Raw genomic sequence first — 57,671 nt, 5'->3', positions numbered from 1 at the left:
ACACACGGTCCTGGTAGTCGACGCCGGACAAGCGGGTTTCGGCGCTGAACGGTACCGAGGTCAACTCATCCGTCGACGGCTCGGCTTGCGGGTGCAGGCCGCGCAGGTATTCGACGATGGATTTACCCTCGGCCGTGTCGTCCGCCAGGGACGCCAGCAGCGCGCCTTCGGCCAGTTCCTTGCCGCTGACACCGGGCGCGGCGATCACGTTGGTGCAGCGACGGTTACCAAAGGTGATGGTGCCGGTCTTGTCCAGCAGCAGTACGTGCACGTCCCCCGCCGCTTCCACGGCGCGACCGGATTTGGCGATCACGTTGAGGCGCACCAGGCGGTCCATACCGGCAATACCGATGGCCGACAACAGGCCGCCGATGGTGGTCGGAATCAGCGTGACCAACAGCGCCACCAGGAACACCAGCGGCAGGTTGCCATTGGCGAAGTGGGCGAACGGCTGCAGGGTCACCACCACCAGCAGGAAGATCAGCGTCAGGCCGATCAGCAGGATATCCAACGCGATTTCGTTGGGGGTTTTCTGGCGTTTGGCGCCTTCCACCAGGGCAATCATGCGGTCCAGGGTCGACTCACCCGGGTTGGCGGTGATGCGGATCATCAACCAGTCCGAGACCAGGCGGGTGTTGCCGGTGACGGCCGAGCGGTCGCCGCCGGATTCACGGATGACCGGGGCCGATTCACCGGTGATGGCCGCTTCGTTGACCGCGGCAATACCTTCGATGACTTCGCCGTCACCCGGGATCATTTCCCCGGCGACCACACGTACCACATCGCCTTTACGCAAGCTGGTGGCCGGCACGACTTTGAAGCTGCCGTCGGTTTCCTTGCGGCGGGCGCTGAGGCCCTCGCTGCCCGCCTTGAGGCTGTCGGCACGGGCTTTGCCGCGACCTTCAGCCAAGGCTTCGGCGAAGTTGGCGAACAGCACGGTGAACCACAGCCACACGGCGATTTGCACGGCGACGTAGGTCGGTACGGCAACATCCGGCACGAAGCACAGGATGGTGGTGAGGATAGCGGTCAGTTCGACCACCAGCATCACCGGCGAACGTTGCAGCTGGCGCGGGTCCAGCTTGACGAACGCCTGGACCAGCGCCGGGCGCCACAGGGCCGACATTGCGGTCTTGGCCGGCTCCTGGGTTTTCACCGGAGCCGCGTTTTTTGCAGGCAAGTTCATTTTCATATCCCCTAGGCTCTTCATTTAAAAAGCAGCCATGCTCAAATGTTCAGCGATAGGCCCAAGTGCCAGCGTCGGCAGGAAGGTCAGGCCGCCCACCAGCAAAATGGTCACGGTCAACAGGGTCACAAACAGCGGGCCGTGGGTCGGGAAGCTGTTCTGGCCAATCGGTGCGGTCTTCTTCATCGCCAGGCTGCCGGCCAGGGCCAGTACCGGGAGGATGTAACCGAAGCGACCCAGCAACATCGACAGGCTCAACATCAGGTTGTGGAACGTGGTGTTGGCACTGAAGCCGCCGAACGCCGAACCGTTGTTGGCACTGGCCGAGGTGTAGGCGTACAGCAACTGGCTGAAACCGTGGGGGCCAGGGTTACTGATGGCACCGGCCGGGCCTGGCAGACTGGCGGCGATGGCGCCCAGCACCAGGGTGCCGACCGGCATCACCAGCAAGGTCACGACCAGCAATTGCACTTCCTTGGCCTGGAGTTTCTTGCCGAGGTATTCCGGTGTACGGCCAATCATCAAGCCGGCGAGGAATACCGCGATCAACACGTTAAGCAACATGCCGTACATGCCGGCACCGACGCCGCCGAAGATCACCTCGCCGACCATCATGTTGACCAGCGAGACCATCCCGCTCAGGGGATTGAGGCTGTCTTGCATGCCGTTGACCGAACCGTTGGACGCGGCGGTGGTGGCCACCGACCACAACACGGTACCGGTGGTGCCGAAGCGCGCTTCTTTACCTTCCTGCGGCGCGGCCTGTTCAACCGCCGGGTTGTTCAGCGCCGGGTTGGGCTGGTACTCGGCCCACATCGCAGTCGCACCACCGATGATGAACAAGGCCAGCATGCAACCGAGGATCGCCCGGCTCTGACGCAGGTCTTTCACGTAGTGGCCAAAGGTGAACACCAGCGCGACCGGGATCAGGATGATTGCGCCCAGCTCAAACAGGTTGGCCCAGGCGGTCGGGTCTTCAAATGGATGCGCCGAGTTGACACCGAAGAAACCACCGCCGTTGGTGCCCAATTGCTTGATCGCAATCTGGCTGGCGGCCGGGCCCAGCGGGATCACCTGGTCAACGCCCTGCAGGGTCACAGCGTTCACGTAATGAGCGAAGGTTTGAGGCACACCCTGCCACACCAGGAACAACGCGAGCACCAGGCACAACGGCAACAGGCCGTAGAGGGTGGCGCGGGTCATGTCGACCCAGAAGTTGCCCAAGGTCTTGGTGGATTTGCGACCGATCCCACGGCACAACGCGACCAGGACGGCGAGACCGGTGGCCGCACTGACGAAGTTCTGTACGGTGAGGCCAGCCATCTGGCTGAGGTAGCTCAGGGACGCTTCACCACTGTAGTTCTGCCAGTTGGTGTTGGTCATGAAACTGATGGCGGTGTTGAACGCCAGGGTCCATTCCTGACCCGGCAATTTCTGCGGGTTCAGCGGCAGATAGTCCTGGAACAGCAGGATCGCGAACAGCAGCACGAAACCGGCCAGGTTGAACGCCAGCAACGCCAGCGCATATTTCTGCCAGCTCTGTTCCTGATCTGCATCGACACCCGAGAGGCGATAACAAACGCGCTCGACCGGACCGAACACCGGCGTGAGCCAGGTTCGCTGCCCTTCCATTACCTTGTAGTAGAACCGCCCCAGGGCCGGTGCCGGAATCAGCACCAAGGCAAAGAAGGCGATGATCAGCCAATAGTCATAACTGTGCATAGCCTGCTCCTAGTTCCGATCCGCGCGTAACAGCGCAACCAGCAGATAAATGAACAGCGCCACAGCCAACAGCAGTGACACCCCGTCCAGAACGCTCATGGAAGTTTCTCCGTCGTGCGGCGACTGCCGCGTGTAGGAGGATTGTCCGCAGGAGTGGCGTAAAGGAACGAGAGCGACGGTATGGGTGGGGCGTAAAGACGGCGTAAAGAGTGAGTTTATGCGGGGTTTACAGGGGGTATGCACTTCAAATGTGGGAGCCGGGCTTGCCCGCGATAGCGTCAGACCAGACACCAACGCCCTCATCTGGTGCAGCGCTTGAAATGATTCAAACGCCAAACCGTCCCCTCGGCGACAGTTCGGCGCCTTTACGACATGGCATTGATGAATGGCATGTCCGCTGCAATGCCCTGAAACATTCCAAACCGTTCAGGGAGCGCTACACGATGAACACACAACTCAAACCCACCTTGGGCACCCTGCATTTGTGGGGCATCGCCGTCGGACTGGTGATTTCCGGAGAGTACTTCGGCTGGAGCTACGGCTGGGGCGTGGCAGGGACACTGGGCTTCCTGGTGACCTCATTGATGGTCGCCGCCATGTACACCTGCTTTATATTCAGCTTCACCGAACTGACTACCGCGATTCCTCACGCCGGCGGCCCGTTTGCCTACAGCCGCCGGGCATTTGGCGAAAAAGGCGGATTGATTGCCGGGCTGGCAACGCTGATTGAATTCGTGTTCGCCCCGCCCGCTATCGCCTTGGCCATCGGCGCCTACCTGAATGTGCAGTTCCCGGCCCTCGACCCGAAACACGCGGCCGTCGGGGCCTACATTGTGTTCATGGGCTTGAACATTCTTGGCGTGAAGCTGGCGGCGACCTTTGAACTGGTCGTATGCGTGCTCGCCGTCGCCGAACTGCTGGTGTTCATGGGTGTGGTCGCTCCCGCTTTCAGCTTCAGCCACTTCGCCCTGAATGGCTGGGCCGGCTCCGACACCTTCGGCGCGCCGGCGATTGCCGGAATGTTTGCGGCGATTCCATTTGCCATCTGGTTCTTCCTCGCCATCGAAGGCGCCGCCATGGCCGCCGAAGAAGCGAAAGATCCCAAGCGCACCATTCCAAAGGCCTACATCAGCGGCATCCTCACCTTGGTAATCCTGGCGATGGGCGTGATGTTCTTTGCCGGCGGCGTCGGCGACTGGCGCACCCTGTCGAACATCAACGATCCGCTACCTCAAGCGATGAAAACCGTAGTCGGCGACAGCTCGGGCTGGCTGCACATGCTGGTATGGATCGGCCTGTTCGGCCTGGTGGCCAGCTTCCACGGAATCATCCTCGGTTACTCCCGCCAATTCTTCGCCCTGGCCCGCGCGGGCTACCTGCCCTCTTTCCTGGCCAAACTGTCGCGCTTTCAGACGCCGCACCGGGCAATCATCGCTGGCGGCATCGTTGGTATCGCCGCCATCTACAGCGACGGACTGATCAACCTGGGTGGCATGACCCTGACTGCAGCAATGATCACCATGGCCGTGTTCGGCGCCATCGTCATGTACATCATGAGCATGCTCAGCCTGTTCAAACTGCGCAAAACCGAGCCGCTGCTGGAACGCACCTTCCGCGCACCGGGTTATCCCATCGTGCCGGGGATCGCGCTGGTACTGGCCGTGGTGTGCCTGGTGGCGATGGCGTGGTTCAACACGCTGATCGGCCTGATCTTCCTGGGCTTCATGGTAGTGGGGTTCGTGTACTTCCAACTGACCGCGCAAGACCGCGCCGATGCGCCGGCAGATGCGATGTTGACCGGGCTTTAAGGTTACCGGGGCAGAACGGGCCTACAATGAACTACTAAGAAAGCCCGTAACTCAAAGCAGCTATTACCGTGGGGAAATCCCCACGGTTTGCTGCCTCAAGGAGAGCCCTATGCCGTGGTATGCCTGGTTGATATTAGTGGTCGCGATCGGTTCGATCGTCGGTGGTTTGCTGATGCTGCGAGACAGCGCCAACAAGGTTGAAATGACCGATGAACAACGCAAGCGCGTGGCAGAGCGAAATGCCCAAGCGGATGCCAAGGATGCGCAGGATCGCTAACCGCATTATTCCCAATCCGCCTTGGCAATGTGTAGACCGTGCTGCCCCTTGTAGGCAGCACGCTCAGGCTGGCTCGAGCCACTCAGCAATTCATCCTCCAAGCGATAGATCTCAACGCCTAACCGGGCGACATACCGTCAGAGGGTCTTGTGCGTCAGGCCCCCACATCGGCAGCGACAAATCCACACCGGGGCATGTCGACAGTGCGCACAGCAAATCAATCTCTGCAAAAAACTCCAGATAGTCGCCCTTCTGTGCCGGGCAAGCCTTCATGAAATACATGTCGTCGTGATTAAGGCCGGTGCACCAAAAAATATTCAGCACTTCATGCACGTCGAATTCGGTCAGGTCGTGAGGCAGCACGGCGCGGGTCAGGTTCGAGTGACAGTGATGATGAAAGTCTTCGCCGGTCAGCCTGCGGTTTACATAAGGATCGCAGCACGTGCCGAGTAAATCGTGCAGGCGCCCGCCGTGCTCATCGATGCCGTAGCCAGCCAGGCTGTCATCAGTAATAGGCACCAAAGGTCACAGGAATGGCAGGTTCGACCACAGCCGGTCCGCATGCTGACATCTGCGCCTTGCAGTTGCCGCGTGCGCGCCGCCCACAGGCGCTCACGCGGATCATCGGCGCTCCACACGTTGAAGTCGCCGACTTGTGGGCCAACAGGAGTTGTGACACGGAACACATGCCCAGCAGGCACTTTCCACGCCCTGCCTGTACTAATCGGCGCCTCGAACTGTTCGATCAACGTGCATTGATCAGCACGATCGCGAATGCGTTCGTAGAACGCCGTGTCGACTTGCAACGCCTTACCTTTGCTGACTTGGTAAGCGGGGGGGTAGTCTTTGTACATCAGCGAATCCTCCATCAAGGGTGATCAAACAAAGCCAGGGACAGGCGCTCAGAGTCGTGCAGATAGAGGCTCATCGCCTCCTGTGCCGCGCGCTTGTCAGCGTAGCCCAGCAACGCGTACATCTCGCGATCACGCTCCAACCACGGCGACTGGAAACGTTGCTCATCAGGCGCGCCGCAAAACACCAGGCGTAACTGAGCAATCACCTGGGCGAAAAACTCATCAAGTAACGGGCTGCGCAACAATCCAACAATATGCAGATGAAACACCAGACTGTGAGTTGCCACGGCGCGCCAGTCCTCACGCTCACGGGCCAGCGAGGTTGCCTCGATGGCGTTTTGCATGCATGCGGCTGATCGTTCTGTCAAATCGCCACTTTGAGCGATAGCCTGCAACTCCAGGGTGCGGCGTACGACGAACAAGTCACGGACGTCGTCGCGCTCAAGCCGACGAACCATCACGCCTTTGTTAACTACATAGCGGGAAAGCCCTTCCTGGCCCAAACGGTGCAACGCTTCGCGGATGGTATTTCGCGATGCGTTATAGGCCTTGACCAGATCCACCTCGACCAGCACCATGCCCGGTAACAGCCGCCCGCCAATGATGTCGGCACGTAGCTCCAAGGCAATGTGATCGGCTATAGACAACTGAGCGTCATTACTACCTCACGATTGTTGAACAATCACTGAACTGAATTTGATCACTTTTCATGCCAATGCTGTTGGTTGCCCTTGATGGGTAAAAGTGCTCGACTCCGTTAACATACGGGCTCGTCCACGAGGCAGCCCCATGCGTTACTCATCAGACCATAAAGCCCAAACGCACCAACGCATCATCAAAGAAGCGTCCATGCGCTTTCGTCGCGATGGTATCGGCGCCTCCGGCCTTCAGACACTAATGAAGGCACTGAACCTGACGCATGGCGGCTTTTATGCGCATTTCAAATCCAAGGATGAGTTGGTGGAAAAGGCTCTGCTGGCCGCCGCCGCCCAACTGGATGCACATTGCGAAATGTTGTTCAGGCAAGAGCAACCGCTGGGCGCATTTATAGACAGCTACTTGTCTGAATGGCACCTGACTTCGCCAGGCGTGGGCTGCCCGCTACCGACCATGTGTTCGGAACTGGGCCTGAGGGGACAGCAAAGTCCTACTACTGATGCAGTGCTTGGGACGCGGTTAACGCAGATCGAGACAGCCCTGGGAAGCGTGAATGCCGATGAGCAAAGCCTGGTAATCATGTCGACACTCGTGGGAGCACTGGTACTGGCAAGGAGTGTCCAAAGTACGGAGTTGGCGACACGTATCATCGATGTGGTGAGCACCCATTTGAAAGCGCAGGTTTCAGAAGATAAAAAGGCCGGTCAATGACCGGCCCTCTTGGCTATTCTCGCGTCATCAGTTGATGATCAACCTGTCGCGGTTTTTCTCCAGCAGCGCCTTGCCGATACCCTTCACCTCCAACAACTCATCCACCGCAGTGAAAGGGCCATTACTTTCACGGTAGGCGATGATCGCTTGGGCTTTGGCGGCACCAATACCGAACAAGTCTCGACGCAAGGTTTCGGCGTCGGCTGCGTTGAGATTGACCTTGGCGGATTGCTCGACCTTGGTCATTTGAGCCGCAATCGGGGCCGGGGCCTCAGTTTTGGCACTGGGTGCAGCGGTGGTAGCCAGCGAGATACAGGCAAGAACAGCAAAAGCAACGGATGAGAAACACGTTTTATGCATAGTGACGCTCCATAACATCAATGAAGGAAAAGCAGCTTTTCCAGAGCTGCTTCCCAAACTTAGATGATGTTGAGCGAGAGTCAAAAATGACTGAGTTACAGAGTGTAATTACCTTTATTCAGCAAATACACTCTGTCACTCATAGCCCATCTTTAAAGGATCAAATTTTTGACTATTAAACGCCCGGTGTAACTTGCTCATCACCAAGGGCGCGAGCGCACTCCTGGATAAAAACACTGAAGCGATAGAGGTTAAGTGACCGTAGTCAAACGTCACTAAACCCTGCTTAGGATCTGCGCCTAAATAGGTCAAGCATCCTGTATTGTCACAGAATACGTCACGAGCAGAAAGGTAATCAAACCCACTCTGTCCGTTACCATAAAGCTGTTTAAGAGACTCATCAGCTTCTCGAACCTCCGGCGCAAAATGAGCATTGATTCTGCGTGGGGGTTCCGGCCAATACTGACGAACGATGAGTTGGTAAAGCGGTCGCTCGTAGCGAGGTACAGGCCCCACGACAATTAAATTGGTAACACCATAGCTCTTTAGCTGTCTTGCCAACGCTTTTAAGTCATTTGACTGATCCAGCCCAGCGAACTGAGCGATGATCACGACCGCAGGCATTTTTTCCTTTATAACGTTTAAGGCAAGCGCATTGGACTTTTCACAATTTTTCGCCCTGGGATAATCAGGATTTGGCAAGTAAGCCATGCAGCCGGACGTCGCAACTTGCAAGATCGAAATGTCACTTGGAAGTTCTTCACGAAGCCCATGATAAAGTTGTTGAGCGTGAGAGTCGCCCCAAATCATGACGGACGTATCAGTCTGTGGTGTATAACACGCGTCCGCGATACGCTCTACAGGATCGTTGGTGGGATGACCTGCCCGATAGCTATCGAAGTTGAAGAAATCGCACTCCAGGCGGTATGTCTTTGCAAGGCCATGCTTGACCACGTAAGCCTGCTCAGGCCACGAATTCTCAAAGTACTGCGCAAAGGCTTCGCGTTCAGGCATTCGCTCAGGCAGGCCATTTTTTACAAAAACAGTAAACCCCGCCGCGCCCATGGCTATGCCGAGCAGTAACAGAATTGCGCTGCTTTTTCTTAAGGGCGGCCCTGATCGAAATGGCTTTTCTATGAATAGAAAGGTCGCGACCGCAAGAAGAATACTTAACAAAACCGCTGCCAGAACCCATCCAGCCGCGGGTGCATCCACATTAATGATTTTCAGAAAAGTAAGAATCGGCCAATGCCACAGGTAAAGGGGATAACTGATCAATCCCAACCAGACCATCGGTCGAAGCGAGAACAGGCTGCGATTCAACCACGCGTGCGGGCCTGCGAGGATAATGAGTGCTGCCCCCAAAACCGGCGCAACAGCGCTTGCACCCGGAAAAGGCAGACCTTTATGAATAGTGCAAAGCGCGCCGATCAGCAGTAAAAAACCAGAAACCGCCGTTGCACTACGAACCCATACTGCGAGACGCTCAGCCAAATGGCTTCTGAACCCACATGACGCCAAGGCCCTCGTCAGTGTGACTCGGTTATATAAGCTTTCATAAGCGAGCAACGTACCGATCAGCAGTTCCCATGCCCGCCCGAACGGTAAATAGAACGCCGCTGAGGGTTCGCTTTTGACATCGCTGACATTAAGACCAAAAGACAGTAATACGCAGACAATCAATACGTAAAGCGCGACGCGTCTGACCTTCCACACGCACAAGGCCAGCATAGGAAAAAACAAGTAAAACTGTTCTTCTATACCGAGCGACCACAAATGTAACAGCGGTTTTAACTCGGAAGCCGTGTCAAAATACCCTGACTCCTGGAACAGGATAATATTTTGAATGAACGCAATACCCGCCGCGATGTGTTTTCCGATAAACTTAAACTCCACAGCCATCAACAAGAACCAACCGGCGATAAAGCAGGCAAGCATCATGATGATCAGCGCCGGAAAAATCCGTCTGATTCGACGAACATAAAACTCAACAAAGCTAAAACATCCCTTATCCAGGCTTTTAAAGATGATACTGGAAATCAGGTAACCCGAAATAACAAAAAAAATATCCACGCCTATGAAGCCGCCTTTCAGCGCAACAGGGAACGCATGAAATATAACAACGGCCAGTACCGCAAGAGCGCGGAGCCCATCAATATCCGGACGATAATCAATGTGCCGATTGTGTTGATGTAAGGACCGCTCTTTCATAGGGGGGGGCGTCATCTTAATTTTGGTCTTTTTATCAAAATCCAACTAATATTCTCAATTCCATACTCAACCATTGCAAATGGTCCAAGCTGGACTCCAAGAATAGGCCTATATTACGTACCGACAAAGGATGACTCAATGAATATTACCGTCCGTTCTGCAATCTCTGGGCGCTCATCCGAATCGGCCCAGATATACACCTGTAACGTCCCTTTCGCACTCGACGCGACGAGCCATCGACACCCGACCGCACATGATGAAACGCCCTCACTCCCATCGCCCGCCCAACGGCTGCGAAAATGTCACGCAAGCAAAAAAAGCAGGAGACCAGGCAGTTAGCACTCAAGCGGCCGCTCATCCTGTACGCAATCAGCACAAACGATTCAATACCCCCTCACGGATTACGGCGCCAGCGCTTCATCTCGCCCGACTATTTAGATACTATGTTTTTCCGTCAGACGTCAGCTTAGCCGCACTCGTACTCCTGCGATAAAGACGCTCTTGCCACCTTATCTGCCAGCGGAAAACTTTATGATACATGCAACCGCAATTATTGATCCCGATGCAAAAATTGGCAGCAATGTAAAAATCGGCCCCTACAGTATCGTGCATAAAAACGTCACCATTGGCGACGACACAGAGATTGGTGCCTACTGCGAAATCGGTTTGCCAACGAAACTGGCAAATGGACGTCCATTGATGATTGGAAAGGCTTCCATCATTCGTTCTCACTGTGTGTTTTACGAAGGGTCTTCGTTTGGTGACAACCTCACGACAGGCCACAGAGTTACAATCAGAGAACTGACCACTGCCGGGGCGGGCTTCCAGATAGGGACACTTGGCGATATACAAGGTCATTGTGAAATTGGCGACTACGTAAAATGCCATAGCAATGTTCACATCGGACAGCATTCAACGATCGAAAACTACGTATGGATCTTCCCCTATGTTGTGTTAACCAACGACCCTCACCCGCCGAGCGAAATAATGTCTGGCGTTAAGATCGAAGAGTTTTCGGTCATAGCAACAATGTCAGTCATCCTGCCTGGCGTCACGGTCAAAAGAGGGGCATTAGTCGGTGCGCACAGCTCGGTGAGCCGAGATGTCACGCAAGATACGGTAGTCGCCGGGTCCCCTGCGAAGCTGATTTGCAGCACTAGCAAAATTAAGCTGAAAGATGGCTCAGGGAACAGCGCATACCCTTGGCGCAGGCACTTCCATCGCGGCTATCCAGAAGACGTCGTGGCCGAGTGGATTAAAGAGTTTTCTGAGCAGTAAACCTACTGATAGGGCGTGCGCCTCTGACTGAATCTCTGGCCTCCCGAACGCACGTTCTCCTGAAAATCACCCACCAGAATAACGGCCAGGGCGTATCTCGCCATCATTAAGCCACCACCTAAAAAGTGGCACCACAAGCGGCTGGGAAACCAGCCCGAGCGCCCTCAGCCAAACTGTAAAACTCTGATCCTGACACTGGCAGTATTCACCTGTAGAATCGCGTGAGCCAACGTCAACCCTGATTAAGCTTAAGGACCAGCTGAAGATGAAAATTTATGCAATCGTAGGGGCCGGCGGGTTTGGTAGAGAGGTCGCCCCCCTAGTCACTCAAATGACTGAAATCACCGCCTGCGATGATTTCAAAATTTTATTCGTGGATGACCATTCTCAAGACAAGGCTATTAACGGTTATGCCGTGGTTGATACCGACACCTTTCTGAAAATGGACGGCGATAAATTTTTCAACATTACAATCGCCAACAGCAAAACCAGACAATCCATCGCCGAGCGGCTCATAGAACTGGGTGTAAAGCCGTTTTCGATATCAGCGTCGAACACAATTAATCTGAGTCATAACAGTATCGGTGAGGGTGCTGTTTTTTGCCCTTTTACTACTATCACTTCCAATGCGACCATTGGTAAATTCTTTCACGCTAACCTCTACTCGTACATTGCGCATGACTGTGTGATCGGCGACTACGTGACGTTTGCCCCCAATGTGCAGTGCAATGGAAGCGTTGTGATAGAAAATCATGCTTATATCGGCACTGGCGCGATGATTCGACAGGGCACACCGGAAAGGCCGATCGTAATCGGTGAAGGTGCTATTGTCGGCATGGGTTCGGTCGTGACAAAAAGTGTCGCCCCGTACACCACCGTATTTGGAAATCCTGCAAAACCATTGCGGTCTGCCTAAGCGTTAAGGAATATAGTTGATATGAAAGAAGTCAAGGTTGCCGTTATCGGCTCAGGAACGATGGGAAAGGGGATCGTCCAAGTACTGGCGCAATCCGATGCAACTGCCTCTATCGTCTGGATTGGCCGTTCTCAATCAGGCAGTGAAGAAGCATTTGAAAACCTGAACGCTCTCTGGGAGCGTATGGTTAATAAAAAAAGATTAGCGGCAGAAGATGTTTTGAAGTTTTCTCAGAAAATTCGGACAGCTCACCACTATGAAGCACTCAAAAATTGCGACTTAATTATTGAGGCTGTTTCCGAGGACATGTCGATCAAACACGGTATATTCCGTGACATCGCACTGTATGCGGACACAACATCGCTAATAGCTTCAAATACCTCATCGCTATCGATTACTGAGTTAGCTAGCCTTACTAAAAACCCAGAAAATGTCATAGGCCTGCATTTCTTCAACCCTGCTCCGGTCATGAAGCTTGTTGAAGTTATCGTCGGACTCTCTACCTCTAAAGAAACCGAAACCTGGGCGTTCAATTTCGCTAAAAGCTTGGGGAAAGAGCCGGTGCTGGTTAACGAAGCTCCAGGATTCATCGTCAACAGAATGTTGATCCCGATGATCAATGAAGCCATCGGAATTCTCGCAGAGGGTGTCGCCAGCGCCGAAGAGATCGACAAGGCCATGAAACTTGGCGCGAATCACCCTATTGGACCTCTTGCCTTGGCAGACCTGATCGGAAATGACGTCAACCTTTCGATTATGGAGACCCTGCACAACGAGACAGGCGATCCAAAGTATAGGGCCCATCCTTTATTGAGGAAGATGGTCAGGGCAAACAAACTGGGGAGAAAGACCCACTCTGGGTTTTACGATTACTAAAAAAAACCGGACTATCGTAATAGTCCGGTTTTTTCTATCCTTGGGTTATGTAGTGATACTCTATAACATCAAGGCTCCAGGCGGCGCTGCTGATAAATCCAGTCAACAATTTCACCATCAGGTGTATAACCATTGACGGTGTCTCGCAGCAACTGCCGAACACGAGCGTAGTCATCCTGATCTACCGCCGAAATCAGCTCTGTCAGCTTGACCTTAAGAACATCCCACGCAATGTGATCTTCATTGGCGCTCATGATCATCGGGTGCTGTGTGGCCACGACGTTATTGCCTATCAGCAGCTCCTCGTACAGTTTTTCTCCTGGCCGCAGACCGGTGTACTCAATCGCGATATCGCCATGGGGATTCTTTTCAGTGCGCAAACTCAACCCGGATAAATGAATCATCTTCTCGGCCAGCTCGACGATTCTAACCGGCTCACCCATGTCCAACACAAACACATCCCCGCCCTGCCCCATCGACCCAGCTTGGATGACCAACTGGGCGGCTTCAGGAATAGTCATGAAGTAACGGGTGATTTTCGGATGAGTAACGGTGAGGGGGCCGCCCGATTTAATTTGCTTGTGAAAGAGTGGAATCACGGAGCCGGAAGACCCAAGGACATTGCCAAAACGAACCATGGTGAAGCGCGTTTTATTAACCCGCAGGATATTTGCCTTATCACCAAACAAGGTCGGCGCCAGTTCACGGCTAAGGGCTTGTAATGTCAACTCGGCCAATCGCTTGGTGCTGCCCATCACATTGGTCGGGCGAACAGCCTTGTCAGTGGAGATCAATACGAAGTTTGAGACACCCGCCTGCAGCGCTGCCTGGGCGGTATTCAATGTACCGATCACATTATTCATCACCCCTTCGGCAATGTTGTGTTCGACCATCGGTACATGTTTATAAGCTGCAGCATGATAAACCGTGTAGACATGCCAGGCTTTCATGATATCCAGCAACTTATCCTGATTACGAACAGAGCCCAATATCGGCAACAGGCGCACAGCAAGGGATTCACGGGCAATACGCTGCTCAAGCTCGGACAAGATACTGTAGAGGTTGAACTCACTGTGCTCAAACAGTAACAACGTGGTGGGGCGAAGCGCTAAAATCTGACGGCATAGTTCCGAACCGATGGACCCACCCGCCCCGGTCACCAGTACACACTGATCTTTGATGCAGCGCTCCAGCAACTCATCCTGCGCAGGCACAGCATCGCGCCCAAGCAAGTCGGCGATGTCTACTTCCTGGATATCATCAACTTTAACTCGCCCACTGGCCAAGTCCATAAACCCTGGCACACTTCGCACGTGCAGCGGAAAACACTCGAGAAACCCTAAAATTTCCCGGCGACGCGCTCGATTTGACGAAGGAATCGCCAAGAGAATTTCCTGCGCGCCGGTGGCATCAATCATCCGCTGAATATGTTTAGGCTTATAGACCTGCAGGCCGGAGATTACCCGATCAGAAATACTGCTGTCGTCGTCAATAAATGCGACAGGCCGCATGACACGCCCCATGCGCAACGCCGCTACCAACTGGTTACCCGCAGCACCTGCGCCGTATATGGCTACGCGTGGCAGGCCATCTTCACGGTTCGTAAACGGCACGTGCTGGGCCGCAGCAAACCAGTCGCCCAGGAAATACTGACGCATTGCCAGGCGCAAACCGCCCACCATGATCAGACTGAGCCACCAATAGTTGAAGATAATTGAACGCGGCACCACGCTCTGATGGTTGCTGTACCAATAAACAACAAAACCCAGAATCAATGATGAAAGGCTGACGGCCTTGACGATGGCGATAAGGGCATCATTGCCGAAGTAGCGCATTACCGCCCGATACATTCCAAAGCGAATGAACAACGGAATAGCAATGACGGGAGCACATATGAACAACCACAGATGAAGCTTGACCGGATTGGTCATCTCATCCATTCCCAGCCGAACGACAAACGCCAACCACAGCGCGGCCCAGACCAGAATAACATCTGTAGCCACCTGCAGAATGCGTTTCTGCCGACGTGGAAGACTCAACAAATACGTTCGTATGCTATCCATATATACCTTGAACACCTCTCCGGTACCAACCAAACCCTTCATTCATAAACACACGGTGCAACACCCATAAAAGCTATCCGAGCGAAGCCTCCATGACGACATCGATTATTACTTGGCACGTGAGGTCCATTTCGGCACGAGTCAAAGTAGGGTGTACTAGGAACATCATACTCGTCTCACCCAATTCCTTTGCACCTGCCAAACGCTGGGCAGGCCGCCACCCAGTATTATCGAATGCCTTTTCCAGGTAAACCTCGGAACAGGAGCCTGAAAAAGCAGGCACTCCACGGGCAGCAATTTCGCTCAATATGCGATCCCGAGACCAACCATCTTTCAACTGCTCCGGGCGTACAAACACGTAGCATTTATAAGCAGCGTGAACACTTTCCTCAGGAAACAGCGGAACCCTCAAAGCCGGAAGCTCACGGGCAGCGTCCCATATACGCGTGGCGTTCTGCTCGCGCTGTGCTTGCCATGCTTTCATTCTACGCAACTGAATTCTGCCGATGACAGCCTGGACCTCCAACATCCGCCAGTTGGTACCGAAACTTTCGTGCAGCCAACGAAAACCGGGGGCGTGTTGACGCTCATAGACAGCCTCCCAACTCTTGCCATGATCCTTATAGGCCCACATGTCAGCCCAGAGCGCACGGTCATTAGTGGTCACCATCCCGCCCTCGCCACCCGTGGTCATGATTTTATCCTGACAGAATGACCAGGCACCGATGTGTCCGATAGAACCGACCGGACGGCCTTTGTAGTAAGCACCATGCGCCTGTGCGCAATCCTCGATGACCATCAAATCATGCTGGGCAGCAAGCTCCATGATTGGATCCATATCGCACGGCCAGCCGGCGAGATGCACACAAATAACGGCACGGGTACGAGGCGTTAACACCGCTTCAATGGAATGCGCTGTAAAGTTTTGCGAGTCACGATCTACGTCAGCAAAAATCGGCGTGGCACCTGCATTAACAATGCTGGAAGCCGACGCCAAAAACGTTCGCGACGTTACGATAACCTCATCACCTTCACCAATGCCTAACGCGATGAGGGCCAGGTCCAGCGCAACTGTGCCGTTGGCAAGTGCAATCGCGTAATCGGTGCCAGACCAGGTGGCGAACTCACTCTCAAACTGGCGTGCTTCCTGCCCAGTCCAATAGTTGACCTTGTTCGATAAAATGACATCACGAACGGCATTGGCCTCTTCTTCGGTGAACGAGGGCCAGGGGGAAAATGATGTTCCCAACATGAATAACACCTTAAATTTTTATCAAGATTAAGTTAATAAACTCAAACACCTGGTCAGAACATCCCTTCCAACCAAGCTCCCCCGCTTATTTATTTGGACCCGGTAAACTTACTCATGGTCGCTTCGCCATCAGCACTGATCCCTTCCCTGACGATAACTTTCCTGATAGTCAGTATAATAATTTTAAGATCAAGCCATAACGACTTATTGTCGACATACCAGACGTCCAGCTTGAATTTCTCTTCCCAGCTTACCGAGTTTCTACCGTTGACTTGAGCCCAGCCCGTTACCCCCGGCCTCACGCAATGACGGCGGTACTGTTCGGCGCTGTAGAGCGGCAAATACTCCATCAGTAGAGGTCGAGGTCCGACCAAGCTCATGTCACCTTTCAAAACATTAATCAAGCCTGGTAACTCATCCAAGCTACTGGAGCGTAAGAAGCTACCGAAGGGAGTCATCCGTTGCGCGTCAGGCAAGGGATTGCCTTGCTGATCGATAGCGTCAAGCATGGTACGGAACTTCATCATTTTGAAAGGTTTGGTATTCAAGCCTGGCCTAATTTGGCTGAATAACACAGGTGAGCCGAGTTTACGCTTGACCAACCCTGCGACCACGATCATGACGGGGCCTAATAGGATGAGCCCACACAAGGAAGCAAAAATATCAAATGAACGTTTAAGCATTTTTAACTCAACACAAATTATTATCAGGCTTCAAAGCGATTTCAGCAAACACCGTTATATACCCATACCCTGCAACATGGCCGCGTTGACTTTATCAACGTCATACTTAAGCTCGGCCAACGCCCGGGATTTTTTGCCCATACTCGAGATAAGGTCCGGCGAGTGGACGAACGTCAACATCGCAGCGGTTAGTCCCTCTACATCCTTGACCGATATCAAAAGCCCATTTTCCCCATCAACCACCGTCTCGCGACAACCTGGAGCATCCGTAGTGATAACAGGTCTGCCCATTGCCATGGCCTCAAGAACCGTGCGAGGCGTTCCCTCTCGATAAGATGGCAAGACATAAACAGATGAGTCCGCTATCGCCGGTCTGACGTCTTTCAAGCGACCCAAGAACGCCAATGTACCATCACCGACCCAAGCATCCAGTTCTTCTTGCAGAATCGCATCAGGATTTTCGTCGATCCACCCTACGACCTTGAACGCGACATGCTCATACTCGGCCCTTACGGCCCTGGCTGCACCGACAAACTCGCGCACGCCTTTGTCGCCGAGGAGTCGGGCAATCAAAAGAAAGCTGATTTTCTCAGGTAGCGGGACAACATTAAAGTCGTCCAAATCAACCCCTGAACCGTTCACTACGGTAGAGGGCGTGTCAGCCCCGATCAAATTGAGTTGCTGAAACAACGCCTGGTCATCCGGGTTCTGAAAGAAAACCCGGGTCGCAGATCGCAAGGACAATGCGTACAAGCGCTGCACCAGGGCGCGAAGCAAACCACGGCGCTCGCCCTTCCCATCATTCGATCCCTGAAATGCATAACCCAGACCGGTGATCAGAGCAAAACGCCGGCGAATCCTCATCAATCGAGCAGCGAGCAAACCATAAATAACCGGCTTCACCGTATAGGCCAAGACCGCGTCGGGTTTCACGTGCGCCATGAGCTTGCAAAGCGACATGAGGGTGAATAAGTCGGCTAAGGGATTCATGCCGACTCTGCGCAGCGGAATGTCGTGCACGATCACGCCTTTCTCTTCCAGACGTCCCCTCACAGGACTATCCGAAGGGAGATCCGGCGCGGCGACATGCACCGTCAAGCCTTTAGCAAGCAACGCGTCCAGTAAAGGCCCGCGAAAGTTGATCAGCGAATCTGGATAGCTGGCGATTAATAGAAAATTCATTTTTTATTGCTCTGCCAACCAAGCTTGAAACATAAGAATATCCCACAGGTGATGCTGCCAATTTCTGCGTCCGCTCAAGTGTTCCGCCCACTTTTTCCGGATGGGTTCAGGATGAAAGTACCCCTCTCGACGCAGGCGCCCTTCATCGAGAAGGTTCTCTGCCCATTCTCTCAAAGGCCCTCTGAGCCAAGTGTCCAGCGGAATACCGAAGCCCTGCTTGGGACGCTCGATGAGCTCTTTAGGAACATACCGATATAGCACTTCACGCAGTAACCATTTGCCCTGATTATTCCGAATTTTAAGGTCCAGGGGCATGCGCCAAGCTAGCTCAATAACGCGATGATCAAGCATTGGCACACGCGACTCCAGACTGACAGCCATTGAAGCGCGATCTACTTTGACCAAAATATCGTCGGTCATATAAGTCTGCGTATCCATAGCCATCATCCAGTGCTCAAAGCTATCAGCCACAGGCCAAGCCGCCTGGTCGGTGAATAGCGTTGACGGCTCGTGCGCGCCGATTACAACACTGGCAGGATCCTCCCAATGGCTGTTCAGCTGACGATAGAAGTCCTCACCACTAGCAATACCCAACACCGACGCCAGTTTATGAGCTTTATCACCGGGCGTCGCAAGGTGCAAGCGTTTGGGGAGTAAAGGCTTACTCAACTGAAACAACTGGTCCCACGCACTCGGCGATAAAGCACGCAGCATTTTTGCAGTCGCGCTACGCGCAAAACCTGGCAAGCGGTGCATTTTCTGCCAGACCTGCCGGGCAGTGAGATACCGGTTATAGCCTCCGAATAGCTCATCACCGCCATCACCGCTAAGCGCGACAGTAACCTCTTGCCTGGCCATGTGACTGACCAGAAACGTTGGAATCTGTGAACTATCGCTAAATGGCTCGCAGTACATGGATGCGAGCTTTGGGATAACCGCCAGGGCATCCTCGGGGCGCACGTAGAGTTCCGTATGCTGCGTTCCCAAATGCTTCGCCACAGCCTTCGCATGTACCGCTTCGTCATAGCCACTTTCGTCAAAGCCTATGGTGAAGGTGCGAACTGGCTGATTGCTTTGGGCCTGCATCAACGCAACGACTGCGCTGCTGTCAACACCACCACTCAAAAACGCACCGAGTGGGACGTCGGCCAACATCTGTTGCCCGATACTCAGTCGCAGCTGGTTCTCCAGCGCATCGGTCGCGTCTTTAGGCGATCCTGTAAAAGGATTTTCCAGCCCAGCACTAACGGCATCATTGACTGACCAATAGGCCTGAGATTCAGAACACTTTGCAGCGGCAATATTACCCAGCGTTAAAGAAACGTAGTGCCCAGGCCGGAGCTTGGAAATGCCCTTATAAATGCTGTAAGGCGCAGGAATACAATTGTGGCGCAACATCAGCGCGAGCGAATTACGGTCGACGTCGGCTTTGAATCCCGGATACGCCTTCACCGCACTCAATTCAGAACCAAATAGTAAGACATCATCCTGCCATCCCCAATAAAGAGGTTTCTCGCCCACCCGATCACGCGCGAGCGTCAGTACCTGCTCTTGCCTATCCCAAAGCGCAAACGCGAACATGCCGACCAGCGACTTCAGCGCCTTCTCGATGCCCCAATGAACAAGGCACGCCAACAAAACTTCGGTATCGGAATGGCCCACCCACGGAAGCGCATAGCTTTCTGCCCTAAGTTTATTACGCAGTTCCAGATGATTATAAATCTCACCGTTGAACGCCAAGACATAGCGCTGGTCGTAAGAATGCATCGGCTGGTGGCCCGCACTGGTAAGGTCAACAATCGCCAGTCGCCTGTGGCCCAATGCAAGTCCAAGGTCATCAATCCAGATGCCCGAATCGTCGGGCCCGCGATACGCTATGGCATCGTTCATTTTGGAGATGACTTGGTAGAGCTCAGGGCGCTTGGACGGATCGAAAAGACCGCTTAATCCACACATTTTATTAAATCCTGAATTTAAGGCCGCGAAGGTAACGTGGTTGAAGCCTTGAAAATTAAAACTGAGACGACAAGACAGTCGGCACTTTACCTGAAAGATAATTACACTAACCTGCCCGACCGCCCGCGACGAAGAGTATGTCCCTGATTCGCGGCGCCTGAACTTGCACCGAAAAGATGTTCTCTACCGCAAACAACCCTTTGCTGCCATAAAACAAGCGTAAATCCTGGTCGCTCAATAGCGTATCGAGGCAGCGATGCCAATCCGACATGTCTGCGGCTAACATTCCACACTCGTTGCCTTCGACAATATCAACATTCACGCCCACAGGTGATGCAATAACCGGCACCCCGCATGCCATGTACTGAATGAGCTTATACCCACACTTGCCCTTTTCCCAACGCCCATCAATCAACGGCATGATGCCGATATCAAGTGCTTGAACAAATCCGGTTTCAGCGTCTTCGCTCCACTTATGCACCTCGACATCGATACCTTGAAGTTCGTCGATAACGCCCTCACTAGCCCCCATCAACACAATGCGAGCGCCATAAGTCTCACAGGCGGCTCTGAGAGCATCTCGAATTTGGACAACATACTTTTCAGTTGAGGGTGAGCCAATCCAGCCAATGACCAATTTCTCATTAGGTGCTGGTAAGGTTCTCCCGTAGCGAGCATGTTCGACCACCGTCGGTATCACCTCAACATGAGGTGCACCCGCTTTTATGGCACGATCAGCGAGGTAGGCGTTGCCTGCAATGACACATTCGGCGTTACGCATTACTGTGTCAATCTTGGAGCCCAAAAGAGTTCGAACTACGGCACTTGAAGAAAGATCATACGTGTGAAAAACCGCATCATCGTAATCAACGATATATGGAATACCAACCAACTTTAACAGCCTTTCAGCGACGGCCGGACAAAACGGAAATATTTCCTTTTCGATCCACACCACATCATAGCGCCCAGCTTTAAACAGCACCAAAAGACGCAAAAGATATTGCTTCAATGTTAAAAGTACCGATCTGCCGCCGCCCCGATAAAGGTCCTCAAGGTACTTATCATCAAACAGTGTCTCACTGTCCACTTGCAACCCTTCAGCTTCCAAAAAAGGCAGGAACTGAAGCAATCGAAGGCGCGTACTGGCTCCCATACGAGAATACTTTGGAAGTAATAAAATTTTCATTTCGTTCTCAACAACTCAACTAATTTGATAGTGTATCCATCGCGCAGCCAACGGACCTGACAAGACACTGATAGCATTCATCAATCACGGGGATATGTGCCGCCTGTTCGGATGTAGGAAACGCCCGGCAAACAGAGGGAACAGTATGAGCATTAAATATAGATAAGTGGTCAATGAGAACTGCCACGCGTAAAACATCATGATCAGTGCATACATGAAGCAACTGAGAAGGGCCAAGTAATAGCCTTTTCTTTTTGCTGCAAACACCCTGAGTAAAGCAAAAAATGCACCGAGAATTGCTGTACATATTATGACCGCTGGCAACCCGCCAAACAAATAAGGAGAGGCTGCGTAGGTCAGAACGTTGAAGTCTTTATCCGTAAGACCTAGGTCGAGAGGAGGACAGGAGTATAAGCCCAGCGACAGCAAATCAATGAACTTACCAAATACCAGGTCAGCGCAGCCTAAATAATCTTTACCCTCAGTCCATTGTGAAAAAGCCGTCACAGCATACCCCAAGTACAGCAGAATAAAGTCATAGCCTTTATCACCGCCGGTTTTTCCGGTGCCGACAGCCACGATGATAAACAAAGCAATCAGAATCGCTAGCGAAAGCAGCAGCCCCTTCAGCCTAACCCAGCCCTCGTTTATAGCGGTGTAACCCACAGCGACAAATATAAACATCATACTTGTCCTCTCCGCCATACTGAACGCAGACGTCAAATAGATAAGTGCTGCCACCAGGCAAGGAAACGCTCGTTTTTTTTGTGCATAGTAAAGCGCCAAACCGAGCGCGAACAAAGCAAAATGCTGAGCGCCATACGAGGGCTGGTGCTCCCACGTATTTGCGATCCTCAACGCCAACAAAACACTTCCGTAGCTTCCTTGGATTCCGAACACATAAATTTTATACAGGGACAATACCAAGCCTAAAAATGCAAAAAACCAATAAAGCTGAATAACAATACGATAGGCCGAGACCACGTCAGCTTTTAGATAAGGTATGCCTGCCAAATCCAGCGCTACATAGACGACCATATAAACTATTACAAAAGACAGAACACCCAACAAGTAAACACTATGCCCCCATTCCCATGGCTGCTCTAGAGCCAGCAAGTTGGCGCAAAACATCAACAGGGTAATAAACAGCAATACGAAGACCGGTGATACTAAAGCCTTCTTAAAAAATATTCTCAATTAAACCACCGTTCAACCACTACTAGAGAAAACAAGGTATAAGCGAGCTCATTACCATGCTCTAAGTTCAATTGGACTTGCCCACCACTTTCCTGCCCACCACCCCTATTATCGCTGGCACAGCTACCACTATCTCCCTGAACTTCGAAGCCCTTAGCATGCTGAGTGTCGTGGCTATGTCACCGTTCTTGAGAGCGGATATCACATAAGAAGCCAAGGCACGCGCTATCGCTTTGCGTTGAATAGGAGCCGGCGCAAGTGTCTCTATCAACTCTCGCACCATAAGGTACTGTCTTTTGATATTTCTATAACTGTTTGATTCGTGCTGCCGGTAACCAACAACACTCAACTCAGGCGCGTAGAGAAAATCCACATCACGAACAGGAAAGCGCGTGAACAACTTTATAAATGTAGGATAATCATCCAGCATCAGTTTTGGGTCCCAGCCACTGATCGCCAGCAATGCATCAGTCCTAAAAACTGTGGATTGCAACAATAGGGGGGAAGGATAATTCAAAAACATACTGCGCCCCATGGCATCCGGACTTAGGCTAAAAAATTCGTCCTGAGCAGCCCCGTATACCGGCGTTCTTTTTTCTGAAGCTCGATCAAAAAAAGCGTAACCACCACCGATACAAAATTTTGCATCGGGGCTTGCTAGCAGCCTCTCGACACATTGTTTAATCCCCGCCGCCTCTGGAATATCGTCAGAGGCCACCAGGTAAATAAACTCACTATCCGCTTTACTTAAACCCAGGTTCAGTGAGGATACAAGACCGCTATTTGGCTTGGAAATAAACTCGACGGAATTGTCAGACAAGTTTGAAATAAAAGCCCCGATCGCATCAGCAGACCCGTCTGTAGAGCCATCGTCAATAACCAAGATTTTTCGTCCAGGCAAATCAACTCCTCGCGCGGCCTCAATACAACCAAACACATAATTAATATGATTATACGACGGTATCACAAGCGTAATCATACTCTGCTCATTTTCAAATGATTAATTAACTTTTTTCAATGCGTGCGACATGCAAACACCCATCACAACCCAATATGCCGCATAATTTATTGCATAGGCGATGGTCACTCCCTGCAATCCAAAACTTTTAGTAAACAGCCAGGACAAGATTACAAAAGAAGCAGAAAAAAGAATTTCCGTTACCATGAAAAGCTTGAACATCGCTTTCCCAAGCATCAGATAAGCCATTATCCAGCTACCGATCTTTAAGGTGTCGCCCAGCATTTGCCAGGCAAACAGATCAGTCATCGGTAAGAACTCAGGTGTAAAAAGCAACTTTACGATCATTTCGCGAAAAAAATAGATTATTAGCGCACCCGCCGCGGTCAGAGGCAAGATAACTTTATAACCACTTGCAATTTCCGCCCTGATATCTTCCGCTTTTTTCAATTCGGAAAATCTGGGTAAATAATAGACACTCAAAGTTGTGGTAATAAGCATCAGGTAAGCGCCGCTTAACCTCGTCAATGCCTCCCAATAACCTGCTGCCTCCCACCCGAAACTTTGCCCCAAGTGATTTCGCACCAGAATCTGACTAACAGGTACACACGCCACAGAGGTGAGCGACATCGCTGTATATTTAGCCAAATTCCGAGCAACACCCGGGTCAATTCGCCCAAAAAAATACCGAATCTTGAACCACGGCGCTGAATAGCAAAGAAACAATGTGACAAAAAAACTTAACGATTGATAAACCGCCAATGCTACTAATGCACCGTAGAGCCCCCACATAATCGCCATATAGGTGGTAACGACTAGTGCAAAGAGACTCCCTGCAATATTTGATATGACGTAGCGGGGAATTTCTTTCTTACCGTTCAGCACTGCCAGCAGTAAAGTATTCAGAATAAACAAAACTAACGTTGCTGAAAACCAAACAAATACACCGCCAAACGCTCGATCATTTAAAAAAAGCAGAGACAGTTTTTCATTAAAAATGGTAACAAGCACGCCCGTCACCAGCGCACCAATCACCGATATGCTGCCTGCTGTGCGCCATACCGTTCGCTGCCGCTCTTCATCCTCATGATACTCGGCAGTGTATTTAGTGACGCCAGCATTAATGGCGCCACTTGCAAACGTAGTAATCATCTGTACTGCGTTTTGAAACTGGCCGAGCGCGGCATAGCCCGCAGGTCCGACGTAGACCGCAAGGATTTTGTTTATACATAACAGCGTGACCATGCGCACGACGACTGCTACACCATTCAACAAACTGGTTTTAAGAAACGTCATTCTACCGCGGCGCCGTTAAAACTATTACAGGCTTCGATAACAATGGAAACGTCATCCATATTCATCGTCGGCCCAATCGGAAGGCTAATAACCTCGGCGTGCATGCGCTCGGTAATATCAAAACTCAGCTCATCCCACTCGGCATAAGCCTTCTGTTTGTGCGGAGGAATAGGATAATGAATCAGCGTCTCCACACCATTCGCACGCAAATGGTCTTGAAAGGCAGTTCGGTGCTGACACCGAATAACGAACAGGTGCCAAACGTGTTCCGAGAAGCCGTTAGCATCAACAGACTGATCAAGTGGCAACTTCAACGCTTGGTTTTTAATGCCCGCCATGTAGGCAGCCGCAATACTCCGACGCGCGCTCATGTCCTTTTCCAACTGTCTCAGCTTTACTCGCAACATCGCCGCCTGCAGCTCATCCAGACGACTGTTCACGCCTTTATAGATGTTGTTGTATTTTGATTTCGACCCATAATTACCTAAGGCTCGAATAGTTTCAGCAAGTTCATCATCATCCGTAGTTACGGCGCCGGCATCTCCCAACGCCCCCAGGTTTTTACCCGGATAGAAACTGAATGCTGAAGCGCTGCCCCAGCTACCTGTCTTTTTACCCTTTACGCTTGCACCGTGTGCTTGAGCCGAGTCCTCGAGCACTAGCAGACTATATTTTTGCGCAAACTCATTAATCGCAGGCATATCGCAGATTTGCCCATAAAGGTGTACGGGCAATATTAGCTTGGTGCGATCGGTCAGAGCGCCTTCTAATCTCGCTGGAGACAAGTTGTAGGTATCGTTATCAGGCTCAACCAACACCGGAACCAAACCGTTCTCGGTGATCGCCAGAATGCTTGCAATGTAGGTGTTGGCCGGTACGATGACTTCGTCTCCCTCCTTTAATCGCCCCAGTACTTTCCACGCTCGTATGGTTAATGTCAGGGCGTCCAAGCCATTCGCTACACCTATACAATGTTTTACATCACAGTACGCTGCAAACTCAGCTTCGAACGCCGCTACTTCTCGGCCTGATATATACCAACCAGAATCAATAACCCGAGTACATGCTTCAATCAATTCAGAGCGCATCGCGGCATTGATGCTTTTCAAATCAAGAAAATTTACCATCTTTATATAACCTGATTAATTTCTAAGGCGGTGAATAAGGCAGGCGCACTATCGCTGACATTATACAACACACTTTTTGGCTTTATAATAACGCAGCACATCACCCAATCAACACCGCGCAACAATACACGCGCGTGAACGATAGCAAAGTGTCGCAAGTCTATGAAGAAATTGATATTCTAGCCTGGCGTGCGATGGCTAAAAACTCTTCATAGTTTCGAATATAATCTGCTTCATCATAATGTGCACTTGCCAGGACAAGCAGTACACACTGCTCACTGAAGTCATGCATTTCACGCCACATGCCACCTTCAATCAAAATCCCTTTGGTTGGACAATCCAGCCAAACATCCTCTCGCTTAATGCCATCATCCAATACCATGCGGCACTTGCCGACCAAGCATATAGCGACCTGTTTCAAGCTACGATGGGCATGGTATCCGCGACTAACGCCTTCAGCCGTCCGATAAATATAGTAAACACGCTTTATCTCAAACGGAACGACCGCACCCTGTTCGATCGAAACCAGACTGCCTCGCTCATCACCTAACGTCTGGAAATCTATCCATTTAATAAGACTCATCATACCCTCTCGAAACTATTAGCAGGCTGTACATACCCCTTGGCGTCACTTTAAAAAAGTGACATACCATGGCATCGCCTTTGCTACACCATCCTCTATCAGATAGGCCGGTGAATAACCAAGACTGGCTTTTATTTTCCCAATGTCCGCTTGAGAATGCCTCACGTCGCCCGCACGAAAATCCCGATATACCGGATCCTTGCGATAATCAATGCCGTTAGCCGCCAGCTCTTTTTTCAGAGCATAAAACAGCGTATTGAGTGTTGTGCGACCACTGACAGCAACATTATAAACCTGGTTACGAACTGCTGGGTCTACAGCAGTTGCAGCCAATAAGTTAGCTTGGACAGTATTTTCTATAAAGCAAAAATCGCGACTCGTTTCACCATCGCCATTTATAAATATAGTTTCGTCTTTAATCATGGACGCTGCCCATTTCGGGATAACAGCCGCATACGCCCCATCAGGATCTTGCCGCTTGCCGAACACGTTAAAGTAACGGAGGCCAATCGTATTGAAGTTATAGCAGCGCGCGAACACGTCTGCATACAGTTCGTTGACATATTTTGTCACCGCGTAAGGAGACAGTGGGCTACCGATCACATCTTCAACTTTCGGCAACCCTGGGTGATCACCATAAGTGGAACTGCTAGCGGCATAGGTAAAACTTTTTACCTTAGCATCCCGCGCAGCAACCAGCATATTCAGAAAGCCGTCTATATTAGTTTGGCTTGTCGTGATCGGATCATTTAGGGAGCGAGGCACGGAACCAAGAGCAGCCTGGTGCAGCACATAATCTACGCCGGCACAAACTTCATGGCAGGCATCCAGGTTTCGGATATCGCCGTTAACAAATTTAAACCTGAGCCACTGCTCAGCATCAACGCTGTGTTGTACTTCATCGAGATTACGCTGGTGCCCTGTAACAAAACTATCAAGGCCAACCACGTGTTGATCCAACTTCAACAGTGTCTCGAGCAAATTCGAACCAATAAACCCCGCAACCCCAGTAATAAGCCAAACTTTTGGCTCATTGGGGAGACTTTTTAAAAGCTTTTCGTAACGCGTCATAGTGTCCACTTCGTAGAGAAAGAGAGTCTAAAATCGCCCACTGCTACGCGGGTATCTCAAATACAATCACAAACGAATATCAGATTGACCACGTTCCAAAAGATATTTCAGGTCATACAGTACGTGTTTGCTCTTACCGAGGGCGCGAATTTTTGCAGCCCCCATCGATCGAAATTCATTATGAGCCACCGCAAGTACCACGGCGTCATAGGTATTTTCAACCGGGGCGTCGATAGGCTTGATGCCGTATTCGTGCTCTGCCTCAGCTCCGCTTACCCAAGGATCGTACACATCAACAGCGATATTGTATTCTGCCAGCTCGCGCACAATATCGACGATTCTGGTATTACGCAGATCGGGGCAGTTTTCCTTGAAGGCCAACCCCATAATCAGCACCCGGGCACCGTCGACATGAATGCGCTGCTTGAGCATCGCTTTCACCAACTGCGAAACGACATAGGCGCCCATGCTGTCATTCAAACGACGCCCCGCTAGTATAATTTCGGGATGATAACCAATGGACTGAGCTTTATGGGTAAGGTAATAAGGGTCGACGCCAATACAATGCCCCCCTACCAACCCAGGACGGAAAGGCAGGAAGTTCCACTTGGTACCGGCAGCTTCAAGCACAGCTTCCGTATCAATACCCATCTTATTGAAAATAATAGCCAGCTCGTTAATCAGCGCAATATTTAAATCACGCTGTGTATTTTCAATAACCTTAGCGGCCTCTGCTACGCGAATGCTACTGGCTTTATGTGTGCCAGCAACAATAATTTCGCCGTATAGCGAATCCACAAGATCAGCCACTTCAGGGGTAGAACCCGCGGTCACCTTTTTAATCGTAGTAACACGGTGCTCCTTGTCACCCGGATTAATTCGCTCTGGACTGTAACCCGCAAAAAAATCAACATTAAACTTGAGCCCCGAGAAATTCTCCAGTACGGGCACACAGTCTTCTTCAGTGGCACCTGGGTATACGGTAGACTCGTAAATTACGATATTGCCTTTCTTCAATACCTTGCCGATACTTTCCGATGCCTTGATCAACGGAGTCAGGTCGGGCTGATTGTATTCGTCGATTGGCGTGGGAACAGTCACTACGAAAACGTTGCACGCTTCCAACTCATTTAAAGCCGAGCTAAATTCGAGAAACTTTGCAGAAAGCAGTTCATCGTCACTCACTTCCAACGTCGAATCATGCCCTTCCCTAAGCGCTTCGATGCGAGACTTGTTGATGTCAAACCCAACAACAGAGCGGTGCTTTCCGAACTCTACAGCCAACGGCAGGCCAACATACCCTAGACCAACAATAGCAAGTTTAATATCTTCTAATAACAACATGTATTTGTTCCATAAGAAAAGCGCGATTCCATTGCAGCTTCGCACTGGTAAATTTAAATCGAAAGGTCGATTACACTCGTGTTGGCTAGGGAACGCGCCTCGCGAAAATTGTCACTGGGCAGAGCTGCCGTAATTTTTAACCTTCCCTGAATTCTGCCGCAGATTCTTAGTGCACTGGAGAGCGAGGAAAATAAAATAATCCCACGCTACCGCCCCGAGGTTTTTAGTCATCCCCCTGAAGACTCGTCGCTGCTATCACGCCATTCACGCCTCGCTACCAGCCCCACCCAGGCTGCTCAAAGGGACAACAATCTGTCGCTGGCGGCTTAAAATGTTGATCAACAAAATAGCCCTTTCCTCACCGTCCATCGCCATGAAGATGGACTCAAGACCGGAAAAATCGCCGTCGAGGATAACGACCTTATCGCCTGCATGATGCGTAGGAACAACACCCAAATCCGCCCGTTCCTGCAACGCATGAACGAGGCCTGAGGCCACTCCCAGCGGGGAGCCGCCAAAAGCAACCATCCGACTGACCCCCTTTGTCGACCGCAGCGGGGCCCAATTGGCGCCTTCCGGAAGATGTACAAACAAATACCCGGGAAACAGTGACTCCGTAATGAAGTGTTGCCGTCCTCGGCTGACCCTTTCACGCCTGAAGACTGGGCGAGAGCATACATACCCTTGCCGCTCAAGATTCTCCTGAGCACGCCCGTCTTGCTTAGGCTTGCATTGCACCAGATACCAATCGTAACGCAACGCGGTGTTGGGTTGCAGGACGACTGAGTGCCTATCTACACCCATAGTTTTTTCACGAGTATCGTTTTCCTTGGCATGCCATTACATTTGGGTCGACAGGTGTATTTGTCAGGCTACATTGACTCCTGACACCGAGCACGCCCTAAAAACACAACTTACTCCCACACCTGCCAAAACGCCCTACTGCCGAAGATCATAAATTCGCATGCAGATAATACTACCCTGAACACCCAATTCAACCTGCGCATGCTTTGACACTCGGCAAACGCTCCCGGCTCGAGAGGTCCAGTCTGACCAGGTTGCATCAGCTCATCAAACGTCGCAGATGGAAGGCTCTCTGAAATCCTTGCAAAAAGCAGTGAATAGACATTTCCGAGTTTACCCACGACCTTCATTCACATCCCAAGACGCGCCGGAAACTCAAGCTATTCGGCCGCGCACCAAAACCAAGCCCCCCCCCTGACCCGCCCGCGATCTGAGATATTTAAACCTAATTTGGTTCCATGTGCCTGATGAGCGACATCAATATTGATATCAATACGACATCTCCACAAAGATCTGCGCGGTATAAAGTGATTCAACCTGAGCCTCGACACCGTCACCCGAAGAGAAACGCAGGCCTCAATCAACAACTCGCCGACTAGCGCTTTGCGCCTAGGAGCGCACGCTCGGCATTATCATGGTCCAAGGTGCCTTCCACGACGGGAAAGCTGAACGCAATTGATCGCTCATCTTGAGAACTCCTCGACTGTAAGAAATGGCGGCAAACGGCAATGACGATTCCCAAGAATACTCCGAGGAAGGCCCCCAGGACGACAATGAGAAGCTTATTAGGCTTAATGGGACCCACGGGTTCTACTGCCTGCTTATCGATAGCAACCAGCTGTAACTTGCCCATGCCCATATTCAAATTACGCAATCGAGCAATCTCTGTGCGCATAGGCTCTACGCCTTCAAGAAACAGATCCTCGTTCTTCCTCTGATTCAGAACTTCGACCTGCCTATTCGACTGGAGCAATTGAAGCTCCTTGGCGATCTGCGCAATACGCTGCTCTGTAAAATCATCCGACTTGCGCTGCGATAACGCCGCTCTCTCAGCCTCTAATGCTTCAACACCCATAAAATACAAAGGGACTTGCTGATTGCTGATCTCAGTGCGCATTACGCTGACCGCACCACCCCGCTCACCCTCTCCCAGCGATGACGGGGTAGAAGGTTTTCTAATGCCTAAAGTCTTTGCAATGCCTATTGCCTCGCTGAGCTGCGCCATGCGATCCGCACGCTGCGTTTTCAACTGCATCCTGAGAGCCTTAAGCTCGTCCTGTAGTTGCGCACGCCTCAGCGAATCAGCCTCTGTCAAAAGGGCGATCTTTGCTTCTTTATCAGTGTTGTAACCTGAACGGGCTGCATCCAACTTGCCTTTAATCTCTTCCAGCCGGTTTTTTACAATTACATCAAGGTCTGCGGCAATCTGATTCCGCTCCCTGATGATGGCGTAATCTACAAGGCCGTTGAGAATAGCAACGCCATCAACCCCTTTCGGATAGTCCATCTCAAGCTGAATATAAGCATTCAACGAGTCCGCTTTTTTGGAATCACTCGATACAAGCTTGATTGAGTTACGATTGAACGCTTCAAAAGACTGTTCCAGTGTGCGTCCAGGCTGTTCAAATGACTTAAATAGCTTCTGATTTTCGCGAAAAAAACCAAGACGGGTTTCAAACGATTCCAGAGAAGCACCCACCTTCGTCAGCGCCTCGTCTGGCGGGAGCCGGTAAATCTCCGAGCGATTCAGAGCATCGAGCTCATTGATTGCGGAAGGACGTAAAACACTTGTCACCCGGTACTCAGGTGTGGCCATAAACGCGTATACGGCAGACAACAAGCTTGCGAATATAGCAACAGATAAGATCAGTTTTCTCTCTTTCCAAATCGCTTGGGAAAGTTCGACAACATCAAATTCCCTCGACGGGGGAACGGGAGGGACGCGGAAGCTACTACTCACAACAAAAACCTGCCTTCAAAAAAGAGAAACTGCGGGCTCGTTATGCGGACAAATTCTATTTTCTTATCGTTATAGCCACTGAACCCGGACACTAGCTCCAGTGCAGGGTCCAGGCAAAGAAATTGCCCGGTATCGAGAATATGATGCATATCGCCATCTGTCGTCCATATTACAAGATATCGATACGCTTTTGACACATTCCTTAACAGTCAGTCATCCAACAAAGTGACACAGCCGATAATCTGCGACTATCGGCGCCTGGAGACCCAACCTAGCAGCGGCCCAAAGGCCAGACCGCCGATCAACGACAGTACAACAAATCCTGCTACCGGCATCTCGATTGAGGACCACCCCAGGAACGACAAAGCAACCTTCTGCTGGTTTTCCAGCACGAACGCCACCACTCCCAATGTGACTACCAGCAAAATCAACATCAGAGCAATACGCTTAACCCCACGCATAACCTTCTCCTACCCCAAAAACACTCAGACGCCTTCTTCCTCATCTTCGTTCACCCGGTCACGCAATTCCTTGCCCGGCTTGAAGTGAGGCACGAACTTGCCGTCGAGGCTAACGGATTGGCCAGTCTTAGGATTACGCCCCACACGCGGCGCCCGATAATGCAGCGAAAAGCTACCAAACCCACGAATCTCAATCCGATCGCCGGTGGCCAGGCACTGTGACATCTGTTCAAGCATGGTCTTGATGGCCAGCTCCACATCTTTGGATGAGAGCAGCCCTTGATGGGTGACAATTCGTTCGATCAACTCCGACTTCGTCATATTTTTCCCTTCTTTTTCAAGCAGCTAGGAAAAGCGCTTCGAAGGTTTTAGCATGACCGGAGGAATTTGAACAGCCCATGTATTGACTTATATTCAAAGACTTGGGGTGTAACTCGAAGAGAGTTGGCATTACGCACTACGACAGCCAGCTCTCGCTCAGCCTCGCTGGAGCCACTTCAGCGCATTCACTGTCAGATACAGCCTACGAGGTCGAATACACTGCCAGCGCGACGACAGCGCTCCAGCCGCAGAACGCAAAGGCGACGTTGCACACAACACCAAATCCCAGGCACAAAAAAGGGCGACCGAAGTCGCCCTTTTTCTATGGTCTGACAGAACTTAGTTCTGTTTTTCCATTTGTGCACGCAGCAGGTCGCCCAGAGTGGTAGGACCAGCAGAAGGCTCAGAGGTAGCTGGCTTGTCGCGCAGGCTCTGGATAGCTTCTTTCTCTTCAGCATCGTCTTTCGACTTGATGGAGAGCTGGATTACGCGGCTCTTGCGGTCAACGCTGATGATCTTGGCTTCTACTTCTTCGCCTTCTTTCAGAACGTTGCGCGCGTCTTCAACGCGGTCACGGCTGATTTCGGAGGCTTTCAGAGTCGCTTCGATATCGTCGGCCAGAGTGATGATGGCGCCTTTAGCGTCAACTTCCTTCACGATGCCTTTAACGATTGCGCCTTTGTCGTTCTCTTGAACGTACTCGGAGAACGGATCGCTTTCCAGTTGCTTGATACCCAGGGAGATGCGCTCGCGCTCTGGGTCAACCGACAGGATAACGGTGTCCAGCTCGTCGCCCTTCTTGAAACGACGAACAGCTTCTTCGCCAACTTCGTTCCAGGAGATGTCGGACAGGTGAACCAGGCCGTCGATGCCGCCGTCCAGACCAATGAAGATACCGAAATCGGTGATCGACTTGATGGTGCCGGAGATTTTATCGCCCTTGTTGAACTGGCCAGAGAAATCTTCCCATGGGTTAGATTTGCACTGCTTGATGCCGAGGGAGATACGACGACGCTCTTCGTCGATGTCCAGAACCATAACTTCCACTTCGTCGCCGACTTGTACGACTTTCGAAGGGTGGATGTTCTTGTTGGTCCAGTCCATTTCGGAAACGTGTACCAGACCTTCCACGCCTTCTTCCAGCTCTGCGAAGCAGCCGTAGTCGGTCAGGTTGGTAACACGCGCGGTGACGCGAGTGCTTTCTGGGTAACGAGCCTTGATAGCGACCCATGGATCTTCGCCCAGCTGCTTCAAGCCCAGGGAGACACGGTTGCGCTCACGATCGTACTTCAGAACCTTGACATCGATCTCGTCGCCAACGTTGACGATTTCCGATGGATGCTTGATGCGCTTCCAAGCCATGTCGGTAATGTGCAGCAGGCCATCGACGCCACCCAGATCGACGAATGCGCCGTAATCGGTGAGGTTCTTGACAATACCTTTGACTTGTTGGCCTTCCTGCAGGGATTCCAGCAGAGCTTCACGCTCGGCGGAGTTCTCTGCTTCCAGGACGCTGCGACGGGAAACGACAACGTTGTTGCGCTTCTGGTCGAGCTTGATGACCTTGAATTCGAGTTCTTTGCCTTCCAGGTGCGTGGTGTCGCGCACAGGACGAACGTCGACCAAAGAACCTGGCAGGAACGCACGGATGCCGTTAACGTCGACAGTGAAGCCGCCTTTAACCTTACCGTTGATAACGCCCTTGACCACTTCTTCAGCTGCGAAGGCTGCTTCGAGAACAATCCAGCATTCAGCGCGCTTGGCTTTTTCACGGGACAGCTTGGTTTCACCGAAACCGTCTTCAACCGAGTCCAGAGCAACGTGAACTTCGTCACCGACATTGATAGTCAGGTCACCAGCATCGTTGTAGAACTGTTCCAGCGGGATCAGAGCTTCAGACTTCAGACCAGCGTGAACGGTTACCCAGCGAGCTTGGTAATCGATATCAACGATAACACCGGTGATGATGGAGCCTGCCTGAAGGTTCAGGGTTTTTAGGCTTTCTTCAAAGAGTTCCGCAAAGCTTTCGCTCATTTTAATTCCTGTTGATAAGGGCGAAGAATACGCCCATCTCCACACCCCAGACGGTGTGGGTCAGTTTCAATTAAAAGAAGCACCACAGGACTATGACTGGTCCCCTGCGGCCTTCTTGGTCACCCGGCGATATCGCGAATGGCGATTTCACTCAAGATGCGTTCCAGCACCTGCTCGATGGACAACTCCGTGGAATCCAGCTGTATGGCGTCAGCCGCCGGCTTGAGCGGGGCTACCGCACGCTGGGTATCACGCTCATCGCGTGCACGGATCTCATCTAGCAGACTCGACAGACTAACACCATCGACTTTGCCCTTCAACTGCAAGTAACGGCGGCGGGCCCGCTCCTCGGCACTGGCAGTCAGGAAAATCTTCAGCGGCGCCTCAGGAAACACCACCGTGCCCATGTCGCGGCCATCGGCCACCAGACCCGGCGGCTCCTGAAAAGCCCGCTGGCGCTGCAGCAGAGCGTCGCGCACCGCCGGCAATGCAGCGACCTGGGAAGCCCAGGAACCGACCTGTTCGTTACGCAGGTCATCGGTCACATCGTCCCCTTCCAGGATGATGCGCTGAGGATGACCTTCCGTCGCCCCGACGAACTGCACATCAAGATGCGCAGCCAGCAGCTTCAGCGATTCTTCGTTGGTCAGGTCGACGCCATGGTTGCGTGCAGCAAACGCCAGCAAGCGGTACAGCGCCCCGGAGTCCAGCAGGCACCAGCCCAGGCGCTTGGCCAGGATGCCGGCGATCGTGCCTTTGCCCGAGCCACTTGGCCCGTCGATGGTAATCACCGGTGCTTTGATATTCACAATTGAGCCTCTTGGGCAACACGGATGCCGACTTGGGCACACAATGTAAGAAAATTCGGAAAAGACGTAGCCACGTTGGCACAGTCATGGATACGAATCGGCGCAGCCGCTCGCAGGGAGGCCACGCTGAAGGCCATGGCAATCCGGTGATCACCATGGGCATGCACTTCGCCGCCGCCTATCACGCCACCGTCGATGATAATCCCATCAGGTGTCGGTTCACACTTCACGCCCAGGGCGAGCAGACCGTCGGCCATGACCTGGATCCGATCGGACTCCTTGACCCGCAACTCCTGCGCCCCGCGCAATACCGTTCGGCCTTCGGCGCATGCCGCAGCCACGAACAGCACCGGAAATTCATCGATCGCCAGCGGAACCAACGCCTCGGGAATCTCGATCCCCTTCAACGGCGCCGCACGAACACGCAAATCAGCAACCGGCTCGCCACCTACTTCCCGCTGGTTTTCCAGGGTGATATCCGCGCCCATCAGCCGCAGGATATCGATCACCCCGGTACGGGTCGGATTGATGCCCACATGCTCAAGCAATAGCTCGGAGCCTTCGGCAATCGACGCCGCCACCAGGAAAAACGCCGAGGAGGAAATATCCCCCGGCACTTCGATATGCGTTGCGGTCAGCGTGTGACCAGACTCGACCGAAGCCGTAGCACCCGCCACCTCCACCGGATAACCAAACCCACGCAACATCCGCTCGGTATGGTCACGGGTCGGCGCCGGCTCGGTAATCGAGGTTTTACCCTCCGCATACAACCCAGCCAGCAACAGGCAGGATTTAACCTGAGCACTGGCCATTGGCAATGCGTAGGTCAGCCCCTTAAGTGCCTGGCCACCGCGAATCGTCAGCGGTGGGCGCCCTTCCGGTCCGGTCTCGATCACCGCGCCCATTTCGCGCAATGGCTTGGCCACGCGATTCATCGGACGCTTGGACAGCGAGGCATCACCCGTCAACACACTGTCAAAGCTCTGAGCCGCCAGCAAACCGGACAACAGCCGCATGGAGGTGCCGGAGTTACCGAGATAGATCGGACCTGGCGCCGACTTCAAGCCATGCAGGCCAACCCCGTGAATGGTGACGCGCCCATGGTGCGGGCCTTCAATCACTACACCCATGTCGCGAAACGCCTGCAAGGTCGCCAGGGCATCTTCACCCTCCAAGAAACCCTCTACCTCGGTGACACCGTTCGCCAGGGAGCCGAGCATGATCGAGCGATGGGAGATCGACTTATCCCCAGGCACCCGAATCTGCCCGCTCAAGCGGCCACCGGGGTTGGCGAGAAACACCAGGTCATCCGCACTTGCAGCCGCATCCATGTAAGCCCGACGCGCCAGAATCTTGCTGAAATGCTCCCGCGCCACCCGCGCACGGGTGAACACGCCCAACAACTGATGCCCGTCGCCCGCATCCACCGCGTCGCGCAAGGCGTCGAGGTCGCTGCGGAATGTATCCAGCGTGCGCAACACTGCATCGCGGTTGGCGAGGAAGATGTCGTGCCACATCACCGGGTCACTGCCGGCGATCCGGGTAAAGTCGCGGAAACCACCGGCGGCGTAACGGAAAATCTCGAGGTTCTCGTTGCGCTTGGCCAGCGAATCCACCAGGCCAAACGCCAGTAAATGCGGCAGGTGACTGGTCGCCGCCAACACTTCATCGTGGCGCTCGACCTGCATATGCTCGACATCCGCCCCCAGCTCGCGCCAGAGCCGATCAACCACGGCCAATGCCGCAGGATCGGTTTCATCCAGCGGCGTAAGAATCACTTTATGACGACGGAACAGCTGCGCATTGGACGCCTCAACGCCGCTCTGCTCGGACCCGGCGATCGGATGCCCAGGCACAAACCGCGCAGGCATGCCACCAAAGGCCAACCGCGCCGCACGCACCACATTGCCCTTGGCACTGCCGACGTCGGTCAGGATCGCCTGACCCAGATCCATGCCGGCCAACAGCGCCAGCAACTTCTCCATGGCCAGGATCGGCACCGCCAACTGAATGACATCCGCACCCTGACAGGCTACCGCGAGGTCCGCTTCACAGCGGTCCACCACGCCCAACTCCACCGCCAACTTGCGCGATTGCGGGTCCAGGTCCACACCGACCACTTCGCCACACAGGCCGCTTTCCCGCAGGCCCTTGGCGAAGGAGCCGCCGATCAATCCCAGACCGACCACCACCAGACGACCGATCATAGGCACAGCAGGTTGCAATGCAGTGACATCAACCACGAGCCAGAACCTTGGCCAGCGCCTCGAGGAAGCGGCTGTTTTCGGCAGGCAGACCGATGGTGATGCGCAGGTGGTTCGGCATGCCGTAATTGGCCACCGGACGCACGATCACGCCCTCACGCAACAGACCCTGAAACACAGGCGCCGCCACTTGACCCAGGTCGACACAAATGAAGTTGCCCTTGGAAGGAATCCAACCCAGGCCCAACTCACGGAAGCCTTCCTGCAACTGCAGCATGCCGCTTTCGTTGAGGCGACGACCTTCTTCCAGGTACTCAGCGTCCTGCACCGCAGCGCAAGCCGCTGCCAGCGCGAGGCTGTTGACGTTGAATGGCTGGCGAACGCGGTTCAGCACATCGGCCACCACCGGGGTGGACAGGCCATAGCCGACCCGCAGCGAAGCCAGGCCGTAGGCCTTGGAGAACGTACGCGAGACCAGCAGGTTTGGATAAGCCGCGAGGAAGTCCAGGCCGTCCGGCAGGTCGCTGCCTTCGGCGTACTCGATGTAAGCCTCGTCCAGCACCACCAGCACGTGCTCCGGCACGTCTTGCAAGAAGTTGTCCAGCACCTCGGCGCTGAACCAGGTACCGGTCGGGTTGTTCGGGTTGGCGATAAACACGACGCGGGTCTGCTCATCGATGGCCGCCAGCATGCCCTGCAGGTCATGACCCCAGTCTTTCGCAGGAATCACGCGCGCCTCGGCACCAACGGCCTGAGTGACGATCGGATAGACCGCAAATGCATGCTCGCTGAACACAGCGTTCAGGCCCGGCGCCAGATAGGCACGGCCGACCAGCTCCAGAATGTCGTTGGAGCCGTTACCCAAGGTCACCTGATTCAGCTCAACGCGGCATTTTTCCGCCAACAAGGACTTGAGCTCAAAACCGTTCCCGTCCGGATACCGAGTCAGCTCAGCCAGCGCGTCACGAATCGCAGCCAATACCTTGGGGCTTGGGCCCATCGGGTTTTCGTTACTGGCCAGCTTTACGATCTTCGACGGATCCAGATTCAACTCACGCGCCAACTCGTCCACAGGCTTGCCCGGAACGTAAGGCGACAGTTGTTGCACGCCCGGCTGCGCCAGGGCGAGGAAGTTGCCACTCATGTTAAAGCCTCACAAAACCGCTTTCGGGTAAGAGCCCAGCACCTTGAGTGCCACGGCTTCCTGACTGATTTTCTCGAGCACACCCTTGACCAGTGGGTCGCGGTGATGGCCGACGAAGTCGATAAAGAACACATAAGTCCATTTACCGCTGCGCGAAGGACGCGTCTCGATTCGCGTCAGGTCAATCCCGTTGTCGTGGAACGGCACCAGCAGCTCATGCAGCGCGCCAGGCTTGTTGCTCATGGAAACGATGATCGACGTCTTGTCGTCGCCGGTCGGCGGCACTTCCTGGCTGCCGATCATCAGGAAGCGCGTGGAGTTATCCGGGCGGTCCTCGATTTTCTCAGCCAGGCGCGTCAGGCCATACAGGCCAGCGGCCATGTCGCCCGCAATTGCCGCCGAATTCCACTCACCCTTGACCCGCTTCGCCGCTTCGGCGTTGCTGGACACCGCCACGCGCTCCACATTCGGGTAGTGCGCGTCCAGCCACTTGCGGCACTGGGCCAGGGACTGGGCGTGGGAATAGATGCGGCTGATGCTGTCGGTCTTGGTGCTTTCGCCCACCAACAGGTGGTGGTGGATACGCAGCTCAACTTCGCCGCAGATCACCATGTCGTGCTCAAGGAAACTGTCGAGGGTGTGGTTGACGGCACCTTCGGTGGAGTTTTCCACCGGCACCACGCCAAAATTCACCGCCCCGGCGGCCACTTCACGGAACACTTCGTCAATCGCAGCCATCGGCTTGCTGATCACCGCGTGGCCAAAGTGCTTCATGGCCGCGGCCTGGGTGAAGGTGCCTTCAGGGCCCAGGTAAGCCACTTTCAGCGGCTGTTCCAGCGCCAGGCACGAAGACATGATTTCACGGAACAACCGCGCCATCTCTTCGTTGCCCAACGGGCCCTTGTTGCGTTCCATCACGCGCTTGAGCACCTGGGCTTCACGCTCCGGCCGGTAGAACACCGGCACTTCGCCTTCAGCCAGGGACGCCATTTTCACCCGTGCAACTTCCTGGGCGCACCGTGCGCGCTCACTGATCAGCTCCAGGACTTTCTCGTCCAGGCTATCAATGCGTACGCGCAGGGCCTTGAGTTCTTGCTCAGACATTAGCCGTGTTCCTTTTCGAACTCTGCCATGTAAGCCACCAGCGCCTTGACGGCGTGGATATCGACAGCGTTATAGATGGAGGCGCGCATGCCACCTACCGAACGGTGGCCCTTGAGGTTCAACAGGCCGCGCTCGTCGGCGCCGGCCAGGAATGGCTTGTCCAGGCGGTCGTCAGCCAGACGGAATGGCACGTTCATCCACGAGCGATCGGTCAGGTTGATCGGGTTGCTGTACAGGCCACTACTGTCGATGAAGTCGTACAAGGTACGTTTCTTCTCTTCGTTGAGCTTGCCCATGGCAGCCACACCGCCCTGCTCTTTCAGCCATTCGAACACCAGGCCCGACAGGTACCAGGCGAAGGCCGGCGGGGTGTTGTACATCGAGCCGTTATCGGCCGCGACCTTGTAGTTGAGCATGGTCGGGCACAGCGAGCGCGCACGCCCCAGCAGGTCTTCACGGATGATGTTGACCAGGATGCCGCTCGGGCCGATGTTCTTCTGCGCACCGGCGTAGATCATGCCGTACTTGGACACATCGATAGGCCGCGAGAGGATGTCCGACGACATGTCGCATACCAGCGGAACATCGCCCACTTCCGGCACCCAGTCGAATTCCAGGCCGCCGATGGTTTCGTTCGCTACGTAGTGGACGTACGCCGCGTCTTTCGAGAGCTTCCACTCGTTCTGACCGGGGATCGCGAAGTAGTCGTAAGGTTTGGCAGTGCCCGCCACATTGACGTGACCGTAACGGGACGCCTCTTCAATAGCCTTCTGCCCCCAGATACCGGTATCGATATAGTCGGCAGTGCCACTTTCCGGCAGCAGGTTCAGCGGGATCTGAGCAAACTGCTGGCTCGCGCCACCCTGCAGGAACAACACTTTGTAGTCAGACGGGATGTCCAGCAAGTCGCGCATATCCTGCTCGGCCTTGGTGGCAATGGACACGAACTCATCGCTGCGATGGCTCATTTCCATCACGGAGAGGCCTTTTCCATGCCAGTCGAGGAGTTCACCCTGCGCGCGCTGCAGGACTGCTTCAGGAAGCGCCGCGGGACCGGCACAGAAGTTATAGGCTCTCTTGCTCACATCCAATCTCACTCTGATCTGGTGGGGTGGTGCAATAATTCGGGGTTTCAACATTTTCAAAAGGGACAAACAACAAGGGGGCGAATCTTCATCCGCCCCCTGTGTGTCCGCTTATTCCTGCGGTTCTTCTTCGTCTGCGGCAGCGTCGAGTGTTGGCTCGTCGACGCCGTCATCGGCATCGCCGATCACTTGCCCCTCGAGTGCAATCCCCTCTTCACCTTCCAGCTCTTCGCCTTCCACTTCCGATGGCTCCTGGACACGCTCGAGGCCGACCAGTTTTTCGTCCTTGGCCAGCTTGATCAAGGTCACGCCCTGGGTGTTACGCCCCAGGCTCGACACTTCATCAACCCGGGTACGCACCAGGGTGCCCTGGTCGGAAATCAGCATGATTTCCTCGCCGTCGAGCACCTGGACCGCGCCGACCAGACGGCCATTGCGGTCGTTGCTGACCATGGCGATAACGCCCTGGCCACCACGTTTGTACTCCGGGAACTCGCTGATAGCGGTGCGCTTGCCATAACCGCGCTCGGAAGCAGTGAGGATCTCGCTGCCTTCTTCCGGGATCAGCATCGAAATCAGCTTCTGCCCTTCCGGCAGACGCATGCCGCGCACACCGCGGGCGGTACGGCCCATGGCGCGAACGTCGGATTCCTTGAAACGCGTGACCTTGCCGCCATCGGAGAACAGCATGACTTCACGCTCGCCATCGGTGATGGCCGCGCTGATCAATACGTCGCCTTCGTCCAGTTCGAGGGCGATCAGGCCCACGCTGCGTTGACGGCTGAAGGATTCCAGCGGGGTCTTCTTCACGGTGCCTTTCGCAGTGGCCATGAAGATGAAGTGACCTTCGGTGTACTCGTCCACCGGCAGCATGGTGGTGATGTATTCATCACTGTCCAGCGGCAGCAGGTTGACCAACGGACGACCACGGGCGGCGCGGGACGCTTCCGGGATTTCGTAGGTTTTCAGCCAGTACACCTTGCCCTTGCTGGAGAACAGCAGCAGCGTGGTGTGGCTGTTGGCGACCAGCAGGTGAGCGATGTAGTCCTCATCCTTGACGCCGGTAGCCGATTTGCCTTTACCGCCACGGCGCTGGGCCTGGTACGCAGCCAACGGCTGGGTCTTGGCATAGCCACCGTGGGAGATGGTCACGACGCGATCTTCTTCCGGGATCATGTCACCCAGGGTCAGGTCGAGACGGGCATCGAGAATCTCGGTGCGGCGCACGTCGCCGTATTCGGCGCGAATCACTTCCAGTTCTTCGCGGATCACTTCCATCAGGCGCACGGCGCTGTTGAGGATGCGGATCAGCTCGCCGATCTGGTTGAGAATCTCCTGGTACTCGGCCAGCAGCTTCTCGTGTTCCAGGCCGGTCAGACGGTGCAGACGCAGTTCCAGAATGGCCTGGGCCTGTTCCGGCGACAGGAAATATTTGCCGTCGCGCAGGCCGTATTGTGGGTCCAGGGTCTCCGGACGGCACGAATCGGCACCGGCACGTTCAACCATCGCCACTACGGCGCTGGATTCCCAAGGCATCTTGATCAGGGCTTCTTTAGCTTCCGACGGGGTCGGCGAGGCCTTGATCAGGGCGATGACCGGGTCGATGTTCGACAACGCAACCGCCTGGCCTTCCAGGATGTGGCCGCGTTCACGGGCCTTGCGCAGTTCGAACACGGTACGGCGGGTCACCACTTCGCGGCGGTGACGCACGAAGGCTTCCAGCAGATCCTTGAGGTTCAGGATGCGCGGGCGGCCGTCGATCAGCGCTACCACGTTGATACCGAATACGCTTTGCAGCTGGGTTTGGGCGTAGAGGTTGTTGAGGATCACCTCAGGCACTTCGCCACGACGCAGCTCGATCACCACGCGCATACCGTCTTTGTCAGACTCGTCGCGCAGTTCGGTGATGCCTTCCAGTTTCTTCTCTTTAACCAGCTCGGCGATCTTCTCGATCAGACGCGCCTTGTTCAGCTGGTAAGGCAGTTCGGTGATGACGATCTGCTGACGGCCACCGACCTTGTCGATGTCTTCGATGATCGAGCGGGCGCGCATGTAAATGCGGCCACGACCGGTACGGTAAGCTTCGATGATGCCGGCACGACCGTTGATGATCGCGGCAGTCGGGAAGTCCGGGCCGGGGATGTATTGCATCAGCTCATCGACGGTCAGCTCAGGGTTGTCGATGAGGGCCAGGCAACCGTCGATCACTTCACCGAGGTTGTGTGGCGGGATGTTGGTGGCCATGCCCACGGCGATACCGCTGGAGCCGTTGACCAACAGGTTGGGAATACGGGTCGGCATGACCGCCGGGATCATTTCGGTGCCGTCGTAGTTCGGCACCCAGTCCACGGTTTCCTTGTGCAGGTCAGCCAGCAGCTCGTGCGCCAGCTTGGTCATGCGCACTTCGGTGTATCGCATGGCCGCAGCGTTGTCGCCGTCGACCGAACCGAAGTTACCCTGGCCGTCTACCAGCAGGTAGCGCAGGGAAAACGGCTGGGCCATCCGAACGATGGTGTCGTACACCGCAGTGTCGCCGTGAGGGTGATACTTACCGATCACGTCACCGACAACACGGGCAGATTTCTTGTACGGCTTGTTCCAGTCGTTACCCAGCTCGCTCATCGCGAACAGCACACGCCTGTGCACGGGCTTCAAGCCATCGCGCGCATCAGGCAGTGCCCGACCGACAATTACGCTCATCGCGTAGTCGAGGTAGGACTGTTTCAGCTCGTCTTCGATATTGACCGGGAGGATTTCTTTGGCCAGTTCGCCCATGAGAAGCCTGATTCCTTTTTCGGGTGAAACCTCGTCACATCCTATGGGACGAACGAAGCTCGCCGCTGCCGGCATGATGCCTGGCAACGACTTACGACAAATCAACGAGTTATGACACGGATCTGCGCATTAAAGGTTACCCCTTGGGGTGACCCTGGAAACCGCCGGATGTTATCACAATCGCCGCCACGCACCTATCCCCCTGATGCGCATGGAGCATAGTAAGTTGACGGATGACAGGCTTGACGGCGACGAGAGGGGCTTAGAACTGAATCCAGGACGTTTTTTGGAGGCGAATTGCCTTAATGCAGGCGTTTACGACACATCAATTGCGCCATCTTCGCCGTGTCCGGGCGTTCGACGATGCCTTTTTCAGTGACGATCACATCAATCAGGTCCGCTGGCGTCACGTCAAATACCGGATTGAAGGCGTCTACATCGGCGGCTACACGGGTGCCGCCGACTTCCAGCAGCTCCCGGGCGTCGCGCTCTTCAAGCGGCACGTCATCACCACTGGCCGCCATCAGGTCGATGGTGGAGCTGGCTGCCACCACCATGAAGCGCACGCCGTGGTGCATGGCGCACACCGCCAACTGATACGTGCCGATCTTGCTGACCACGTCACCATTGGCCGCAATGCAGTCGGCACCGACGATCACCCAGGTCACGCCCTTGGTCTTGAGAATATGCGCGCCGGCCGAATCGGCATTCACGGTGACGGGGATGCCCTCATTGGCCAACTCCCAGGCCGTCAGCCGCGAGCCTTGCAGCCAGGGCCGGGTTTCGTTGGCATAGACTCGCTCCACCATGCCTTCCAGGAACGCCCCGCGAATCACGCCGAGGGCCGTACCCACGCCGCCCGTAGCCAGCGCGCCCGCATTGCCATGGGTAAGAATCGCCTGGACGTTGCCCTGGTGCTTGCGGATCAGTTCCACACCCAGTTGCGCCATGGTCAGGTTGGCTTCGCGGTCGCTTTGGTGAATTGCTACCGCCTCGGCTTCGAGTACCGCCAGCGGGTCGGCGTGTTTCTTGAGCCGATCGAGGCAATCGCGCATACGCTTCATCGCCCAGAAAAGATTCGACGCCGTCGGACGGGAATCCGCCAGCAGCGCGTAGTCCTCTTCCCAGGCGGCCTGCCAGTCATCGCCCTCAGCGATGTGAGCACGGGCGGCCAGCACCAGACCATACGCCGCACTGATGCCAATGGCCGGTGCACCGCGCACCACCATCAAGCGAATGGCCTCGGCCACTTGCGCCGCACTGGTACAGGCGACCCAGGTTTGCGCAGATGGCAAAACACGCTGATCGAGCAGGTACAGTGCGCCATCACGCCAGTCGATGGCCTTCACTTTCTCCGCAGCCAACAGTCGATCGCGCATCCCTCACCCCGCACTCATGAACAAAAGCCGCCGATTATAGCGATCCGCCAGCCAGGACGCTCGGGTATACTTCGCCGTTCTTTATAGATGCCTGGGAAACTGCCCTCGATGACACCGACTGCCGCCCCGCTCGACTTATTGCTGCTGCCCACCTGGCTGGTACCTGTCGAGCCTGCCGGCGTAGTGCTCAAGGAGCACGGCCTGGGCATTCGTGACGGACGCATTGCGTTTATCGGCCCACGCGCTGCGGCCTTGAAGCTCGCAGCGACCGAAGTGCGCGAACTGCCGGGCATGCTGCTCAGCCCCGGCCTGATCAACGCCCACGGCCACGCGGCCATGACGCTGTTTCGCGGCCTGGCCGACGACCTGCCGCTGATGACCTGGCTGGAAAACCACATCTGGCCCGCCGAGGCCAAGTGGGTCGACGAAGCCTTCGTGCGCGACGGCACTGACCTGGCGATCGCCGAGCAGATCAAAGGCGGTATCACGTGTTTCTCGGACATGTACTTCTTCCCGAAAGTCGCCAGTGAACGCGTGCACAACGCAGGCATCCGTGCGCAAATCGCCATCCCGATCCTGGATTTCCCGATTCCCGGTGCCGCTGACGCCGACGAGGCGATTCGCCAGGGCGTCGAGCTGTTCGGCGACCTCAAGCATCACCCACGGATCAAAATCACCTTCGGCCCCCACGCGCCGTACACCGTCTGCGATGAAAACCTGGAAAAAATCCGCATGATCGCCGAGGAGCTGGACGCCTCGATCCACATGCACGTGCATGAAACCGCCTTCGAAGTGCAGCAGTCCGTTGAACAGCACGGTGAACGCCCGCTGGCGCGGCTTGGCCGCCTGGGCTTGCTGGGGCCGCGCTTCCAGGCCGTTCACATGACCCAAATCAGCGATGACGACCTGGCTTTGCTGGTAGAAAGTAACACCAGCGTGATCCACTGCCCGGAATCCAACCTGAAACTGGCCAGCGGCTTCTGCCCGGTGGAACGCCTGTGGCAAGCCGGCGTCAATGTGGCAGTAGGCACCGACGGCGCCGCCAGTAACAATGACCTCGACCTGCTGGGCGAAACCCGCACCGCCGCGTTGCTGGCCAAGGCCGTCGCCGGCTCGGCCACCGCCCTGGATGCCCACCGCGCCTTGCGCATGGCCACCCTCAACGGCGCCCGGGCCATGGGCCTGGAAAGTGAAATCGGCTCGCTGGAAGTCGGCAAGGCCGCGGATATCGTGGCCTTCGACCTGTCGGGCCTGGCGCAACAACCGATCTACGATCCGGTCTCACAGCTTATATATGCCACCGGACGCGATTGTGTGAAACACCTTTGGGTCGGCGGCAAGCAATTGCTCGACGACCGGCAACTGACCCGCCTGGATGAACAACAGGTGTGCGCCACGGCCATCGCCTGGGGCCAGCGCATCAGCGGACACAGCGAATAACGCCAACCCTGGCAGCGCATGCCAGGGCCGGCAAAACGTTTTATCAGATTTAGAGGATTCCCCATGAGCAACGTCGACCACGCTGAAATCGCCAAATTCGAAGCCCTCGCCCATCGCTGGTGGGACCGCGAAAGCGAGTTCAAACCCCTGCACGACATCAACCCGCTGCGGGTCAACTGGATTGACGAACGCGTCAACCTGGCCGGCAAGAAGGTACTGGATGTGGGTTGCGGCGGCGGGATTCTCAGCGAATCCATGGCCCAGCGCGGCGCCACCGTGATGGGTATCGACATGGGCGAAGCGCCATTGGCCGTGGCCCAGTTGCATCAGCTGGAATCTGGCGTGAGCGTCGAATACCGGCAGATCACCGCCGAAGAGCTGGCCGAAGAGATGCCCGGGCAGTTCGATGTAGTCACCTGCCTGGAAATGCTCGAGCACGTACCGGACCCATCCTCGGTGATCCGTGCCTGCTTCCGCATGGTCAAGCCCGGCGGCCAGGTGTTCTTCTCCACCATCAACCGCAATCCGAAGGCCTATCTGTTCGCGATCATCGGTGCCGAATACATCATGAAGCTGCTGCCTCGTGGCACCCATGACTTCAAGAAATTCATCCGCCCTTCCGAGCTGGGTGCCTGGAGCCGCCAGGCCGGGCTGACCGTCAAGGACATCATCGGCCTGACCTACAACCCGCTGACCAAGCACTACAAGCTGGCCAGCGACGTTGACGTCAACTACATGATCCAGACCCTGCGCGAGGAGTAAGCCTGTGAAGTTGCGAGCGGTTCTTTTCGACATGGACGGTACCCTGCTGGACACCGCGCCGGACTTTATCGCCATCTGCCAGGCCATGCGGGCTGACCGCGGCCTGGCGCCGATGAACGACCAGCACATCCGCGATGAAATCTCCGGCGGCGCCCGGGCGATGGTCGCCGTGACCTTTTCCATGGACCCCGAATCCCCAGGCTTTGAAGAGCTGCGCCAAGAATTCCTGGAGCGTTACCTCAAGGGCTGCGCGATTCACAGCAAGCTGTTCGAAGGCATGGAAGAGCTGCTGGTGGATATCGAGAAATCCAAGCTGATCTGGGGCGTGGTCACCAACAAGCCACTGCGCTTTGCCGAACCGATCATGCAGCAACTGGGCCTGGCGGAGCGCTCGGCGCTGCTGATCTGCCCGGACCATGTAAAGAACAGCAAGCCGGACCCGGAGCCGTTGATCCTGGCGTGCAAGATGCTCAACCTGGACCCGGCCAGCGTGCTGTTTGTAGGTGATGACCTGCGGGACATCGAATCGGGCCGCGACGCCGGCACCCGCACCGCGGCGGTCACCTACGGCTATATCCACCCGGACGACAACCCGCGCAACTGGGGCGCCGACGTGGTGGTGGATCACCCGCTGGAATTGCGCAAAGTGCTGGATAGCGCGCTGTGCAGCTGCTGATCGGGACTGCCTGAGGTTGATGCAACGTTGTGGCGAGGGAGCTTGCTCCCGTTGGGTTGCGAAGCAGCCCCGCTTTTCGCGACTGCTGCGCAGTCGAACGGGAGCAAGCTCCCTCGCCACAGAAGCCTTAGCCAGCCTTAGCCGCAATCAATCACATGGATTTTCTGTGAACTTTGTCGAGGTTGTTTATGTTTGATTACTCCGCACGTCCAGAACTGCTCAAGGGCCGGGTCATCCTGGTCACCGGCGCCGGTCGCGGAATCGGTGCCGCAGCGGCAAAAACCTATGCGGCCCACGGCGCCACCGTGCTGTTGCTGGGCAAGACCGAAGCCAACCTGGCCCAGGTGTATGACGAAATCGAAGCCGCTGGCCAGCCACAGCCGGTGGTGATCCCGTTCAACCTGGAGACCGCCCTGCCCCATCAATACGATGAGCTGGCAGCGATGATCGAAAAGGAATTCGGCCACCTCGACGGCCTGCTGCACAACGCTTCGATCATCGGCCCGCGCACGCCCATCGAGCAGTTGTCCGGTGAGAATTTCATGCGGGTGATGCACGTGAACGTCAACGCGATGTTCATGCTGACCAGCACGCTATTGCCGCTGCTCAAGCTGTCCCAGGATGCATCGGTAGTGTTCACTTCCAGCAGCGTGGGCCGCAAGGGCCGGGCTTATTGGGGGGCGTACGGGGTGTCGAAGTTTGCCACCGAAGGCCTGATGCAAACCCTGGCGGACGAGCTGGACAACGTTGCACCGGTACGTGCCAACAGCATCAACCCGGGCGCCACCCGCACCAGCATGCGGGCCCAGGCGTATCCAGGGGAAAACCCGACCGATAACCCGACACCGGAAGAAATCATGCCGGTGTACCTGTACCTGATGGGGCCGGACAGTACGGGCATCAATGGGCAGGCGTTTGACGCGCAATAACAGCTGACACGGTCTGTGTGGGAGCTGGCTTGCCTGCGATAGCATCACCGCGGTGTAACTGAAACACCGAGGTGCCAGCATCGCAGGCAAGCCAGCTCCCACATTGGTTCGTGGTGCGGCTAAAAACTTAGTTCTTCACCACTTCCTCAAGGGTGAAGCGCCCCAACGGGTTTTGCAGGAAGTTGCTCACGTTCTTGCGTGAGATGTTGATGTACGGGCTGTAGTACAGGTCGATCCAGTTCACATCCTGTTTCGCCATTTTCTGCAGGTCGACGTACATCTGCTCGCGCTTGACCGGATCCGCCTCGATCCGTGCGGCCGCCACCAGGTCCTTGACCTTGTCGTTCTTGTAGCGAGTCATGTAGTTCTGGTTGGTGTCGTGGCCAAGTACGAAGGTGGTCTTCTGGTCCGGGTCGAGGATGTCGTTGGTCCAGTACATCACCGAAATATCGTATTCGCCGTCCACCAGCATCTGCCAGCTTTGGGTCGGATCGACCTTTTGCAGGTTGGCCGTCACGCCGACCTTGGCCAACTGATCCTTGATCATCACCGCAATCTGCTCGTCGGCTTCGTTGCCGGCGTTGACCACGTAGTTCAACTTCAAGTCCTGGGCACCGGCCGCAGCCAGCAGTTTCTTGGCTTCGGTCGGGTCATACGGGCGTTGCAGGTTGTTGGCGTAGTGGTACAGCGAGCCTTTTGGGATGTAGGAATAGGCCACGGTGCCTTGGCCGAAGGTGGCGGTTTTAACCAGCGATTGTTTATCGATGGCCATGTCCAGCGCCTGACGCACTTCCGGCTTGGCCAGCAGGCCGTGGGCATGGTTGATCAACAGGTGATCTTCACGGGTCGACGGGTCGGAGTGGACCACCACGTTCTTGTCTTTTTTCAGCTCTTCAACCCGGGAAAACGGGACGAAGATCGCCGTGTCCAGTTCGTTGTTCTGCACCATGCGCATGCGCGTGTTGTCGTCGGTGACCGATACCCACTCCACGCCATCCAGGCTCACATTACTGGCCTGCCAGAAGTTCGGGTTCTTCTTCAGGATCACCCGATCGCCCTTGCGCCACTCGTCCACGGTAAATGCGCCTGAGGTCACCGGGTTTTCCGAGTAGGCGTCTTCGCCCATCTTGGTCATGGCTTTTTCCGACAGGATCGACACCGTCGGCGAAGCCAGTTGCGAGAGGAAGGCGACCGCCGGGGTTTTCAAGGTCACGACCAGCGTCTGCGGGTCAGCAGCCTTGGCGGTGTTGATCAGGCTGAACGGGTCGCTCCACAGCGAGGCCTTGTTGTCGCGGATACGCAACAGGCTGAACGCGGCGTCGTCAGCGGTGATCGGCGAGCCATCCGAGAACTTCGCGGCCCGCAGTTTGAAGGTGTACGTCAGGCCGTCCTTGGAAATGTCCCAGCTTTCGGCCAGCCCCGGTTCCATCTTGGTGCCCAGGTTGTCCACGCGCACCAGGGTGTCGTAGACGTTGGCGAACACCCAGGTGTCGCGGTTCTGCGCGCTTTTGATCGGGTCAAAGGTGGTGCTGTCTTCGCGGCAACCGATGGTGAGTACACCGGCCGCGTGGGCGATACCGGCGGTCAGCGACCACGCGGTGAGTGTGGCGGCGGCGAGCAACTTCAAGTGACGGGATTGCATGTCATAACTCCTTGTCTATAACGGCGGTTGTTCATGATCGGCAGGAAGGGTTCAAAGCAAAGGTTCTTCAAGCACGCAACTGTACCGATGCGTTTGCACGACGTGAGTCGGCGGCAATACCTCGGCACACACGGCTCGCGCATGCCGGCAACGCGGGTGAAAGGCGCAACCATTGGGCAGCTTCAGTGGGCTCGGCGGCTCGCCCGGCAACGGTTCGCTGGGCAGTGGGCGGTACGGATCAATCTCCGGGATCGCCTGGATCAACGCTGCGGTGTAGGGATGGCGCGGCGTGGTGAATACCGCCTCCACCGGACCTTCCTCGACGATTTTCCCCAGGTACATCACCGCCACCCGGTCGCACAGGCGGCGGACGATGGCCAGGTCGTGGGCGATAAACAGGATCGCCAGGTTCATGCGCTGTTGCAGTTCCAGCAGCAGGTTGATGATCTGGCCCTGGATCGACACATCCAGGGCAGCCACGCATTCGTCGGCGATGATCAGCCGTGGCTCCACCGCCAGCGCCCGGGCGATGCCGACGCGCTGGCACTGGCCGCCGCTGAGAGAGCCGGGCTTGCGGCTGGCGAGTTCGGGGCGCAGGCCTACGAGGTCGAGTAATTCGTCGACCCGGCGTGGAATGTTTTCTGACGCCACCTTGCGCTGCACCCGCAGGACTTCGGCGATGGTTTCGCCGACCGTCAGACGCGGGTTCAGGGCCGCATAGGGATCCTGGAAGATCATCGCCGTCTCGTGCCGCAAACGCGCGATGTCGACAGGCCCGGCGTGGGCCATGTCGATGCCATCAAACACCACCTGCCCGGCGCTGATGGGATTCAGGTGCAGGATCGCCCGCCCGAGAGTGCTTTTCCCGCTGCCGGACTCGCCCACCAACCCGAGGGTTTCGCCGGCCGCCAGGGTCAACGACACCCCATTGACCGCCCTCACCCACTGTTTATTCAGGCCAAACAGGCCACTGCCAGCGGCGGCAAAACGCACTTCAAGGTCATTCACCTGTAACAACGTCATGGGCGAACTCCCAGGGGATAGTGGCAGGCAACCCGTGCGCCTTCCGGCAACAGCTCGGTGCACAAGCTGCCGACTTGCGGGCAACGCGGGTTGAACCGACAGCCCTTGGGCAAGGCATCGAGCAGCGGCGGCTGCCCGGCGATGGTGCGCAACAAGGCGTGCCCACTGCTGGTGGCGGGCTGGCACTCGATCAGGCCGGCGGTGTACGGGTGTTGCGGATGTGCCAGCAGTTCGTATTTGCTGCCGTGCTCACACAAGCGGCCGGCGTACATCACGGCGATGGAGTCACAGGTTTGCGCCACCACGCCCAGGTCGTGAGTGATCATGATGATCGACAGGCCGCGCTGGTCCCGCAGGTCCAACAACAAGCGCAGGATCTGGGCCTGCACAGTCACGTCGAGGGCGGTGGTCGGCTCATCGGCGATCAGCACTTTTGGATTACAGCCCAAGGCCACGGCGATCATCGCCCGCTGGCGCATGCCGCCGGAAAACTCGTGAGGATAGTTGTCGATTCGCACCTGGGGATCGGGAATACCAACCTGGCGCAGCACCTCGATGGCCTGCAAGCGCGCGTCTTTTTTCGATGCGCCCTGATGCAGGCGGATGCCTTCGGCGATCTGCTCGCCAATGCGCATCAGCGGGTCGAGGTGGCTGCTGGGGTTCTGGAAAATCATCCCCAGTTGCCCGCCGCGCACCGCACGCATCCCGGCATCATCCAGCGTGAGCAACTCCTGGCCGGCCAAACGTACCGAACCGCCCTGCACCCGCAGGCTCGGAGACGGCAGCAAACGCATCAGCCCGCGACAAGCCATGGTTTTGCCCGAACCGCTTTCGCCCACCAGACCGAGGATTTCACCTTCGGCCAAGTCGAAGGACACCCGGTCCACCAGGGTCACATCGCGCCCGGTGTTGTTGGCGATCACACTCAGGTCCTGCACTTGCAGAAGACTCATGAGCGATCCCCCAGCACTTGCGCCACACCATCGGCCAACAGGCTGAAACCCATGGCCAATGTCACGATGGCCAGTCCCGGGAAGGTGCAAATCCACCAGGCGGTGGTGATAAACGCCTGGCCTTCAGCAACCATGGTGCCCCACTCGGCGGTCGGCGGCTGTACGCCCAGGCCGAGGTAGCTGACGGCTGCACCGTTGAGCAGCACCAGCACCGCGTCAGACATCGAGAACACAATCGAGCCGAACATCGCGTTAGGCAACAAATGCCGAAACAGAATGCGCCCATGGCCAAAGCCCAGGCTTTTGGCGGCCAGGGCGAAGTCGCTTTCCTTGAGCACCAGGATCTGCGAGCGGATCAGCCGCGCGTAGGACACCCAGCCCACCAGCGCCATGGCGATATAGAAGCTTTTCAAGCCCGGGCCGAGAATGGCCATGATCGCCAGCATCAGCACCAGGAACGGAAAGGCGAGGATCACGTCGATCACCCGCATGCAGAAGCTGTCGAAACGCCCGCCGATATAACCGGACACCGCGCCAACAAAGGTGCCGATCAGGAACGGGAAGATCACCCCAACCACCGCCAGTTGCAGGTCGATGCGCGCGCCCCAGATCACCCTCGAAAGAATGTCTCGACCGTAGTTGTCCGTGCCAAATGGATGGGCGAGGCTGGGGCCCAGCAAACTGATGTCGGTGTTTTGCGCAATTGGATCGAACGGGGCGATCCACGGGGCGAACACGGCCAGCGCCAACCATGTCACGAGGATCAACAGACCCCAGGCCGCCGTCAGCCGGCCATTGCGGAAACCAAAGCGCAGGCGCAAGCGCCACGGGGCAATCAAGGGGCGACTGCTCATTGCATCTTCACTCGCGGGTCCAGCGCGACCGTCACCACATCGGCAACAAAGTTGACCAGCACGGTGGCACAGGCCAGCACCATCGCCACGCCCTGCACCACCATGTAGTCGCGGGTGAAAATCCCGCGCACCAGCAACTGGCCGATGCCGGGAATCGCGAACAGGCTTTCGATCACCACCGTGCCGCTGATCAGCCAGCCAATGTTCACCGCCAGCAGGTTGACCGCCGGCACCAGGGAGTTGGGCAGCACATGGCGACGAAACACCGCCGCCTCCGACAAGCCGCGGGCCCGGGCGGCGGTGACGTGATCGGCCTGCAATTCCATCAACATGCTCGCCCGCAGGTTGCGCACCAGCACCGCCGATAGCGCCAGGGCGATGGTCAGGCACGGCAGAACCATGTGGTGTGCCTTGTCCAGCCAGGTGCGCCCATACCCGGAGACCGGGAACAGGCCCCATTGCACGCTGAGCAACAGAATCAGCATCAGGCCCAGCCAGAACGCCGGCATGCCCAGGCCGACCGTGGTAAACAGCCGGATCAGGTTATCCGCCCATCCGCCTTTATTACGCGCGGCCACGGTGGCCAGCGGCACAGCGATCAACAGCGCCAGCAGCACGCTGCCGAGCACCAGGAATAGGGTCGGCTCGATGCGGGTGACGATCAGTTTCAGTGCGTCGACCTTGTACAGCAGGGACTGGCCGAGGTCGCCCTTGAGCAGGTTTTTCAGGAAGTAGAAATATTGCAGCCACAGTGGCTGGTCGAGACCGTACTGGGCGCGGATCTTCAGCAAGGCGTCCGGGGTGCTGCGCGAACCCAGCAGCGCCCGCGCCGGGTCGCCGGGAATCGAGCGCACCAATACAAAGGTGATCAGGCTGATGCCAAACAGCACCGGCAGCAATTGCAGCGGCCGGGACAGCACAAAACGGTAACGCGCCAGGTTCATCCGTCAGCCTCGGTGACGAGCAAGGAAGTCCAGCAGCACCGGGAAGTAAGCCTGGGGCTCTTCGTAAAACGGCATATGGCTGCTGTTGGGGAACACGTGCAATTCAGCGTGCCTGGCCGCACTTTTCATACGCATGGCGCAGGCCGGGGTCAGTTCGTCGTGCTGGCCGGTGGTGATCAGTATCGGCATTTTGAATTCGGCCATCTCGGGGATGCGGTTCCAGTCCTTGAGGTTACCGATGTAGAGGAATTCGTTGGGGCCCTGCATGGTTTCGTAGGGCCCCATGTTCCAGTCGCCGAGGGAGCGCTGGACCGGCGCCGGCCACTCGTCCAGGCGGCAGACATGGCGGTAGTTGAGCAAGGTGATGGCGGCCTGGTACTGCGGATGGTCGAGGGTGCCCATGGCTTCGTGGCGTTGCATCATCGCCACGGTCTCGCTACCGAGGGCGCCGCGCAGGCGCTCCAGCTCCAGTGACAGGTGCGGAATGTCGCCGACGGTGTTTTCCAGGATCAGGCTTTTCAGCTCGTCGGGGTAGTGAATGGCGTATTCGATGCCCAGCCATCCGCCCCAGGAATGTCCCAGCAGGTGCACGCGCCCCAGGCCCAAGGCCTGGCGCACCGTCTCGACTTCTTCGACATAACGGCTGATTTCCCACAGCGAAACATCGGTCGGTCTGGCTGATGCGCCGGTGCCAAGCTGGTCGAATGCAACCACTCGCAGGCCGTTGTCCTTGAGCCAGCCATGGGCGTCGCGCAAGTAGTCGCAAGGCAGCCCCGGGCCGCCATTGAGGCACAGCAACACTTCATCGCCTTCGCCAAAGCTGTAGGCCACGAGGTTATGGCCATCGACTTGCACGTTGTACCGCTGGTCGGGGGCAATTTCACGCCACATGCATACATTCCTTGTTGTGTGCCGGCCCTGGGGATAGTGGCCGTTTAAAGGCCAACACTACCGAGGATGCCGCGCGTCCATAACCTGGTAATTCTTATAGGTTTGGTCTGGCAGTCCTTCGCCGGGGCGTGGCATTCTACTTGCAGCAAGACGAGATTCAAACGAATTCGGGAGCAGAACGGATGCTGGCCAGGTTAACTGCCTTTAATGACCGTCTCATCCCCGGCAGGAGCCTGGATGAACAGATGGACAACACCCTCGTATTGGCCCAGGACCTGGGTTTTGATGCGCTGGTCTACGACTACACCCCCGTGCCCATTGACCATAATGGTGCACTGATCACCCCGTCTGTGCTGCAACTGCGCAATACGCCGCCAGACTGGTACAGCTTGTGGTGCAGCTCCGGTTTTTATCAGATCGACCCGGTGCAACACCTCGCGCTGTCGACGGTTTCACCCTTTGTCTGGTCCTACGAGGCCAAGGCCGACACTGCACTGCAAAAGATCATCGACCCCTGCCACGCCCCCGTTTCCAGCTACCTGCACGACCGGCAGATGACCTGCGGCGTCAGCGTGCCGATCCATTTGCCCCGGGGCGGCTTCGCCTCACTGACCGGCCTGCGCACCGGCAAGGCCAGCACGGTGCTGGAGGATGCTCGCCAGACCCTGTCGGATTTCAACCTGATTACCCACGCCTTGCAGGAAGCGGCCTACCCGCTGTTCAGCAAGGAACTGCGCTCCTACCCGCATATCCGCCTGACCAAGCGTGAGCGCGAATGCCTGAAATGGGCCGCCGACGGCCTGACCGCCGCCGAAATCGCCACGCAATTGAGCCGCTCCCTGGCCGTTGTCACCCTGCACCTGGCGTCGGCCATGCATAAGCTGGGGGCCAAGAACCGGGTACAAGCGGTCGTGCGCGCCACCCATTACCGGTTGCTGGAAGACTGATCCGAAGGCAAAACCTAGCTGTTTTGCTAGTTACTTAAACTTTCTGTGCCGACTATCGTGTGCCTGATCACTTTTCCTCAGGGCAGGGCACGAAATGGAATTCATCGACACCATTCGCGAAGGCTATGCGGCTTTTCGCGACTACCAGACCTGGTATCGGGTCACCGGCAATCTGAACAGCGGCCTCACGCCACTGGTCATCCTCCATGGCGGCCCGGGCTGCACCCATGATTACGTCGACGCCTACAAGGACGTGGCTGCCAGCGGCCACGCGGTCATTCACTACGACCAACTGGGCAACGGCCGTTCCACGCACTTGCCCGATAAAGACCCTTCATTCTGGACCGTCGGCCTGTTCCTGGAAGAACTGGACAACCTGCTGGACCACCTGCAGATCAGCAACAACTACGCAATCCTGGGGCAATCCTGGGGCGGCATGCTTGGCAGCGAACACGCCATCCTGCAACCCAAGGGCCTGCGTGCGTTTATCCCGGCCAACTCGCCGACCTGCATGCGGACCTGGGTCGCCGAGGCCAACCGCCTGCGCAAGCTGCTGCCAGAAGGCGTGCACGAGACCCTGCTCAAGCACGAACAGGCCGGCACCTACCAAGACCCTGAATACCTGGCCGCCTCGCGGATTTTCTATGACCAGCACGTATGCCGGGTCAATCCATGGCCGGAAGAAGTCGCCCGCACCTTCGCCCAGGTGGATTCGGACCCGACGGTGTACCACGCCATGAGCGGCCCGACGGAATTCCATGTGATTGGCAGCTTGAAAGACTGGAACGTGATCGGCCGGCTGTCGAAGGTCAATGTGCCGACCCTGGTGATTTCCGGTCGCCATGACGAGGCCACGCCGCTGGTGGTCAAGCCGTTCCTGGATGAGATTGCCGACGTGCGCTGGGCGCTGTTCGAAGACTCCAGCCACATGCCCCATGTTGAAGAGCGGCAGGCGTGCATGGGGACGGTGGTGCAGTTTTTGGATGAGGCTTGCTCGGTGCCCCACAGAACGCTCAAGACTGGCTGAGATCAAAATGTGGGAGCGGGCTTGCTCGCGAAGGCGGTGGATCAGTCAGCATATTTAGCGACTGACACACCGCCTTCGCGAGCAAGCCCGCTCCCACATTGGACTCTTTGTGGCTGTTACACCTCGCTGGTCTGCGCTCTGCCCTGCACCACCGCTTTCTTCGGCACTTCTGCCAGCAACGGAATCTCCTTGCCCTCGGCATCAAACAACTTGCCGCCGCTGAAGTAATCCCCGTCCCGCAACGCCGCCACATCCTGGAAGCACAGGCTGCGCTCAGTCCCCGCAACAAACACCGACTGCTGGTCCGAGTTGCCGGTGGTGAAGTGGTTGAACGCCAGGTTCAACAGGATCGCCATGATCGCCGACGAACTGATCCCTGAATGGAAAATGGTCGCGAACCAGCTCGGGAAGTGGTCATAGAAACTCGGTGCCGCAATCGGGATCATGCCAAAACCGATGGAAGTGGCGACGATGATCAGGTTCATGTTGTTGCGGTAATCAACCTTGGACAAGGTCCGGATACCACTGGCAGCCACGGTGCCGAACAGCACGATCCCGGCCCCGCCCAGCACTGAAGTCGGCACTGCCGCAATCACCCGCCCCATGAACGGCAGCAGCCCGAGGATCACCAGGAATATCCCGCCGGTGGCAACTACGTAGCGGCTCTTGACCCCGGTAACGGCCACTAGCCCGACGTTCTGGGCAAAGGCACTTTGGGTAAACGAGCCGAAGATCGGCGCAAACATGCT

Annotated in this window: 50 protein-coding genes and 1 pseudogene (1 of these 51 running past the window's edge); 12 read left to right on the top strand and 39 right to left on the bottom strand. The window is 55.6% G+C overall.

What is annotated here, in order from left to right:
• The 3 genes in view from kdpB to kdpF are tightly spaced (at most 24 nt apart) and all read right to left on the bottom strand, a layout consistent with a single transcriptional unit that may run on beyond the window.
• On the bottom strand, positions 1 to 1,186 hold the 5' portion of the coding sequence (kdpB, locus tag K0H47_RS10115) for a potassium-transporting ATPase subunit KdpB (protein ID WP_219272488.1). Its footprint begins 872 nt before the window's first position; 1,186 of the gene's 2,058 nt are visible here — the first part of the coding sequence; it begins with the start codon at positions 1,184 to 1,186; the stop codon falls past the left edge of the window.
• A 24-nt stretch (positions 1,187 to 1,210) separates the two neighbouring features.
• Positions 1,211 to 2,908 (bottom strand): potassium-transporting ATPase subunit KdpA, encoded by a 1,698-nt coding sequence (kdpA, locus tag K0H47_RS10110; protein ID WP_218263410.1) that lies wholly within the window; start codon positions 2,906 to 2,908, stop codon positions 1,211 to 1,213.
• Positions 2,909 to 2,917: 9 nt separating this feature from the next.
• The gene (kdpF, locus tag K0H47_RS10105; RefSeq protein WP_003218754.1) at positions 2,918 to 3,007 is read right to left on the bottom strand and encodes a K(+)-transporting ATPase subunit F; all 90 of its coding nucleotides are present in this window, start codon (positions 3,005 to 3,007) and stop codon (positions 2,918 to 2,920) included.
• A 344-nt stretch (positions 3,008 to 3,351) separates the two neighbouring features.
• On the opposite strand from kdpF, the gene eat reads away from it, so the two are divergent.
• Positions 3,352 to 4,716 (top strand): ethanolamine permease, encoded by a 1,365-nt coding sequence (eat, locus tag K0H47_RS10100; RefSeq protein ID WP_219272486.1) that lies wholly within the window; start codon positions 3,352 to 3,354, stop codon positions 4,714 to 4,716.
• 109 nt (positions 4,717 to 4,825) lie between these two features.
• A complete protein-coding gene (locus tag K0H47_RS10095) occupies positions 4,826 to 4,993 on the top strand; it encodes a DUF2897 family protein (RefSeq protein WP_177026774.1) in 168 nt (55 codons plus the stop codon).
• A gap of 5 nt (positions 4,994 to 4,998) precedes the next feature.
• Here K0H47_RS10095 and K0H47_RS10090 read toward each other — a convergent pair.
• Positions 4,999 to 5,847, bottom strand: a pseudogene (locus K0H47_RS10090) (urea carboxylase-associated family protein).
• A 14-nt stretch (positions 5,848 to 5,861) separates the two neighbouring features.
• Positions 5,862 to 6,494 carry a GntR family transcriptional regulator gene (locus K0H47_RS10085; protein WP_177026775.1) on the bottom strand — a complete coding sequence of 211 codons (633 nt, stop codon included), beginning with the start codon at positions 6,492 to 6,494 and terminating at the stop codon, positions 5,862 to 5,864.
• A gap of 142 nt (positions 6,495 to 6,636) precedes the next feature.
• Here K0H47_RS10085 and K0H47_RS10080 point away from each other — a divergent pair, with 142 nt between their 5' ends.
• Positions 6,637 to 7,215 (top strand): TetR/AcrR family transcriptional regulator, encoded by a 579-nt coding sequence (locus K0H47_RS10080; RefSeq protein WP_177026776.1) that lies wholly within the window; start codon positions 6,637 to 6,639, stop codon positions 7,213 to 7,215.
• 27 nt (positions 7,216 to 7,242) lie between these two features.
• Here the strand turns inward: K0H47_RS10080 and K0H47_RS10075 are convergent, their stop codons facing one another.
• Positions 7,243 to 7,575: a ComEA family DNA-binding protein gene (locus K0H47_RS10075; protein ID WP_177026777.1), complete on the bottom strand. Its 333-nt coding sequence runs from the start codon at positions 7,573 to 7,575 to the stop codon at positions 7,243 to 7,245.
• A 135-nt stretch (positions 7,576 to 7,710) separates the two neighbouring features.
• A complete protein-coding gene (locus tag K0H47_RS10070; RefSeq protein ID WP_177026778.1) occupies positions 7,711 to 9,831 on the bottom strand; it encodes an acyltransferase family protein in 2,121 nt (706 codons plus the stop codon).
• A 486-nt stretch (positions 9,832 to 10,317) separates the two neighbouring features.
• On the opposite strand from K0H47_RS10070, the gene K0H47_RS10065 reads away from it, so the two are divergent.
• The 3 genes from K0H47_RS10065 (at position 10,318) to K0H47_RS10055 (ending at position 12,856) form a co-directional block, all read left to right on the top strand.
• Positions 10,318 to 11,064 (top strand): N-acetyltransferase, encoded by a 747-nt coding sequence (locus tag K0H47_RS10065; protein ID WP_219272485.1) that lies wholly within the window; start codon positions 10,318 to 10,320, stop codon positions 11,062 to 11,064.
• Positions 11,065 to 11,329: 265 nt separating this feature from the next.
• Entirely contained in the window at positions 11,330 to 11,980 is a 651-nt protein-coding gene (locus tag K0H47_RS10060) for an acetyltransferase (RefSeq protein WP_177026780.1), read from the top strand.
• Between the two features lie 21 nt (positions 11,981 to 12,001).
• On the top strand, positions 12,002 to 12,856 hold the full coding sequence (locus K0H47_RS10055; protein ID WP_177026781.1) for a 3-hydroxyacyl-CoA dehydrogenase family protein: 855 nt from the start codon (positions 12,002 to 12,004) through the stop codon (positions 12,854 to 12,856).
• A 68-nt stretch (positions 12,857 to 12,924) separates the two neighbouring features.
• On the opposite strand, the gene K0H47_RS10050 is transcribed toward K0H47_RS10055, so the two are convergent.
• The 25 genes from K0H47_RS10050 to mtnA form a co-directional block, all read right to left on the bottom strand.
• Positions 12,925 to 14,919 carry a nucleoside-diphosphate sugar epimerase/dehydratase gene (locus tag K0H47_RS10050; protein ID WP_177026897.1) on the bottom strand — a complete coding sequence of 665 codons (1,995 nt, stop codon included), beginning with the start codon at positions 14,917 to 14,919 and terminating at the stop codon, positions 12,925 to 12,927.
• 73 nt (positions 14,920 to 14,992) lie between these two features.
• Positions 14,993 to 16,171: a DegT/DnrJ/EryC1/StrS aminotransferase family protein gene (locus K0H47_RS10045; protein WP_177026782.1), complete on the bottom strand. Its 1,179-nt coding sequence runs from the start codon at positions 16,169 to 16,171 to the stop codon at positions 14,993 to 14,995.
• 89 nt (positions 16,172 to 16,260) lie between these two features.
• A complete protein-coding gene (locus K0H47_RS10040) occupies positions 16,261 to 16,854 on the bottom strand; it encodes a sugar transferase (RefSeq protein WP_177026783.1) in 594 nt (197 codons plus the stop codon).
• Between the two features lie 54 nt (positions 16,855 to 16,908).
• Positions 16,909 to 18,036: a glycosyltransferase family 4 protein gene (locus K0H47_RS10035; RefSeq protein ID WP_177026784.1), complete on the bottom strand. Its 1,128-nt coding sequence runs from the start codon at positions 18,034 to 18,036 to the stop codon at positions 16,909 to 16,911.
• Positions 18,037 to 18,039: 3 nt separating this feature from the next.
• On the bottom strand, positions 18,040 to 19,992 hold the full coding sequence (gene asnB, locus K0H47_RS10030; RefSeq protein WP_177026785.1) for an asparagine synthase (glutamine-hydrolyzing): 1,953 nt from the start codon (positions 19,990 to 19,992) through the stop codon (positions 18,040 to 18,042).
• Between the two features lie 106 nt (positions 19,993 to 20,098).
• Entirely contained in the window at positions 20,099 to 21,178 is a 1,080-nt protein-coding gene (locus K0H47_RS10025) for a glycosyltransferase family 4 protein (protein ID WP_219272483.1), read from the bottom strand.
• A gap of 84 nt (positions 21,179 to 21,262) precedes the next feature.
• Positions 21,263 to 22,375: an oligosaccharide repeat unit polymerase gene (locus tag K0H47_RS10020; protein ID WP_256352440.1), complete on the bottom strand. Its 1,113-nt coding sequence runs from the start codon at positions 22,373 to 22,375 to the stop codon at positions 21,263 to 21,265.
• Positions 22,376 to 22,442: 67 nt separating this feature from the next.
• Positions 22,443 to 23,354, bottom strand: coding sequence for a glycosyltransferase family A protein (locus tag K0H47_RS10015; RefSeq protein ID WP_177026788.1), 912 nt, complete (start codon positions 23,352 to 23,354; stop codon positions 22,443 to 22,445).
• A 21-nt stretch (positions 23,355 to 23,375) separates the two neighbouring features.
• Positions 23,376 to 24,629, bottom strand: a complete 1,254-nt coding sequence (locus tag K0H47_RS10010; protein WP_177026789.1) for an O-antigen translocase — start codon at positions 24,627 to 24,629, stop codon at positions 23,376 to 23,378.
• Entirely contained in the window at positions 24,626 to 25,756 is a 1,131-nt protein-coding gene (locus K0H47_RS10005; RefSeq protein ID WP_177026790.1) for a DegT/DnrJ/EryC1/StrS aminotransferase family protein, read from the bottom strand. Before K0H47_RS10005 ends, K0H47_RS10010 begins: the two co-directional genes overlap by 4 nt.
• 160 nt (positions 25,757 to 25,916) lie before the next feature.
• The gene (locus tag K0H47_RS10000; protein WP_177026791.1) at positions 25,917 to 26,339 is read right to left on the bottom strand and encodes an FdtA/QdtA family cupin domain-containing protein; all 423 of its coding nucleotides are present in this window, start codon (positions 26,337 to 26,339) and stop codon (positions 25,917 to 25,919) included.
• A gap of 45 nt (positions 26,340 to 26,384) precedes the next feature.
• Positions 26,385 to 27,410 carry an NAD-dependent epimerase/dehydratase family protein gene (locus K0H47_RS09995; RefSeq protein ID WP_177026792.1) on the bottom strand — a complete coding sequence of 342 codons (1,026 nt, stop codon included), beginning with the start codon at positions 27,408 to 27,410 and terminating at the stop codon, positions 26,385 to 26,387.
• A gap of 66 nt (positions 27,411 to 27,476) precedes the next feature.
• Positions 27,477 to 28,754, bottom strand: a complete 1,278-nt coding sequence (tviB, locus tag K0H47_RS09990; protein WP_177026793.1) for a Vi polysaccharide biosynthesis UDP-N-acetylglucosamine C-6 dehydrogenase TviB — start codon at positions 28,752 to 28,754, stop codon at positions 27,477 to 27,479.
• Between the two features lie 264 nt (positions 28,755 to 29,018).
• Complete coding sequence (rfaH, locus tag K0H47_RS09985) at positions 29,019 to 29,558, bottom strand: transcription/translation regulatory transformer protein RfaH (protein ID WP_177026794.1); 540 nt, start codon at positions 29,556 to 29,558, stop codon at positions 29,019 to 29,021.
• Positions 29,559 to 30,153: 595 nt separating this feature from the next.
• The gene (locus tag K0H47_RS09980) at positions 30,154 to 31,518 is read right to left on the bottom strand and encodes a Wzz/FepE/Etk N-terminal domain-containing protein (RefSeq protein WP_219272482.1); all 1,365 of its coding nucleotides are present in this window, start codon (positions 31,516 to 31,518) and stop codon (positions 30,154 to 30,156) included.
• Positions 31,519 to 31,766: 248 nt separating this feature from the next.
• The gene (locus K0H47_RS09975; RefSeq protein WP_177026796.1) at positions 31,767 to 31,979 is read right to left on the bottom strand and encodes a lipopolysaccharide assembly protein LapA domain-containing protein; all 213 of its coding nucleotides are present in this window, start codon (positions 31,977 to 31,979) and stop codon (positions 31,767 to 31,769) included.
• A 24-nt stretch (positions 31,980 to 32,003) separates the two neighbouring features.
• Entirely contained in the window at positions 32,004 to 32,300 is a 297-nt protein-coding gene (gene ihfB, locus K0H47_RS09970) for an integration host factor subunit beta (RefSeq protein ID WP_003218804.1), read from the bottom strand.
• Positions 32,301 to 32,639: 339 nt separating this feature from the next.
• Positions 32,640 to 34,334: a 30S ribosomal protein S1 gene (rpsA, locus tag K0H47_RS09965; RefSeq protein WP_003218806.1), complete on the bottom strand. Its 1,695-nt coding sequence runs from the start codon at positions 34,332 to 34,334 to the stop codon at positions 32,640 to 32,642.
• Positions 34,335 to 34,453: 119 nt separating this feature from the next.
• Positions 34,454 to 35,143: a (d)CMP kinase gene (gene cmk, locus K0H47_RS09960; RefSeq protein WP_003172653.1), complete on the bottom strand. Its 690-nt coding sequence runs from the start codon at positions 35,141 to 35,143 to the stop codon at positions 34,454 to 34,456.
• On the bottom strand, positions 35,140 to 37,350 hold the full coding sequence (locus K0H47_RS09955; protein WP_256349087.1) for a bifunctional prephenate dehydrogenase/3-phosphoshikimate 1-carboxyvinyltransferase: 2,211 nt from the start codon (positions 37,348 to 37,350) through the stop codon (positions 35,140 to 35,142). The genes cmk and K0H47_RS09955 overlap by 4 nt, the downstream gene beginning before the upstream one ends.
• 28 nt (positions 37,351 to 37,378) lie before the next feature.
• Entirely contained in the window at positions 37,379 to 38,491 is a 1,113-nt protein-coding gene (gene hisC, locus K0H47_RS09950) for a histidinol-phosphate transaminase (protein ID WP_063032165.1), read from the bottom strand.
• A gap of 9 nt (positions 38,492 to 38,500) precedes the next feature.
• Positions 38,501 to 39,595: a prephenate dehydratase gene (gene pheA, locus K0H47_RS09945; RefSeq protein ID WP_017477317.1), complete on the bottom strand. Its 1,095-nt coding sequence runs from the start codon at positions 39,593 to 39,595 to the stop codon at positions 38,501 to 38,503.
• The gene (gene serC, locus K0H47_RS09940; RefSeq protein ID WP_093200255.1) at positions 39,595 to 40,680 is read right to left on the bottom strand and encodes a 3-phosphoserine/phosphohydroxythreonine transaminase; all 1,086 of its coding nucleotides are present in this window, start codon (positions 40,678 to 40,680) and stop codon (positions 39,595 to 39,597) included. The genes pheA and serC overlap by 1 nt, the downstream gene beginning before the upstream one ends.
• Positions 40,681 to 40,791: 111 nt before the next feature.
• Positions 40,792 to 43,455 (bottom strand): DNA gyrase subunit A, encoded by a 2,664-nt coding sequence (gyrA, locus tag K0H47_RS09935; RefSeq protein ID WP_017477315.1) that lies wholly within the window; start codon positions 43,453 to 43,455, stop codon positions 40,792 to 40,794.
• Between the two features lie 302 nt (positions 43,456 to 43,757).
• A complete protein-coding gene (gene mtnA, locus K0H47_RS09930) occupies positions 43,758 to 44,834 on the bottom strand; it encodes an S-methyl-5-thioribose-1-phosphate isomerase (RefSeq protein WP_177026800.1) in 1,077 nt (358 codons plus the stop codon).
• Between the two features lie 108 nt (positions 44,835 to 44,942).
• Between mtnA and K0H47_RS09925 the strand changes: the two genes are divergently transcribed.
• The 4 genes from K0H47_RS09925 to K0H47_RS09910 all read left to right on the top strand — a co-directional run bounded on the left by K0H47_RS09925 (position 44,943) and on the right by K0H47_RS09910 (position 48,641).
• Positions 44,943 to 46,274: a TRZ/ATZ family hydrolase gene (locus K0H47_RS09925; RefSeq protein WP_063032171.1), complete on the top strand. Its 1,332-nt coding sequence runs from the start codon at positions 44,943 to 44,945 to the stop codon at positions 46,272 to 46,274.
• Positions 46,275 to 46,337: 63 nt separating this feature from the next.
• Entirely contained in the window at positions 46,338 to 47,036 is a 699-nt protein-coding gene (gene ubiG / locus K0H47_RS09920) for a bifunctional 2-polyprenyl-6-hydroxyphenol methylase/3-demethylubiquinol 3-O-methyltransferase UbiG (protein WP_017477312.1), read from the top strand.
• A 4-nt stretch (positions 47,037 to 47,040) separates the two neighbouring features.
• Positions 47,041 to 47,712, top strand: a complete 672-nt coding sequence (gene mupP, locus K0H47_RS09915) for an N-acetylmuramic acid 6-phosphate phosphatase MupP (RefSeq protein WP_026077938.1) — start codon at positions 47,041 to 47,043, stop codon at positions 47,710 to 47,712.
• Between the two features lie 188 nt (positions 47,713 to 47,900).
• Complete coding sequence (locus K0H47_RS09910; protein ID WP_003218829.1) at positions 47,901 to 48,641, top strand: YciK family oxidoreductase; 741 nt, start codon at positions 47,901 to 47,903, stop codon at positions 48,639 to 48,641.
• Between the two features lie 127 nt (positions 48,642 to 48,768).
• On the opposite strand, the gene K0H47_RS09905 is transcribed toward K0H47_RS09910, so the two are convergent.
• The 6 genes from K0H47_RS09905 to K0H47_RS09880 are packed head-to-tail and all read right to left on the bottom strand — an operon-like array spanning position 48,769 to position 54,948.
• A complete protein-coding gene (locus K0H47_RS09905) occupies positions 48,769 to 50,283 on the bottom strand; it encodes an ABC transporter substrate-binding protein (protein ID WP_219272480.1) in 1,515 nt (504 codons plus the stop codon).
• Positions 50,284 to 50,334: 51 nt separating this feature from the next.
• Positions 50,335 to 51,306 (bottom strand): ABC transporter ATP-binding protein, encoded by a 972-nt coding sequence (locus K0H47_RS09900; RefSeq protein ID WP_177019495.1) that lies wholly within the window; start codon positions 51,304 to 51,306, stop codon positions 50,335 to 50,337.
• Positions 51,303 to 52,259 (bottom strand): ABC transporter ATP-binding protein, encoded by a 957-nt coding sequence (locus tag K0H47_RS09895; protein ID WP_219272479.1) that lies wholly within the window; start codon positions 52,257 to 52,259, stop codon positions 51,303 to 51,305. Before K0H47_RS09895 ends, K0H47_RS09900 begins: the two co-directional genes overlap by 4 nt.
• On the bottom strand, positions 52,256 to 53,113 hold the full coding sequence (locus tag K0H47_RS09890; RefSeq protein WP_017477307.1) for an ABC transporter permease: 858 nt from the start codon (positions 53,111 to 53,113) through the stop codon (positions 52,256 to 52,258). The genes K0H47_RS09895 and K0H47_RS09890 overlap by 4 nt, the downstream gene beginning before the upstream one ends.
• The gene (locus tag K0H47_RS09885) at positions 53,110 to 54,057 is read right to left on the bottom strand and encodes an ABC transporter permease (RefSeq protein ID WP_010176243.1); all 948 of its coding nucleotides are present in this window, start codon (positions 54,055 to 54,057) and stop codon (positions 53,110 to 53,112) included. The genes K0H47_RS09890 and K0H47_RS09885 overlap by 4 nt, the downstream gene beginning before the upstream one ends.
• Before the next feature lie 3 nt (positions 54,058 to 54,060).
• Positions 54,061 to 54,948: a proline iminopeptidase-family hydrolase gene (locus K0H47_RS09880; RefSeq protein WP_219272477.1), complete on the bottom strand. Its 888-nt coding sequence runs from the start codon at positions 54,946 to 54,948 to the stop codon at positions 54,061 to 54,063.
• Positions 54,949 to 55,130: 182 nt separating this feature from the next.
• Between K0H47_RS09880 and K0H47_RS09875 the strand changes: the two genes are divergently transcribed.
• Together K0H47_RS09875 and K0H47_RS09870 are read left to right on the top strand one after the other, a co-directional pair.
• Positions 55,131 to 55,895, top strand: a complete 765-nt coding sequence (locus K0H47_RS09875; RefSeq protein ID WP_063032184.1) for a LuxR family transcriptional regulator — start codon at positions 55,131 to 55,133, stop codon at positions 55,893 to 55,895.
• Positions 55,896 to 55,989: 94 nt separating this feature from the next.
• Positions 55,990 to 56,922, top strand: a complete 933-nt coding sequence (locus tag K0H47_RS09870) for a proline iminopeptidase-family hydrolase (protein ID WP_219272476.1) — start codon at positions 55,990 to 55,992, stop codon at positions 56,920 to 56,922.
• A gap of 116 nt (positions 56,923 to 57,038) precedes the next feature.
• Here K0H47_RS09870 and K0H47_RS09865 read toward each other — a convergent pair.
• The coding region (locus K0H47_RS09865; protein WP_307877324.1) for a solute carrier family 23 protein at positions 57,039 to 57,671 on the bottom strand (633 nt) is incomplete at its 5' end.

The sequence above is a fragment of the Pseudomonas sp. Xaverov 83 genome (assembly GCF_019352905.1).
Classification (GTDB): Bacteria; Pseudomonadota; Gammaproteobacteria; order Pseudomonadales; family Pseudomonadaceae; genus Aquipseudomonas; species Aquipseudomonas yamanorum.
The sequence above is the reverse complement of the archived record's forward strand: the minus strand, read 5'-3'. Positions and strand labels throughout refer to the sequence as shown.

What these genes read in the sequence shown, in the direction of transcription:
- K0H47_RS10025 (WP_219272483.1), bottom strand. Translation starts at nt 21,178, where the DNA reads ATGAAAATTTTATTACTTCCAAAGTATTCTCGTATGGGAGCCAGTACG.
- K0H47_RS10005 (WP_177026790.1), bottom strand. Translation starts at nt 25,756, where the DNA reads ATGGTAAATTTTCTTGATTTGAAAAGCATCAATGCCGCGATGCGCTCT.
- ihfB (WP_003218804.1), bottom strand. Translation starts at nt 32,300, where the DNA reads ATGACGAAGTCGGAGTTGATCGAACGAATTGTCACCCATCAAGGGCTG.
- K0H47_RS10075 (WP_177026777.1), bottom strand. Translation starts at nt 7,575, where the DNA reads ATGCATAAAACGTGTTTCTCATCCGTTGCTTTTGCTGTTCTTGCCTGT.
- K0H47_RS10080 (WP_177026776.1), top strand. Translation starts at nt 6,637, where the DNA reads ATGCGTTACTCATCAGACCATAAAGCCCAAACGCACCAACGCATCATC.
- pheA (WP_017477317.1), bottom strand. Translation starts at nt 39,595, where the DNA reads ATGTCTGAGCAAGAACTCAAGGCCCTGCGCGTACGCATTGATAGCCTG.
- K0H47_RS10010 (WP_177026789.1), bottom strand. Translation starts at nt 24,629, where the DNA reads ATGACGTTTCTTAAAACCAGTTTGTTGAATGGTGTAGCAGTCGTCGTG.
- K0H47_RS09885 (WP_010176243.1), bottom strand. Translation starts at nt 54,057, where the DNA reads ATGAACCTGGCGCGTTACCGTTTTGTGCTGTCCCGGCCGCTGCAATTG.
- K0H47_RS09975 (WP_177026796.1), bottom strand. Translation starts at nt 31,979, where the DNA reads ATGCGTGGGGTTAAGCGTATTGCTCTGATGTTGATTTTGCTGGTAGTC.
- kdpA (WP_218263410.1), bottom strand. Translation starts at nt 2,908, where the DNA reads ATGCACAGTTATGACTATTGGCTGATCATCGCCTTCTTTGCCTTGGTG.
- mtnA (WP_177026800.1), bottom strand. Translation starts at nt 44,834, where the DNA reads ATGCGCGATCGACTGTTGGCTGCGGAGAAAGTGAAGGCCATCGACTGG.
- K0H47_RS09925 (WP_063032171.1), top strand. Translation starts at nt 44,943, where the DNA reads ATGACACCGACTGCCGCCCCGCTCGACTTATTGCTGCTGCCCACCTGG.
- K0H47_RS09905 (WP_219272480.1), bottom strand. Translation starts at nt 50,283, where the DNA reads ATGCAATCCCGTCACTTGAAGTTGCTCGCCGCCGCCACACTCACCGCG.
- K0H47_RS09870 (WP_219272476.1), top strand. Translation starts at nt 55,990, where the DNA reads ATGGAATTCATCGACACCATTCGCGAAGGCTATGCGGCTTTTCGCGAC.
- K0H47_RS10035 (WP_177026784.1), bottom strand. Translation starts at nt 18,036, where the DNA reads ATGAATTTTCTATTAATCGCCAGCTATCCAGATTCGCTGATCAACTTT.
- K0H47_RS09995 (WP_177026792.1), bottom strand. Translation starts at nt 27,410, where the DNA reads ATGACGCGTTACGAAAAGCTTTTAAAAAGTCTCCCCAATGAGCCAAAA.
- K0H47_RS09880 (WP_219272477.1), bottom strand. Translation starts at nt 54,948, where the DNA reads ATGTGGCGTGAAATTGCCCCCGACCAGCGGTACAACGTGCAAGTCGAT.
- K0H47_RS09890 (WP_017477307.1), bottom strand. Translation starts at nt 53,113, where the DNA reads ATGAGCAGTCGCCCCTTGATTGCCCCGTGGCGCTTGCGCCTGCGCTTT.
- K0H47_RS10015 (WP_177026788.1), bottom strand. Translation starts at nt 23,354, where the DNA reads ATGATTACGCTTGTGATACCGTCGTATAATCATATTAATTATGTGTTT.
- hisC (WP_063032165.1), bottom strand. Translation starts at nt 38,491, where the DNA reads ATGAGTGGCAACTTCCTCGCCCTGGCGCAGCCGGGCGTGCAACAACTG.
- asnB (WP_177026785.1), bottom strand. Translation starts at nt 19,992, where the DNA reads ATGTGTGGATTAAGCGGTCTTTTCGATCCGTCCAAGCGCCCTGAGCTC.
- K0H47_RS10045 (WP_177026782.1), bottom strand. Translation starts at nt 16,171, where the DNA reads ATGTTGGGAACATCATTTTCCCCCTGGCCCTCGTTCACCGAAGAAGAG.
- kdpF (WP_003218754.1), bottom strand. Translation starts at nt 3,007, where the DNA reads ATGAGCGTTCTGGACGGGGTGTCACTGCTGTTGGCTGTGGCGCTGTTC.
- K0H47_RS10065 (WP_219272485.1), top strand. Translation starts at nt 10,318, where the DNA reads ATGATACATGCAACCGCAATTATTGATCCCGATGCAAAAATTGGCAGC.
- K0H47_RS09900 (WP_177019495.1), bottom strand. Translation starts at nt 51,306, where the DNA reads ATGACGTTGTTACAGGTGAATGACCTTGAAGTGCGTTTTGCCGCCGCT.
- K0H47_RS10040 (WP_177026783.1), bottom strand. Translation starts at nt 16,854, where the DNA reads ATGCTTAAACGTTCATTTGATATTTTTGCTTCCTTGTGTGGGCTCATC.
- gyrA (WP_017477315.1), bottom strand. Translation starts at nt 43,455, where the DNA reads ATGGGCGAACTGGCCAAAGAAATCCTCCCGGTCAATATCGAAGACGAG.
- K0H47_RS09955 (WP_256349087.1), bottom strand. Translation starts at nt 37,350, where the DNA reads ATGATCGGTCGTCTGGTGGTGGTCGGTCTGGGATTGATCGGCGGCTCC.
- K0H47_RS09875 (WP_063032184.1), top strand. Translation starts at nt 55,131, where the DNA reads ATGCTGGCCAGGTTAACTGCCTTTAATGACCGTCTCATCCCCGGCAGG.
- K0H47_RS09895 (WP_219272479.1), bottom strand. Translation starts at nt 52,259, where the DNA reads ATGAGTCTTCTGCAAGTGCAGGACCTGAGTGTGATCGCCAACAACACC.
- tviB (WP_177026793.1), bottom strand. Translation starts at nt 28,754, where the DNA reads ATGTTGTTATTAGAAGATATTAAACTTGCTATTGTTGGTCTAGGGTAT.
- K0H47_RS10000 (WP_177026791.1), bottom strand. Translation starts at nt 26,339, where the DNA reads ATGAGTCTTATTAAATGGATAGATTTCCAGACGTTAGGTGATGAGCGA.
- eat (WP_219272486.1), top strand. Translation starts at nt 3,352, where the DNA reads ATGAACACACAACTCAAACCCACCTTGGGCACCCTGCATTTGTGGGGC.
- K0H47_RS09910 (WP_003218829.1), top strand. Translation starts at nt 47,901, where the DNA reads ATGTTTGATTACTCCGCACGTCCAGAACTGCTCAAGGGCCGGGTCATC.
- rpsA (WP_003218806.1), bottom strand. Translation starts at nt 34,334, where the DNA reads ATGAGCGAAAGCTTTGCGGAACTCTTTGAAGAAAGCCTAAAAACCCTG.
- ubiG (WP_017477312.1), top strand. Translation starts at nt 46,338, where the DNA reads ATGAGCAACGTCGACCACGCTGAAATCGCCAAATTCGAAGCCCTCGCC.
- K0H47_RS10095 (WP_177026774.1), top strand. Translation starts at nt 4,826, where the DNA reads ATGCCGTGGTATGCCTGGTTGATATTAGTGGTCGCGATCGGTTCGATC.
- K0H47_RS10055 (WP_177026781.1), top strand. Translation starts at nt 12,002, where the DNA reads ATGAAAGAAGTCAAGGTTGCCGTTATCGGCTCAGGAACGATGGGAAAG.
- rfaH (WP_177026794.1), bottom strand. Translation starts at nt 29,558, where the DNA reads ATGGGTGTAGATAGGCACTCAGTCGTCCTGCAACCCAACACCGCGTTG.
- K0H47_RS10060 (WP_177026780.1), top strand. Translation starts at nt 11,330, where the DNA reads ATGAAAATTTATGCAATCGTAGGGGCCGGCGGGTTTGGTAGAGAGGTC.
- K0H47_RS10050 (WP_177026897.1), bottom strand. Translation starts at nt 14,919, where the DNA reads ATGGATAGCATACGAACGTATTTGTTGAGTCTTCCACGTCGGCAGAAA.